54 protein-coding genes and 2 tRNA genes (2 of these 56 cut by a window edge) are annotated in these 56,058 nt (G+C 67.2%); 27 read left to right on the plus strand and 29 right to left on the minus strand.

Going from position 1 to position 56,058, the window contains the following annotated elements:
- Positions 1-3,204, plus strand: the 3' portion of a protein-coding gene (locus FDA38_RS08725; protein ID WP_137253515.1) for a beta strand repeat-containing protein. The gene continues 2,184 nt to the left of window position 1, outside the view; 3,204 of the gene's 5,388 nt are visible here — the last part of the coding sequence; its start codon lies beyond the left edge, outside the window; its stop codon occupies positions 3,202-3,204.
- A 3-nt stretch (positions 3,205-3,207) separates the two neighbouring features.
- Here the strand turns inward: FDA38_RS08725 and FDA38_RS08730 are convergent, their stop codons facing one another.
- The 3 genes from FDA38_RS08730 to FDA38_RS08740 form a co-directional block, all read right to left on the minus strand.
- A complete protein-coding gene (locus tag FDA38_RS08730) occupies positions 3,208-3,852 on the minus strand; it encodes a hypothetical protein (RefSeq protein ID WP_137253516.1) in 645 nt (214 codons plus the stop codon).
- 53 nt (positions 3,853-3,905) lie between these two features.
- A complete protein-coding gene (locus tag FDA38_RS08735) occupies positions 3,906-5,006 on the minus strand; it encodes an alpha/beta fold hydrolase (protein WP_137253517.1) in 1,101 nt (366 codons plus the stop codon).
- Between the two features lie 119 nt (positions 5,007-5,125).
- A complete protein-coding gene (locus FDA38_RS08740) occupies positions 5,126-6,673 on the minus strand; it encodes an FAD-dependent monooxygenase (RefSeq protein WP_137253518.1) in 1,548 nt (515 codons plus the stop codon).
- Positions 6,674-6,805: 132 nt separating this feature from the next.
- Between FDA38_RS08740 and FDA38_RS08745 the strand changes: the two genes are divergently transcribed.
- Positions 6,806-7,648: an alpha/beta fold hydrolase gene (locus FDA38_RS08745; RefSeq protein ID WP_137253519.1), complete on the plus strand. Its 843-nt coding sequence runs from the start codon at positions 6,806-6,808 to the stop codon at positions 7,646-7,648.
- 110 nt (positions 7,649-7,758) lie between these two features.
- Positions 7,759-8,346: a TetR/AcrR family transcriptional regulator gene (locus tag FDA38_RS08750; protein WP_137253520.1), complete on the plus strand. Its 588-nt coding sequence runs from the start codon at positions 7,759-7,761 to the stop codon at positions 8,344-8,346.
- 72 nt (positions 8,347-8,418) lie between these two features.
- Here the strand turns inward: FDA38_RS08750 and FDA38_RS08755 are convergent, their stop codons facing one another.
- From FDA38_RS08755 to FDA38_RS08765, 3 genes are all read right to left on the minus strand, one after another.
- On the minus strand, positions 8,419-9,000 hold the full coding sequence (locus FDA38_RS08755) for a TetR/AcrR family transcriptional regulator (RefSeq protein ID WP_137253521.1): 582 nt from the start codon (positions 8,998-9,000) through the stop codon (positions 8,419-8,421).
- Positions 9,001-9,094: 94 nt separating this feature from the next.
- The gene (locus FDA38_RS08760) at positions 9,095-10,327 is read right to left on the minus strand and encodes an MFS transporter (protein ID WP_202877594.1); all 1,233 of its coding nucleotides are present in this window, start codon (positions 10,325-10,327) and stop codon (positions 9,095-9,097) included.
- Positions 10,328-10,457: 130 nt separating this feature from the next.
- On the minus strand, positions 10,458-11,357 hold the full coding sequence (locus tag FDA38_RS08765; RefSeq protein WP_137253522.1) for a LysR family transcriptional regulator: 900 nt from the start codon (positions 11,355-11,357) through the stop codon (positions 10,458-10,460).
- A 129-nt stretch (positions 11,358-11,486) separates the two neighbouring features.
- Here FDA38_RS08765 and FDA38_RS08770 point away from each other — a divergent pair, with 129 nt between their 5' ends.
- Entirely contained in the window at positions 11,487-13,199 is a 1,713-nt protein-coding gene (locus FDA38_RS08770; RefSeq protein ID WP_137253523.1) for a CocE/NonD family hydrolase, read from the plus strand.
- Here FDA38_RS08770 and FDA38_RS08775 read toward each other — a convergent pair.
- The 4 genes from FDA38_RS08775 to tenA form a co-directional block, all read right to left on the minus strand.
- Entirely contained in the window at positions 13,167-14,075 is a 909-nt protein-coding gene (locus FDA38_RS08775; RefSeq protein ID WP_137253524.1) for a tyrosine-type recombinase/integrase, read from the minus strand. The genes FDA38_RS08770 and FDA38_RS08775 overlap by 33 nt on opposite strands.
- A 244-nt stretch (positions 14,076-14,319) precedes the next feature.
- Positions 14,320-14,392 (minus strand) — tRNA-Lys (locus tag FDA38_RS08780).
- A gap of 59 nt (positions 14,393-14,451) precedes the next feature.
- Positions 14,452-15,999 (minus strand): phytoene desaturase family protein, encoded by a 1,548-nt coding sequence (locus tag FDA38_RS08785; protein WP_137253525.1) that lies wholly within the window; start codon positions 15,997-15,999, stop codon positions 14,452-14,454.
- The gene (gene tenA, locus FDA38_RS08790) at positions 15,996-16,658 is read right to left on the minus strand and encodes a thiaminase II (RefSeq protein WP_137253526.1); all 663 of its coding nucleotides are present in this window, start codon (positions 16,656-16,658) and stop codon (positions 15,996-15,998) included. The genes FDA38_RS08785 and tenA overlap by 4 nt, the downstream gene beginning before the upstream one ends.
- A gap of 91 nt (positions 16,659-16,749) precedes the next feature.
- On the opposite strand from tenA, the gene FDA38_RS08795 reads away from it, so the two are divergent.
- Both FDA38_RS08795 and FDA38_RS08800 read left to right on the plus strand, forming a co-directional pair.
- Positions 16,750-18,459 (plus strand): aminotransferase class V-fold PLP-dependent enzyme, encoded by a 1,710-nt coding sequence (locus FDA38_RS08795; protein ID WP_137253527.1) that lies wholly within the window; start codon positions 16,750-16,752, stop codon positions 18,457-18,459.
- Positions 18,452-19,132 carry a DUF429 domain-containing protein gene (locus tag FDA38_RS08800; protein ID WP_137253528.1) on the plus strand — a complete coding sequence of 227 codons (681 nt, stop codon included), beginning with the start codon at positions 18,452-18,454 and terminating at the stop codon, positions 19,130-19,132. Before FDA38_RS08795 ends, FDA38_RS08800 begins: the two co-directional genes overlap by 8 nt.
- A gap of 4 nt (positions 19,133-19,136) precedes the next feature.
- On the opposite strand, the gene FDA38_RS08805 is transcribed toward FDA38_RS08800, so the two are convergent.
- Positions 19,137-19,976 (minus strand): LysR family transcriptional regulator, encoded by an 840-nt coding sequence (locus FDA38_RS08805; protein ID WP_137253529.1) that lies wholly within the window; start codon positions 19,974-19,976, stop codon positions 19,137-19,139.
- Between the two features lie 93 nt (positions 19,977-20,069).
- On the opposite strand from FDA38_RS08805, the gene FDA38_RS08810 reads away from it, so the two are divergent.
- Positions 20,070-20,807 carry an SDR family oxidoreductase gene (locus tag FDA38_RS08810; protein ID WP_233714597.1) on the plus strand — a complete coding sequence of 246 codons (738 nt, stop codon included), beginning with the start codon at positions 20,070-20,072 and terminating at the stop codon, positions 20,805-20,807.
- A gap of 11 nt (positions 20,808-20,818) precedes the next feature.
- Here the strand turns inward: FDA38_RS08810 and FDA38_RS08815 are convergent, their stop codons facing one another.
- Both FDA38_RS08815 and FDA38_RS08820 read right to left on the minus strand, forming a co-directional pair.
- Complete coding sequence (locus tag FDA38_RS08815; RefSeq protein ID WP_233714598.1) at positions 20,819-21,937, minus strand: ankyrin repeat domain-containing protein; 1,119 nt, start codon at positions 21,935-21,937, stop codon at positions 20,819-20,821.
- Between the two features lie 128 nt (positions 21,938-22,065).
- On the minus strand, positions 22,066-23,022 hold the full coding sequence (locus FDA38_RS08820) for an SMP-30/gluconolactonase/LRE family protein (protein ID WP_137253530.1): 957 nt from the start codon (positions 23,020-23,022) through the stop codon (positions 22,066-22,068).
- Between the two features lie 146 nt (positions 23,023-23,168).
- On the opposite strand from FDA38_RS08820, the gene FDA38_RS08825 reads away from it, so the two are divergent.
- Both FDA38_RS08825 and FDA38_RS08830 read left to right on the plus strand, forming a co-directional pair.
- Positions 23,169-24,338: a sensor histidine kinase gene (locus tag FDA38_RS08825; RefSeq protein ID WP_137253531.1), complete on the plus strand. Its 1,170-nt coding sequence runs from the start codon at positions 23,169-23,171 to the stop codon at positions 24,336-24,338.
- The gene (locus tag FDA38_RS08830) at positions 24,335-24,958 is read left to right on the plus strand and encodes a response regulator (protein ID WP_137253532.1); all 624 of its coding nucleotides are present in this window, start codon (positions 24,335-24,337) and stop codon (positions 24,956-24,958) included. The genes FDA38_RS08825 and FDA38_RS08830 overlap by 4 nt, the downstream gene beginning before the upstream one ends.
- Here FDA38_RS08830 and FDA38_RS08835 read toward each other — a convergent pair.
- A complete protein-coding gene (locus FDA38_RS08835; protein WP_170989635.1) occupies positions 24,955-25,644 on the minus strand; it encodes a helix-turn-helix domain-containing protein in 690 nt (229 codons plus the stop codon). The two genes, FDA38_RS08830 and FDA38_RS08835, sit on opposite strands and share 4 nt — an antisense overlap.
- 93 nt (positions 25,645-25,737) lie before the next feature.
- Here FDA38_RS08835 and FDA38_RS08840 point away from each other — a divergent pair, with 93 nt between their 5' ends.
- Both FDA38_RS08840 and FDA38_RS08845 read left to right on the plus strand, forming a co-directional pair.
- The gene (locus tag FDA38_RS08840; protein WP_137253534.1) at positions 25,738-26,097 is read left to right on the plus strand and encodes an antibiotic biosynthesis monooxygenase family protein; all 360 of its coding nucleotides are present in this window, start codon (positions 25,738-25,740) and stop codon (positions 26,095-26,097) included.
- An 18-nt stretch (positions 26,098-26,115) separates the two neighbouring features.
- Positions 26,116-27,105, plus strand: coding sequence for a cation diffusion facilitator family transporter (locus FDA38_RS08845; protein ID WP_202877595.1), 990 nt, complete (start codon positions 26,116-26,118; stop codon positions 27,103-27,105).
- On the opposite strand, the gene FDA38_RS08850 is transcribed toward FDA38_RS08845, so the two are convergent.
- Positions 27,102-27,452: a thioesterase family protein gene (locus tag FDA38_RS08850; RefSeq protein WP_137253535.1), complete on the minus strand. Its 351-nt coding sequence runs from the start codon at positions 27,450-27,452 to the stop codon at positions 27,102-27,104. The genes FDA38_RS08845 and FDA38_RS08850 overlap by 4 nt on opposite strands.
- A 47-nt stretch (positions 27,453-27,499) precedes the next feature.
- Here FDA38_RS08850 and FDA38_RS08855 point away from each other — a divergent pair, with 47 nt between their 5' ends.
- From FDA38_RS08855 to FDA38_RS08865, 3 genes are read left to right on the plus strand one after another with little or no spacing between them, the layout of a single operon-like run.
- Positions 27,500-28,111: a MarC family protein gene (locus tag FDA38_RS08855; RefSeq protein WP_137253536.1), complete on the plus strand. Its 612-nt coding sequence runs from the start codon at positions 27,500-27,502 to the stop codon at positions 28,109-28,111.
- Positions 28,112-28,148: 37 nt separating this feature from the next.
- Entirely contained in the window at positions 28,149-29,963 is a 1,815-nt protein-coding gene (locus FDA38_RS08860) for an MGH1-like glycoside hydrolase domain-containing protein (RefSeq protein WP_137253537.1), read from the plus strand.
- Positions 29,960-30,859, plus strand: a complete 900-nt coding sequence (locus FDA38_RS08865) for a dihydrodipicolinate synthase family protein (RefSeq protein WP_137253538.1) — start codon at positions 29,960-29,962, stop codon at positions 30,857-30,859. The genes FDA38_RS08860 and FDA38_RS08865 overlap by 4 nt, the downstream gene beginning before the upstream one ends.
- Here FDA38_RS08865 and FDA38_RS08870 read toward each other — a convergent pair.
- The 5 genes from FDA38_RS08870 to FDA38_RS08890 all read right to left on the minus strand — a co-directional run bounded on the left by FDA38_RS08870 (position 30,822) and on the right by FDA38_RS08890 (position 34,155).
- Entirely contained in the window at positions 30,822-31,595 is a 774-nt protein-coding gene (locus FDA38_RS08870) for a hypothetical protein (protein ID WP_137253539.1), read from the minus strand. The two genes, FDA38_RS08865 and FDA38_RS08870, sit on opposite strands and share 38 nt — an antisense overlap.
- Positions 31,596-31,609: 14 nt before the next feature.
- Positions 31,610-32,098 (minus strand): SigE family RNA polymerase sigma factor, encoded by a 489-nt coding sequence (locus FDA38_RS08875; protein ID WP_137253540.1) that lies wholly within the window; start codon positions 32,096-32,098, stop codon positions 31,610-31,612.
- Between the two features lie 362 nt (positions 32,099-32,460).
- Positions 32,461-32,533 (minus strand) — tRNA-His (locus FDA38_RS08880).
- A 68-nt stretch (positions 32,534-32,601) separates the two neighbouring features.
- Positions 32,602-33,222, minus strand: a complete 621-nt coding sequence (gene orn / locus FDA38_RS08885; protein WP_137253541.1) for an oligoribonuclease — start codon at positions 33,220-33,222, stop codon at positions 32,602-32,604.
- 51 nt (positions 33,223-33,273) lie between these two features.
- On the minus strand, positions 33,274-34,155 hold the full coding sequence (locus FDA38_RS08890; protein ID WP_137253542.1) for a class I SAM-dependent methyltransferase: 882 nt from the start codon (positions 34,153-34,155) through the stop codon (positions 33,274-33,276).
- A gap of 76 nt (positions 34,156-34,231) precedes the next feature.
- On the opposite strand from FDA38_RS08890, the gene FDA38_RS08895 reads away from it, so the two are divergent.
- Positions 34,232-34,714 (plus strand): GNAT family N-acetyltransferase, encoded by a 483-nt coding sequence (locus FDA38_RS08895; protein WP_137253543.1) that lies wholly within the window; start codon positions 34,232-34,234, stop codon positions 34,712-34,714.
- A gap of 22 nt (positions 34,715-34,736) precedes the next feature.
- Here the strand turns inward: FDA38_RS08895 and FDA38_RS08900 are convergent, their stop codons facing one another.
- From FDA38_RS08900 to FDA38_RS08910, 3 genes are all read right to left on the minus strand, one after another.
- Complete coding sequence (locus FDA38_RS08900) at positions 34,737-34,940, minus strand: cold-shock protein (protein WP_134096839.1); 204 nt, start codon at positions 34,938-34,940, stop codon at positions 34,737-34,739.
- Positions 34,941-35,035: 95 nt separating this feature from the next.
- Complete coding sequence (locus FDA38_RS08905) at positions 35,036-35,815, minus strand: P-loop NTPase family protein (RefSeq protein ID WP_137254195.1); 780 nt, start codon at positions 35,813-35,815, stop codon at positions 35,036-35,038.
- 27 nt (positions 35,816-35,842) lie between these two features.
- Complete coding sequence (locus FDA38_RS08910) at positions 35,843-36,394, minus strand: dihydrofolate reductase family protein (RefSeq protein WP_137253544.1); 552 nt, start codon at positions 36,392-36,394, stop codon at positions 35,843-35,845.
- Positions 36,395-36,557: 163 nt separating this feature from the next.
- Here FDA38_RS08910 and FDA38_RS08915 point away from each other — a divergent pair, with 163 nt between their 5' ends.
- Positions 36,558-37,529 carry a 2-dehydropantoate 2-reductase gene (locus tag FDA38_RS08915; protein ID WP_137253545.1) on the plus strand — a complete coding sequence of 324 codons (972 nt, stop codon included), beginning with the start codon at positions 36,558-36,560 and terminating at the stop codon, positions 37,527-37,529.
- A 46-nt stretch (positions 37,530-37,575) separates the two neighbouring features.
- On the opposite strand, the gene FDA38_RS08920 is transcribed toward FDA38_RS08915, so the two are convergent.
- From FDA38_RS08920 to FDA38_RS08935, 4 genes are read right to left on the minus strand one after another with little or no spacing between them, the layout of a single operon-like run.
- Positions 37,576-39,417: a glycoside hydrolase family 35 protein gene (locus tag FDA38_RS08920; protein WP_137253546.1), complete on the minus strand. Its 1,842-nt coding sequence runs from the start codon at positions 39,415-39,417 to the stop codon at positions 37,576-37,578.
- Complete coding sequence (locus tag FDA38_RS08925; RefSeq protein WP_137253547.1) at positions 39,414-40,763, minus strand: ABC transporter substrate-binding protein; 1,350 nt, start codon at positions 40,761-40,763, stop codon at positions 39,414-39,416. Before FDA38_RS08925 ends, FDA38_RS08920 begins: the two co-directional genes overlap by 4 nt.
- Before the next feature lie 11 nt (positions 40,764-40,774).
- Complete coding sequence (locus tag FDA38_RS08930) at positions 40,775-41,638, minus strand: carbohydrate ABC transporter permease (RefSeq protein WP_202877597.1); 864 nt, start codon at positions 41,636-41,638, stop codon at positions 40,775-40,777.
- The gene (locus tag FDA38_RS08935) at positions 41,635-42,564 is read right to left on the minus strand and encodes a carbohydrate ABC transporter permease (RefSeq protein ID WP_137253548.1); all 930 of its coding nucleotides are present in this window, start codon (positions 42,562-42,564) and stop codon (positions 41,635-41,637) included. The genes FDA38_RS08930 and FDA38_RS08935 overlap by 4 nt, the downstream gene beginning before the upstream one ends.
- Before the next feature lie 183 nt (positions 42,565-42,747).
- On the opposite strand from FDA38_RS08935, the gene FDA38_RS08940 reads away from it, so the two are divergent.
- Complete coding sequence (locus FDA38_RS08940) at positions 42,748-43,740, plus strand: LacI family DNA-binding transcriptional regulator (protein ID WP_233714599.1); 993 nt, start codon at positions 42,748-42,750, stop codon at positions 43,738-43,740.
- On the opposite strand, the gene sucD is transcribed toward FDA38_RS08940, so the two are convergent.
- Both sucD and sucC read right to left on the minus strand, forming a co-directional pair.
- Entirely contained in the window at positions 43,726-44,607 is an 882-nt protein-coding gene (gene sucD, locus FDA38_RS08945) for a succinate--CoA ligase subunit alpha (RefSeq protein WP_137253550.1), read from the minus strand. The two genes, FDA38_RS08940 and sucD, sit on opposite strands and share 15 nt — an antisense overlap.
- A gap of 2 nt (positions 44,608-44,609) precedes the next feature.
- On the minus strand, positions 44,610-45,767 hold the full coding sequence (gene sucC / locus FDA38_RS08950) for an ADP-forming succinate--CoA ligase subunit beta (RefSeq protein WP_137253551.1): 1,158 nt from the start codon (positions 45,765-45,767) through the stop codon (positions 44,610-44,612).
- Between the two features lie 143 nt (positions 45,768-45,910).
- Here sucC and FDA38_RS08955 point away from each other — a divergent pair, with 143 nt between their 5' ends.
- From FDA38_RS08955 to FDA38_RS09000, 10 genes are all read left to right on the plus strand, one after another.
- Positions 45,911-47,248: an OFA family MFS transporter gene (locus FDA38_RS08955; protein WP_233714600.1), complete on the plus strand. Its 1,338-nt coding sequence runs from the start codon at positions 45,911-45,913 to the stop codon at positions 47,246-47,248.
- Between the two features lie 101 nt (positions 47,249-47,349).
- Positions 47,350-47,781 carry a hypothetical protein gene (locus tag FDA38_RS08960; RefSeq protein ID WP_137253552.1) on the plus strand — a complete coding sequence of 144 codons (432 nt, stop codon included), beginning with the start codon at positions 47,350-47,352 and terminating at the stop codon, positions 47,779-47,781.
- A gap of 153 nt (positions 47,782-47,934) precedes the next feature.
- Positions 47,935-49,644: a thiamine pyrophosphate-binding protein gene (locus tag FDA38_RS08965; protein WP_137253553.1), complete on the plus strand. Its 1,710-nt coding sequence runs from the start codon at positions 47,935-47,937 to the stop codon at positions 49,642-49,644.
- Between the two features lie 12 nt (positions 49,645-49,656).
- On the plus strand, positions 49,657-50,883 hold the full coding sequence (gene frc / locus FDA38_RS08970; protein ID WP_137253554.1) for a formyl-CoA transferase: 1,227 nt from the start codon (positions 49,657-49,659) through the stop codon (positions 50,881-50,883).
- A 15-nt stretch (positions 50,884-50,898) separates the two neighbouring features.
- On the plus strand, positions 50,899-53,046 hold the full coding sequence (locus FDA38_RS08975; RefSeq protein ID WP_137253555.1) for an acetate--CoA ligase family protein: 2,148 nt from the start codon (positions 50,899-50,901) through the stop codon (positions 53,044-53,046).
- A 169-nt stretch (positions 53,047-53,215) separates the two neighbouring features.
- Entirely contained in the window at positions 53,216-54,622 is a 1,407-nt protein-coding gene (locus FDA38_RS08980; protein ID WP_233714601.1) for an Nramp family divalent metal transporter, read from the plus strand.
- A 1-nt stretch (position 54,623) separates the two neighbouring features.
- Positions 54,624-55,157, plus strand: a complete 534-nt coding sequence (locus FDA38_RS08985; RefSeq protein WP_137253557.1) for a hypothetical protein — start codon at positions 54,624-54,626, stop codon at positions 55,155-55,157.
- A 124-nt stretch (positions 55,158-55,281) separates the two neighbouring features.
- The gene (locus FDA38_RS08990; RefSeq protein WP_137253558.1) at positions 55,282-55,608 is read left to right on the plus strand and encodes a PadR family transcriptional regulator; all 327 of its coding nucleotides are present in this window, start codon (positions 55,282-55,284) and stop codon (positions 55,606-55,608) included.
- Positions 55,605-55,961, plus strand: a complete 357-nt coding sequence (locus tag FDA38_RS08995) for a DUF1048 domain-containing protein (RefSeq protein ID WP_137253559.1) — start codon at positions 55,605-55,607, stop codon at positions 55,959-55,961. Before FDA38_RS08990 ends, FDA38_RS08995 begins: the two co-directional genes overlap by 4 nt.
- Position 55,962: 1 nt before the next feature.
- Positions 55,963-56,058 carry the 5' end (the start) of a DUF1048 domain-containing protein gene (locus FDA38_RS09000; RefSeq protein ID WP_137253560.1) on the plus strand. The gene runs 222 nt beyond the window's last position, so the window shows 96 of its 318 coding nt (coding positions 1-96); it begins with the start codon at positions 55,963-55,965; the stop codon falls past the right edge of the window.

The following is a 56,058-nucleotide window of genomic DNA, read 5'->3' on the forward strand; positions in this document are numbered from 1 at the left end:
CTCAGCGAACCTCGCCGTTCGGGAGGCACCAACGTATGGGGATCCGTCAGCATCAGCCGGTGCACCACCGGGGCGATCACAGACAATCGCTTCTCCCGGGTCTCGTTGAGCCTGTATCAATGCCCTGCCCAGGTCGCAGGCAACTCCTTCACCGAGACCGAGAACCCGCTGAGCGTCACCAGCCACGACGACCTCAGCCAGATCGCGATGTCAGGTGCCCGACGCAACACCTTCACCGGCACCGGCAACCGGCGGGCCGTCCGCATCGGCGGGACGATCCCCGCCGGAGGAGTGTTCCAGTTTGACCGTGGCCCGGTCGTGATTCCGAACGTCTATGTCAGCGGCCAGCTAGTCGTTCCGCCGGGCGCGGTGATCAAGGACGGTCATGTCACCGTCGGCAGGGGTGGTCTGGTCCGTGCCGCCGGTACAGCAGACGAGCCGGTCGCCATCACCACTCTCGACGACGACACCGTTGGCGGCGACACCAACGGCGACGGTACGGCGACCACTCCCAAAACCAGCGGGAGCACCTTCCTCACGACGAACGCCGGATCTATCCGACTCGACCACGTCGACATGCGGTGGATCGCGAACCCGATCCAGTCCGGATGCTGCGATGACTCCGCGGAGATCACGATCCGGGACTCCAGCTTCGTCCTGACCGAACCCCAGCGCTCCGGGGAGTACACCTCGTGGGGATCGATGGCGACCGGACGGTGCAGCTCCGGCGCGATCTCCGGAAACCACTTCACGCACATCTCGCTCAGCGTCTATCAGTGCGATGCGACCGTTGTGCGCAACACTTTCACGGATACGGCCAGCCCGCTCTCGATCTCTGACCATCCAGACCTGAGCAAGGTCGCAACGGCCGGTGCTGATCGCAACGTCTTCACCGGCACGGGTCCGAAGCAGGCGTTCCGTATCGGCGGCTCGGTCCTCAGCGGCACCACCGTGGAGCTGACGGCCGGCCCGGTTCTGATTCCCAACCTCTACGTGTCGGGTCAGCTGATCGTCCCGTCCGGGACCGTTATCAAGGGTGGGCGGATCATCTCGCAGCTCGGCGGAATGGTCAGCCTGACCGGCACATCGACGTCCCCGGTCGTCATGACAACGCTCGAAGACGACACCGCCGGCGGTGACACCAACGGCGACGGATCAGCCACCGCACCGGCCGCCAGCTCAGGACAGGATCCCAACCTCGCGACCGCGCAAGGCTCGCTACGTCTCGATCATGTCGTGACGCGCTGGCTCGCCAATCCGGTCGGCAACTACTCCTGCTGCTCCAGCTCACCCGAAATCACGATTCGCGACTCCACCTTCACACTGGATGAGCCGATCCGCTCTGGTGAGTACACCTGGTGGGGCTCGGTCTATGCGAGCCGCTGCGACACCGGCACGATCTCCCGCAACCACTTCACTCACATCTCGTTGCGCGTCTACCAATGCCAAGTTGCCATCGACAACAACTCCTTCACCGACACGGAGGATCCGCTGTCCGTGACGGATCACAGCGACCTGACACAGGTCGACATGACCGGCGCCGGACGAAACACATTCACTGGTACCGGCAGCCAGCAGGCCGTCTCCCTCGGCGGATCCGTCAACGCAGGGACGTCGTACACGGTCGATCCCGGACCAGTCCTCATCGCCACCATCTACACCGAGGGCGACTTGCTGCTGCCGGCCGGGACGATCTTGAAGAGCAGTCAACTCATCGCATGGCTGGGCGGCACGGTCCGCCTCGCTGGCACCGCAACGTCGCCGGTCGTCATGACGACGATCGAGGACGACACCGCCGGCGGTGACACGAACGGCGATGGCCAAGCCACGACGCCAACTGCCACGTCTGGGCAGAACCCGTCCATCTCCACCTACCGCGGCACTCTCCGCCTCGACCACGTCGTGTCTCGCTGGCTTGCCAGTCCGGTCGGAACGCGTGCGTGCTGCGACAGCACCCCGGAGATCACCATCCGCGACTCCAGCTTCACCCTGGACCAGCCGATCCGGTCCGGCGAGTACACCTGGTGGGGGTCGATCTACGCGAGCCGATGCGACGCCGGTGCCATCACAGGCAACCACTTCACGCACGTATCGCTCAGCGTCTACCAATGCCCGGTGCCCATCACCGACAACGTCTTCACCGACACCGATAGCCCGTTGACCGTCACCGAGCACTACGACCTCTCCCAGGTCAGCTTCGCCGGAGCCCACCGAAACAGCTTCACTGGTGACGGCGCTCAACGTGCCGTACAGATCCAGCGCAGCATGATCCCGGACGGCGCCGAGTTCGTTCTCGACGGACCTGGAACCCACGCGGTCTTCCTCGTCGCCTCGATCTCGGCGAGCCATTCCCTTGCCAGAAGCAATGGATCTGTCCGGATCCCCGCCGGGTCGGTACTCAAGGGCTTCGCAAGTTCGCCCATGTTCGACCTCGGGCCCAACAGTAACTTCGACGCCCTCGGTACGGCGGCGAAGCCGATCGTGTTCACCGCGATCGACGACGACACCGTGGGCGGTGACAGCTACCACAACGGTCCGTCGCCGATATCGAGGTTCGCCGGCGTGTTTGACACCGACCAGGAGTCGAACTTCTGGACAGCGATCGGCGGCGCTGCCGGCGTCGACCTGCATCAGGTCGGACCGGGTACGGCGACCGTCGACCATACCGTCGTCCGCCACGCGGAAACCGCGTTCGCCGGTTGCCTTGTCTGCTCGGTCACGGTCCACCACACCGACTTCGTCGATGTGGTCACTGGCTTCGAGCAGAGCTTCTACTGGCTTCCGGTCGCGCCGTGTGGCCCGTTCATGGGACGGCAGATCCTGACCGGCGGTATCGGGTACTGGAGTCCGGCGGATGCCACCGGCAACTTCTGGGGAGGGGCAGGCGGTCCTTCGACAGATGTCAACTGGGTCGAGATCGGCGCCGCGTTCTTGGCGCAGAAGGCTCAGTACGACCAATTGAAAGCCGGACTCCCACTCGAGGATCTGAACGTGGTCGAGGAGGCGTTCGGCAACATGGCGTCGGGCTGGGGCGACCAGATCGAGAATCTCGATACCACGACGTACGCCGGCGTCACGGTTAGCGTCCAGTCGTGCACGATCCCCGTCATCAACGTGACCTTTCCGATCATCATCTACCCGGTCAATGCCGCCGACCCAGCACCCGCGATGCTTCACCCGGAGGAGATCCTGGAGACACTCTGAGCTTTATCGCTGGCTGTCGAGCAGTTGCGAGAGGCCGTAGGTGCCGTTCTGTGCGAGTTGATCGATGACGTCCAGGCATCGGCGGCGGCTATCAGGGTCATCCGTTTGTTGATACAGGCGGAAGATGAGCCGGCTGAGGTCGTAGCCGACGCGGGCTGCTCCGGCGCTCCGTGTCGCGATGGCCTTGGCCGCATACTCGCAAGCCTGGAGAGTCGAGGCCGGGAGTAGCAGGGACCGCTCGGCGAGTGCGTGAAGCACATTTCCGAAGCAGTCTGCGAACGCCGCCGAGTTCGAGATCGCCGCGAGCAGGTCTTCCGCCGCCGCCGAGTCGGCTTTGGCCAGCGAGGACGCTGCAGCGCCTGCCGCGGACCGAACCCGGCTCACGGAGTCGTCGAGAAGGATGCGTAGCAGGTCGAGATGCTCGGGAACGAGTTCGATCAACAGTCGAGCAGCGCCTTCTCGGGCTGCAGGCGGCAGATGAGAGATGTCGGTCGGCAGATCTGCGGTCAGGCGGTCGTTGATGACCACCGATGCCCAGATCTCGCCCGCGATCCTCGCCGCTTCGACGGGACCGACAGAGCCTGTGCGAGGTACGGCGCGAATCTGTCCTTGGCGAACCTCAGCCGATCGCATCTCGGCAAACAGCATCGGTCCGCAGAGGCGGCTGCCGTTGGTCGCAGCGGCAGCCGCCTCAGCGCGGGTTATCGCAGGAACTGCAGGAGGACGCTGGTGAGTTCCGCGGGGTGTTCTTGGTAGAGCCAGTGGCCGGAGTTCGGGATGACCAGCCCGGTCACGTTGGTGGCGTACTGGCGGACCCAGGTGGCCTCACGAGTGCCGAGGTTGCCCGAGGCACCGATAGCGAGGACCGGCATGCTGAGCTTGGTCTGCTGGGAGATGGCGTTGTCCTTGACGTCTTGCGGCAGAGTGGCGAACCACTCGATGCTTGCCCGCAGGTGTCCGGGTAGGGCGAGGAAGTGGGCGTAGATCGCCAGGTCGCATGGAGTGAGGGCGCCCTTGACGACTTCGCTCGTCGGCATGAAGTCCGTCACCCACTGCTGCTCCCGGCCGGTCATCAAGTCCTCGGCCAGTCCGTTCTTCTCGGCGAACAGGCCGAACCACCACAGCCCGGGACCGTTCGGAGTCAGCGAGGGGAAGGTGTAGATGACCGGGTCCGGGATCGGAGCCTCGCTGAGTACGAGTTTCACCACGTCGTCGCGATGGGCAGCGGCGTACGGATAGGCGACCGTGGTGCCGATGTCGTGGCCGACGACCCTGAGGTTGTGGCTGAGACCGAGCTTGACCATGAGCGCGTAGATGTCGGCAGCCATGGCTTTCTTCGTGTAGGCGGCGGAAGAGGCGGGAGCATCGCTCAACCCGGCGCCGGGCAGATCGGGTGCGACGACTGTGTAGTGCTGCGCGAGCGCGGGCAGGACGTGGTCCCACGTGAACCAGGTCTGCGGGTAGCCGTGCAACAGGAGCAGGGTCGGCCCATGGCCGCCGCGCACGTAGTTGATGCCGATGCCGTTGACCTTGACCTTGCGCTCGACGAAGCCGGGCGGGGGTGACGGGTTCAGCGAGCAGGCGCGTTGGTCCGCGAGGGCAGCGCCCGGGGCGGCGGATCCGTCGTACGTCGGCGCCGTACCGGATGCGGATCGGGCCCGATCGGATCCGGTCCGCGCGGACGCCGCTGGTTCGGCTGCGATGAGCAGCCCGGCGATCGCGGCGACTGCCGCGATGACGATGGCGAGTGCACGCACGCTTCTCAGGTGCGCGAGACGAGACGACCGTGTAGCTGTACTCATTTCCAAACCTCTCGCGAGCGAATAGTGCTTTCACTCGTTGAAACCCTCTGCTCGCGAAGGCCGATGCCAGACTTCGTGGGCCTGGATGAGATGCCTTCCATCTCCCTTGGAGATCCACCTCAACCGGCCCGACGCGGGAGGACTCGCGAGAGGTAGTCCAAGGCGCGAACCTGGTCCGGGTCGGTGACGCGCAGGCCGATGTATCCGTCAGGTCGCACGATCAGGAGAGTGTCGCCGTCGATGCCGTAATCGCGGTGGGCGTGGCCCGCGTGATCTACCACCGAAGTCGCGTCCAGGCCTGCATCGGCAGCATCGGCCGGCAGAACCGCGAACCACCGCAGCGCCCGAGGAAAGCGTTCGGCGAGAACCTCGGCGATCTTGCGGCTCTGCGGCCCGAAGGCGAGCACGGTCAGGTGCTGACCGCGGAAGAGGTCGAAGAATCGGACAGCGCTGCCGTCAGCCCCGTGGCCCAGCGAGTCAGGTGCGCGGTCTCCCGGGTTCACGATTGCATCAGATCGCGAAGGGCCGTCGTTGAGCGCGCTGGCCGGGTAGTTCAGATTCAGTTGCGCGGTGTCCGTACTTCGCTCCTCGCTGGGCACGCCGCCCTTGAGGCGTTCGGAGACGAGCTTCGAGGAGAGACTCAGAATGCCGGCTGCGACGGGGAGCCGTTCCTCCTCGTAGGTATCCAGGAGTGCTTGCGGTGCGCCACCCAGCACATGAGCGATCTTCCAGCCGAGGTTGTACGCGTCCTGGATGCCGGTGTTCATTCCCAGCCCGCCTGCCAGCGAGTGGACGTGGGCCGAATCGCCGGCGAGGAAGACCCGGCCGACCCTGTAGCGGTCGACCATCCGTACGTTGAAACGCCACACCGACTGGGACACAACGCGCCGGACGCGGATGTCGTTCCGTCCGCTCCGCTGGTCGATCAGACTCTGGATCTCCTCCTGCGAGAACTCCTCCGCGGCATCGGCGGACACACCGATCTGGATCTGGAAGGTGTTCGTCGACGCCAGCGGGCATAACGCCAGGAGCTTCCCGTCGGCGCTCGGCCACCAGTGCCAGAAGTCGCGATCCAAGCCGCTCAGCTCGATATCACCGGTCAGCATCCTGACGGTCTCGTCCGTCTGCCCGAGAAAGCCGACGCCGATGAGCTTTCGCACGTCGCTCGACGCCCCGTCGCTGCCCACGACAAAGGGCACGGAGACGTTCTCGCGTCCGCCCGCGTTGTGGACAGTGGCATGCACGAGTTCGCCGTCCTGTTCCAGTCCCACAAGCCGTGACTCGTACTCCACGGCCACGCCCAATTCCTCGAGCCGCTCGCGCAGCACCTCCTCCACGCGCCACTGCGGGATCAACATGGTGCGGGTATAGGGCGTGGAGCTGCTCGGTTCGTGGGCATCGGGGTTCACCTCGCTCGTCCCCAGGACTGTTGTGCCCGCGTACCTGCGTATCGGTGTACGGGAGCGTCCGGACGCCATGATCCGTCCGACCACACCGAGGTCATCGAGTACTTCGAGGCTGCGGGGCTGTAGTCCTTTCGCGCGAGAAGCTGACGACGATCCGTCGGCAGCGTCGACGACACGTACCGCGATCCCCCTGCGCGCCAGCTCACAGGCGGCGACCAGCCCCACTGGACCGGCTCCCACGATCAGTACCTCGATCTTCATCACATCTCTGCCCCTTCGCCGTCCGGCTCGTGCAATCCCGCCCGGATAGGATAACGTTCGTTATATAGCGATCGTTATTCTACGACGCCGAGCCTGCCGTCGACACGACGGCGCGAGTTGGAGAGTGAAGAGATGACAGCGAGCTACAAGGACGCGCCGACCATCACGGTCGACGTCAACGGAGTCCCCTTCGCGTATCGGCAGGTGGGCACCGGAGGCGGCGTACCAGTCGTATTCCTGCACCACCTCACGGCCGTGCTGGACGACTGGGACCCCGCCGTGATCGACGGCGTCGCCTCCGAGCGGCACGTGATCGCCTTCGACAACCGCGGCGTCGGCCGCTCCGGAGGTGCGACCCCCGACAACGTCGAGGCCATGGCCGAGGACGCCGTGGCGTTCCTCGAGGCCCTCGGACTGCGAACGGTCGACCTGGTGGGCTTCTCCCTGGGCGGCATGGTCGCCCAGGTCGTGGCCCAGAAGCGTCCGGACCTCGTTCGCCGCCTCGTCCTGGCCGGGACCGCTCCCGCTGGTGGAACGGGCGGGGCGAACGCCGGTCCGCTGCTCCAGAGCGCTGTCCAGCAGGCAGCGGAACAGGGGAAGCACCCCAAGCACATCCTGTTCTTCTCGCCCACCCCGACCAGTCAGGCAGCCGCCGACGCCTTCCTGGCCCGGCTCGACGAGCGCATCCTGCAGGACCGGGACACGCCGGCGACCAACGAGTCGATCGGCGCCCAGGTCACCGCGCTCGCCAAGTGGGAGCAGGGCACCTCACCCGCCGGACTGGCAACCGTTGCGCAGCCGGTCCTGGTCGTCAACGGCGACGAGGACATCATGCTGCCGACAATCAACTCGTTCGAACTGGCACAACTCCTCCCTGACGCCCAGCTGAGCATCTATCCCGATTCCGGGCATGGCGGCATCTTCCAGCACCACGCCCTTTTCGTGCAGCAGACCTTGGAGTTCCTGCGCCACTGAACATCCGGAGAAACAACAACGCCCGGTCGGCGTCAACCGGGTCCTGGCGGAGCGCTCGTTACATAACGAGCGCTACGCTATTGCCCGGCGCATCCGGGAGGACGTGAACGATGAGATACACGAAGGAGCACAGGGCTCAGGCCAAGGCCGCAATCGTGCAGGAGGCGGGCCGTACGCTCAAGGAGAGCGGCTTCCACGGCGTCGGGGTCGACGGCCTGGCCGCGTCGGCCCAGGTCACCTCAGGGGCCCTCTACTCCAACTTCGCCAACAAGGAAGCCGTCCTCGAAGAGGTCGTTGCCACCCAGCTGGGCATCGAGTTCGCCGGCCTCGCCGACCAGGAGCCGGCCGTACGACGGCGCATGCTCGGCGAGGTTCTCCGCGTCTACCTCAGCGACCTGCACCGCGAGAACCCCGCGGACGGTTGCGTGATGCCGTCGCTCAGCGCGGACGTGGCACGGGCGGGCGACTCGGTCCGTGAGACCTACCGCCGCCGGATGGTCGAGGTGATCGCCACCATCGCCCCGGCCATGCCCGGCGAGGAGGAGGAACAGGCGCAACATGCCTGGACCCTGATCGCCTCGATCGTGGGCGCCATCACGATCGCGCGAGCCCTCCCCGCAGGCGACCAGGCCAACGCGATACTCGACGCCGTCCTCACAAGAGCCCTGGACTCGATCCCGGACGAACGGCGAGACTGATCGGTCGCGTCGGTCAGCATGTTGTGACGGACACAAGCGTCCTTGCGCTCCGGTTACAGCCAGCCCGCGTACTCAGCATCGCCGTGGTGTGCCCGCGAGTTCCAGGACGGCAGCGGCGGCGTGACGGGCGACGGCTGCCACGGTGGGGTCGCGGTCCGCATTCGCAGCCACGCTTGCGGCGTCATACAGCAGGTGCAACTGGCGTCCGACTGCCTCGGGATCCGGTACGTGCGCCTCGGCGGCCAGGTCCGTCAGCAGCGCGCGAACCCAGGCGCGGTAGTCGGCGTGGGCACGCTCGACGAGACTTCCGGGTGCCGCCTCCGAGCTGGCAGCAAGGAACGGACAGCCGTTGAAGTCCGGTGACGCGAAGACCTCGCCCTGGATCTCGAAGACCCCGAGCAGCCGGTCCCGGGGTGTGCCGAAAGAGGCCAGCCCGTGGGTGATGGCCTCTTCGATGGATCTCCGGCGTGCCGCGAGGTACGCGAGAACCAGCGCTTCCTTGCTGCCGAAGACTGCGTAGAGGGACTTCTTCGAGGCTCCGGCGCGCTTGCTGATCCGGTCGACGCCGACTGTCTGCACACCCTCGCGATAGAAGAGTTCGTCCGCAGCGGCCAGGATCCGGTTCCGCAGGTTCGCAGTTCTCGGGCCGTGCATTCAACTCGCCATTTTCAGCGCGGCCACGAGGTGGCGGCCGACGATCGTCATTCCGTACTCCATTCGCTTGAAATTCGGCAGCCGCCAACCAGGGCTATCGGGTGACGGCGGTCGATCGTCGGGCGATGATGATGGAGATGAAGGCGCCGACGGACAGTACGGTGGCGAATCCGATCATCGATGGTCGGAGGGCGACGTGCTGGATGACCAGGCTGAACGCGATCGAGGGCAGGCCCATGCCGACGTAGGCGATGATGAAGAACATGGCGAGTACGCCGGCGCGTGAGGCCGGTACGGCGGCGATCGCGGCCTCGGTCACGCCGCTCTTGATGAGCAGCCCCGCGCCGGCGCCGGCCAGAGCGGCGGACGTGAGCGCCAGCCACAGGGTCGGCTGGTAGAGCGAGACGGCGGTGAGCGCCAGGCCGATCGGGAACAGCAGGCCGCCGATCAGGAGGACGGTCGAGTGGGCGAGCTTTCCGAGCGCGAGCTGCGCGACGGCTGATGCGGCGAAGGCGGCGAACGGCGCCAGGCCGGCAACGAAGTACGACGTGATGCCGAGCTCGCCGCGCACGATGATGGCGCCGAGCGAGGAGAACAGCCCCATCACGGCGAACGCGAAGAACCCGACGGCTGCGGCCGCCCCGAAGGCTGCACGCTGTCCTGGGCGCAGAGCGAAGCGCACCGGCCGGTCCTGGTCCGCGGCCGCGGTGTCGATGGTCTCGGGGCTGGCCAGCACGAGTACGAGCAGCGCGGCCATGAGCGCTCCGAAGATGATGTACGGCGTACGCAAGGGCGACGGCGCCCATTCGGCCAGGATTCCCGCTGCCAGCGGGCCGAGTGCGAGACCACCCAGATTGACGGCGGTCGCGACCAGTGCGGGAACGGGTGATCCGTCCCGCCCGGGCCGGGCCTGGTGGTACAGATCGCTGAGATAGGCCGTCGCGGTCGAAGCCATGAGGCCGATCGCCACCCCGGTCAACACCCGGCCGACGATCAGGCCGGGCAGGTCGGGCCAGAAGGCCAGTACCGCGTCGGCGAGGATCGCGACCAGGAGCCCAGGGACGATCACCCGGCGGCGACCAAGCCGGTCGGACAGGTGGCCCAGCAGCCGGAAACTGGCGCCGGTGCCGATAACCAGCACGGCGAAGGCGATCGTCACCGTCGTCGGACCGAAGTGATCCCTGACCTGGTAGATCGGCCACAGCGGAGTGGGAACGGTGCCGAAGGCCATCAACGTCAGGAACGCGGCGCCCACGAACCAGAAACCGGCCAGATGCCTGCTGGTGCTAGCGACCGCGACGCGGGACGAACGTGTAGCTGTACTCATTTCCAACCTCTCGCGAGCGAATGGTGCTTCCACTCGTGAGAACCTCCTGCCCACGAAGGCCGATACCGGACTTCGTGGGCCTGGATGAGATGCCTTCCATCTCTCCTGGAGATCCCGAGGCCGGACCCCCTCAGCCGGCGCCGTGCAGGGCCAACATGCCCGCTGCGAACGCGGCGGCCGCAGGGCTCGTCTCGGCGCGCGGCGGCAGGATCAGATAGAGGTGGCGATCCAGCTGCGCGCCTTCCACTCGAACGTGACGCAGCGGACTGTCGGGAGCGGTCAGAACCTTGTACTGCAGGCCCACCGGGGTGAACCCGATACCGGCGCCGGCGGCAATCATCTCCAGCAGCACCTCCCAGTCGCCGACCTCCGCGACGATCCGCCGGGTAAGTCCGGCTCCGGCGAACAGGGCATCGCAGAGCAGCCGCGCGGTCCAGCCCGGCGGTACGTCGACGAAGCGCTCGCCGGCGAGGTCGGCGACCGTCACGCTGTCTCGGCCTGCAAGCTCATGATCGGTGCGGCAAGTCAACGCCAGCGGCTCACTGGCCAGCGAAGTCAGGCGCAACCGGCCGCGTTGCTCCAGCGCCGGTCCGATCGCGCAGTCGAGCTCGCCGTTCTCCACCATGTCCAGCATGTCCAGCGCGGCGGTGCCACGCATCCGCACGTCGACGCCAGGGTGGTCGCGCAAGAACGCGCCCAGATAGCCCGCGAACGGAACGAGATACTGCGCGGAGAGGGCGATCCCGAGACGGAGCCGGCCAACCAGCACGTCCCGGGTCTCCTGCACCGCGCGACGAGCGGTCTCCGCGGCGCGCAACGCCTCGCGCGCCGGCGCCACCAGGGCCTCCCCTGTGGCGGTGAGCCGCACCGGCCGCGTACCGCGGAGGTAGAGCTCCGTGCCCAGCTCACGCTCCAACGACTGCAGCGAGTTCGACAGTCCCGACTGCACGATCAACTCCCGACGGGCCGCGCCAGTCACACTGCGCTCCTCCGCAAGCGCGATGAAATGGCGCAGCTGCCGCAACTCCATACCCCGACCTCCATCTCCTGAGCGGATCGAGAGTATCTGCCGCCGCTGTCACCGTCCCCCTGTTGGCGCCACGCCAGCCGCGGTTCATTGGAAGGGACATCCATCCAGATACCTACCTAGGAGAACTTGATGCGCGTCGATTGGGATGTGCCGATCACCATGGACGACGGCCTGGTCCTGCGGGCCGACATCTTCCGGCCCGACACGGACGGCAGTTATCCGGTGATCATGACCCACGGGCCGTATGCCAAAGGGCTGTCGTTCCAGGAGGCGTTCCGGTTCGCGTGGTCGAACCTGGAGGCCGAGCATCCCGACGCGCTCGCCGGCTCGTCCAACCGGTACCAGAACTGGGAGACCGTCGATCCCGAGAAGTGGGTCCCCGACGGGTACGTCGTCATCCGTGTCGACGCCCGCGGATCCGGACGCTCCCCCGGGTACGTCGACATCTTCTCGCCGCGCGAGGCCCGTGACTATTACACCTGCATCGAGTGGGCCGGCGTACAGCAGTGGAGCAACGGCAAGGTCGGCCTGCTGGGGATCTCGTACTACGCCGTCAACCAATGGCAGGTCGCCGCGCTTCAACCACCGCACCTCGCAGCGATCTGTCCGTGGGAAGGTGCGACCGACTACTACCGCGAGTTCACCCACCACGGCGGTATCCCCAGCGACTTCCTCAGCCAGTGGTTCCCACCGCAGGTGGAGGCGATGCAGCACGGTGTCGGCGACCGTGGCGCACGCAATCCGGTCACCGGAGTATCAGTGGCCGGCCCGGAAACGCTCGACCCGGACGTACTCGAAAAGAGCCGGGCAGACGTGGTCGCCGACATGCTCGCCCATCCGCTTCTGGACAACTACTACCGCGACCGATCGGCCGACCTCACCCGGATCACCGTGCCCACCCTGTCCGCCACGAACTGGGGACACCACCTGCACACCCGCGGCGGGTTCGAGGGCTACAACGCGATTCCGGCCGACCAGAAGTGGCTCGAGGTCCACGGGCAGCAGCATTGGGTCGAGTTCTACACCGACTACGGTCTGCGGCTGCAGAAAAGGTTCTTCGGCCACTTCCTCAAGGACGAGGCCACCGGCTGGCACGATCAGCCACCGGTGTTCCTCAACGTACGCCGGGTGGACGGTACCTTCGCAGAGCGGGCCGAGAACGAGTGGCCGCTGGCCCGGACCGCGTGGACAACGTTCCACCTCGACCTGGATCGCCAGCACTTGGACACCACACCGCCGCGGAGGACGACCAGCATCGACTTCGACGCTCTCGGCGACGGGATCACCTTGTGGACAGACCCGTTCAGCGCGGAGACCGAGATCACCGGACCTGCCTCCGCCCACCTGACCGTTGCCTCCAGCACCGAAGACGCCGACCTGTTCCTCGTACTCCGGGTGCAGGACCCAAGCGGTCGAGACGTCACCTTCCCCGGCGCGATGGACCCCAACGGCGCCATCGCATTCGGCTGGCTACGCGCCTCGCTGCGCGTAACCGACCCGGCCCTCAGTACGCCGTACCGCCCGTGGCAGACCTACGCCGAATCACAGCCGCTCACACCTGGCGAACCGGTCGGCATCGACATGGAGATCTGGCCCACCTCGGTCATCATCCCAGCCGGGTACCGGCTCGGCGTCACCCTGACCGGCCGCGACTTCACCTTCCCCGGCAAAGGCCCCTGGCCAGAAGCCTACGGCGTCCAAATGCGCGGCAACGGCATCTTCGTCCACACCGACAACCGCGCCCGCCCAGACACCGTCTTCGCCGGCACCACCACCCTCCGGACCGGCGGCCAACACCCGTCCTCCCTACTACTCCCGATCATCCCCCCAACCGCCAACTAAACCGTCCAAGCCACTAACGCCTCGGCGACGGCACCGGCTTGCGCGCGAGCACATGCTGTGGTCCGAACCGGTGCGGCTCACTTTGCGGATGAGGCCTTCGCCGGTGAGGCGGGCGATGGTGTGGGTGACTTCGACGGTGCCGGCTTCGAAGTCGACTTGGTGCCAGAGGACGGCGAGGGATTCGCCGATGCGGACGCCGGTGCCGAGCATGAAGGTGGTGAGGTCGGGGATGTCGGCTTCGACGGCTCGTTGGTCGGCGGCGAGGCTTTGGCGGAGGAGGGTGACTTCTTCGCGGGTGAGGGCGCGGGGTGGGTTCTTGGTGGGGGCTTCGATGGCGTCGACTTCGCGAACCGGGTTGACGGTTAGTGCGCCGTATCGGACGGCGAGTTTCATGGCGCCGGAGATGATCGCGCGGCAGGTCTTGGCTATGGAGGGGCCGCCGGTGGACTTGATCTTCGCGAGGACGGTGTCCAGGCGCGGGGTCGTTGCTTCGCCGATACGGAGTTCGCCGATGGCGGGGCGGACGTGGTTCTTCAGGGCGCGGCGATAGGTGTCGAGGGAGGTGGGGGATCGTTTGCCGTCGGCGATCAGACCCTCGAATCTCTTCTCCCAGAGGTCGAGGAGGTGGTTGATCTTGTGCAGCGCGGTGAGCTCGCCGGACTGGCTGGTGTTGGCGCGGTCCTGCAGCTTCTTCAGGAGAGCGCGCTCGGCGGCGGTCTTGGTCTTGCCGTAGGCGGAGACCGGGCGGATGTGACCGTCGTGGTCGCGGAACCTTGCCTGGGACTTGTGCTTGACGGGTTTGCCCTTGCTGTCGGTCTCGGCGATCCAGGTGGAGGTCTTCCCCCAGGATCCGATCTGTAGTGGTGGCCTCGCCATGTCATGCCTCCAGCCGGGGAGGTGGTTGGCGGCTCAACGCGGGGCGCTCGGCCGGAACGCAGTTTCCGGCAGCGATGCGATGCGATGTGAGGTGACGCACAGTCACGATCAGATGAAGGTCGATCGGAGCGGGCGTGGCGAGAGGTGGCCGGTCAGATCTGCGAGGGCAAACCGCAAAGTGGTGCGTAAGTGGTGTGTCGGAGACACAGCAAAGCCCAGGACACCGTGGTGACCTGGGCTGTTGTGCGCCGCCAGGGACTCGAACCCCGAACCCGCTGATTAAGAGTCAGCTGCTCTGCCAATTGAGCTAGCGGCGCATTTCTTGCTTTCGAACGAAGAGGATCGTAGCAGGGCTGTGGGGGAGAAGCGAAATCGGTTAGCGGGTGAGGATGGTCATGGCGGCGTTGTGGCCGCCGAGGCCGGAGACGGCGCCGCCGCGGCGGGCGCCGGAGCCGCAGATCAGGAGGTTGGCGACGTCGGTTTCGGTGCCCCAGCGGCCGGCTTCGGCGGGGTCGGTGACCCAGGGCCATTGCAGGTCGCCGTGGAAGATGTGGCCGCCGGGCATGCCGACGGATGCCTCGATGTCGTACGGCGTCTTGGCCTCGATGCAGAGGTTGCCGTCGGCGTCGCGGGCGATGCAGTCTTCGAGCGGTTCGGCGAGGTACGACTCGAGGCCGGCCAGCACCCGCCGGGTGGCCTCGGTGCGGGCAGCATCGTTGTCAGAGGCAAACAATCGAGCGGGGAAGTGGACACCGAAGACCGTCAGCGTCTGGTGGCCGGAGGCAACCAGTTCGGGCGACAGGATGGTTGGGTCGGTGAGCGAGTGGCAGTACACCTCGGACGGCGGCACGGCCGGCAGCTCACCACCCAGAGCGGACTGGTACGCCGACTCGAGCTGGCTGTAGTCCTCGTCGATGTGGAACGTACCGGCGAACGCCCGCGTCGGGTCGTCACCGGACTTGAGTGCAGGCAGACGACGCAGCAGGAGGTTGATCTTCAGCTGCGACCCCTCCGGCTTCTCCACGCCGCTCTGGCCACGCAGCGCAGCCAGCGTCGACGGCGCGACGTTCGACAGCACCCAGGAGCAGTCCACCGACCGCTCACCGTCGCCGCCGAGCCAGGTGACCGAGCCGCGTACGCCGTCCACCTCGACATCGGTCACTGACGAGTTGGTGACGAGTACGGCGCCCGCACGCCGAGCCGCAGCTGCCAGCGCGTCGGTGACCGCGCCCATGCCGCCGACCGGCACTCGCCACTCACCGGTGCCGTTGCCGATGAGGTGGTAGAGGAAGCACCGGTTCTGGATCAGTGACTTGTCGTCCAGTCCGGCGAACGTACCGATGACGGCGTCCGTCGCGACCACTCCGCGGACCGTGTCGTCGGTGAAGCGCCGTTCGATGGTCTCGCCGAGCGGGCGCTCCACCAGCTCGTCCCAGAGCGCACTGTCGACACGAGCGCGCACCTCGGCGGCGGTCTGGAGCGGCTCGAGCAGAGTGGGTGCGACAGCCTCGGCCAGCGAGCTGACCGATCCGTAGAAGTCGGTCCAGGCCTCGTACTCCGCGTCGCCGCCCGTCAGCGCCCGGAACGACTCGCGCGTGACAGCGCCTTCGGGCCGCTCCACCATTAGGCCGACGTCGCGGCCGGAACGGCGGACTGGCGTGTACGACGCGACCGCGCGCGAACGGAGGTCGAGAGCCAGGCCCAGGTCGGCGACGACCTTGTCGGGCAGCAGGCTGACCAGGTACGAGTACCGGGAGAGGCGGGCGTCCACTCCAGGGAAGACGCGCTCGCTGACGGCTGCGCCTCCGGTATGCGCCTGCTGCTCCAGGATCAGCGTGGACAGCCCGGACTGGGCCAGGTACGTAGCGGCGACGAGGCCGTTGTGCCCACCGCCGACTATGACGACGTCGTAGAAGTCCTTCATCCCACCGGCCAATCGAGCTCGTGATAAGCGGCGTCCCAGAACATCCATTCGTAGCGGCACGTCATCGCGAAGTGCTGGTGACAACGTTCCCGCTCCGCGGCTCCCACGTCCAGTCCGTCCGTGACGGCGAGCACCTGCTCGACGACCGCGTCGAACTCCTCCGAGCCGTACGTCTCGATCCACTTCCGGTACAGCGGGTCCGGTGAGGACCGCTTGAGCAGCTCCCGCCCCACGTCGCGGTAGATCCAGTAGCAGGGCAGTACGGCGGCCACGGCCTCGGCGTACGTGCCGGTGGCACACACAGCCGTCAGATAGGACATGTACGCCGTTGTGGTCGGACCCGACCCGGCCGCGTCGACATCCGCGGCGGTGATCCCCAGTGACTCCAGCAGGGATGTGTGCAGCTCCCGCTCGACCGCGATGGCGTTGGCGGCGTGCAGCGCGAACATGCTGACAGCGTCGTCGTCCGGAGCGCGTCCCGCGACCAGGCTGAGCGCCCGCGAATACGCGCGGAGGTAGTGGCTGTCCTGGATGATGAAGTACCGGAACGCGTCGTGGTCGAGGGTCCCGTCGGTCAGGCCCGTGATGAACGGGTGCCGGACGATCTCCTCGTACACGGAGGCGGCACCGCGGTCCCACAGCTCGCCGGAAAACGTCATCCCAACTCCTCGCCGTCGACTGCGACCGACCTTATCCACAGACGCGACGACGGTACGCGACGAACATCACTCCAGCGCCTTACTCTGAGGCATGAGTAGCCAGGGGGAGATGCCACAGGACACGCCGCTGCTGCGGCGGATCCGGGCGTCGGTGATCGGTGACGACCAGGTGATGCCGGGGCCGTACGGTCCACGGCGGGTGACGTACGCCGACTACACCGCGTCCGGGCGCGCGCTGACCTTCCTCGAGGACTTCATCCGCGATGAGGTGCTGCCGCGGTACGCGAACACGCACACCGAGTCGAGCGGCACCGGCCTGCAGACCACCCGGCTGCGCGAGGACGCCCGCCGGATCATCCACAACAGCGTCGGCGGCGACGACGAGACCGCGCTGATCTTCTGCGGATCCGGTGCGACCGGGGCGATCGACAAGCTGATCGGGATCATGGGCCTGCGGATCCCGGCCGAGCTCGACGACACGTACCACCTGACCGATCAGATCCCGCCGGACCAGCGGCCGGTCGTCTTCATCGGGCCGTACGAGCACCATTCGAACGAGCTGCCCTGGCGCGAGTCGATCGCCGACGTGGTCGTGATCAGCCAGGACACGGACGGTCACATCGACATCGACCAGCTGGAGTCGAGGCTGCAGGAGTACGTCGATCGGCCGGTGAAGATCGGATCATTCTCCGCGGCCAGCAACGTCACCGGCATCGTCAGCAACACGCAGCGGGTCTCCGCGCTCCTCCACCGGTACGGCGCTTTGTCGTTCTGGGACTGCGCCGCCGCCGCGCCGTACGTCGAGATCGACATGTACGGCGGACGCGATCAGGATCCGTTGTCGTACAAGGACGCGATCTTCCTCAGCCCGCACAAGCTGATCGGCGGCCCGGGCACCCCTGGCGTGCTGGTCGCTCGACGGGAGCTGCTCCGCAACCGGGTGCCCGATGTCCCGGGCGGTGGGACCGTGGCGTACGTGAACCCGCTCGAGCATCGGTATCTCGACGACCCGGTACATCGTGAGGAGGGCGGGACGCCGGCGATCATCGGGTCGATCCGGGCCGGGCTGGCGTTCCAGCTGAAGCAGGCCGTTGGGATCGAGGTGATCCGCGCGCACGAGGACGCGTACCTGCGGCGCGCGGTCGAGGCGTGGAAGGCGGAGCCGGATCTGCAGATCCTCGGCAACCTGGACTCCGAGCGGCTGTCGATCGTCTCGTTCGTGGTCAAGGCACCGTCGGGGCGGTACCTGCACCACAACTTCGTGGTCGCGCTGCTGAACGACCTGTTCGGCATCCAGTCGCGCGGCGGGTGTTCGTGCGCCGGACCATACGGTCACACGCTGCTCGGGATCGATATCGATCGCTCGCACTTGTTCGAGGAGGAGATCCTGCACGGTTGTGAGGGGATCAAGCCCGGTTGGGTCCGGGTCAACTTCAACTACTTCATCTCCGAGGCCGTGTTCGCGTACGTCGTCGAGGCGGTCAAGCTCGTCGCGCGCGACGGCTGGCGACTGCTCGGCGACTATCGCTTCGACCCGTCCAACGGTCTCTGGCGGCATCATCGCGGTCCGGTGGAGCCGCCGATGCGGTTGTCGCAGGTCGGGTACGACGCCGACGGCAAGCTCAGGTATCCGCGCCACGACCACACCGCGCCCGAGTCTGCCCTAGACGACTATCTCGGCGAGGCTCGGGAGCTGCTGTCCACGTGTCAGCAGGTCAGCGACCCGGATGGCCAGGTGAATACCGACTTCGATCACCTCCGCTGGTTCGACCTCCCGTCGCGCTGCCTGATCCGTGACTAGCCGGGTGCTGGGGGTCGACGCCTGCAAGAAGGGCTGGATCGGCATCGCCGGGGATCTACGGGCGTACTTCGCGGTGACGATCGGCGAACTTGTTGAGCGGGCTGAGGCCGACGGGTCGCTGGCGGTGGTGGGGATAGACATCCCGATCGGCCTGCCGGTGAGCGCGGCGCGCGAGGCGGACGTGCTCGCGCGGCGGGTGGTGGGGAGGCGGGCGTCGTCGGTGTTCGCGACGCCGGTGCGGGCCTCGTTGGAGGCGGCTACGCACGCGGAAGCGTCGGCGTTGAACGTTGCGGCGACGGGGAAGGGCGTGAGTCAGCAGGCGTTCGCGTTGGCCAAGCGGATCCTTGAGGTCGATGCGTGGGCGCCGGATGCGCAGTGTGCGGTGATCGAGGTGCATCCGGAGGTGTGCTTCGCGACAATGGCGGGTCGGCCGTTGTCGCATGCGAAGTCCACTTGGGCGGGTGGGGAGGAGCGGCGGCAGTTGCTCGCCGGTGTCGGGATGGGTGTGGTCGGGGATATCGGGTTGGCGGGTGAGGTGGCGGGGGTTGACGACGTACTCGATGCGGCCGCGGCTGCCTGGTCGGCCGGGCGATACGCGGAGGGGCGAGCCCGTGCGTACCCGAATCCGCCGGAGACCTTCGCCGATGGTTCGTCAGCTGCGATCTGGGCCTAGTCGGTCAGAGGCGCGTCGCGGTGTGGACGAGGTCGGCCACGGCTTTGGATCTGCTGTGTGGTGGCCAAGCGATGACGGTCGTGACGGCCGGCGCGTCTGGCACCGGCACGATGGCGTGGTCGTCGCCTAGCTGGTCTCGGAGCGACTCGGGCATGACGACGCGGGCCAGTCCGAGCGCGATCAGTTGGAACAGTTGGGTTTGATCGCGGACCTGTGGACCGGGGCCGTCCGGATAGGTGCCATCCCATCTAGGCCAGCGCGGCAGGGGCAGATCTGTCTGGGAGTTGATCTCGTCCAACGACAGCTGCGCCCGGTTGGCGAGGGGATGACCCGCGGGCAGGACCGCCACCTGCTGTTCGGTGTGCAGCTCCTCGGTGTCGAATCCGGCTGTCGTGTCGTAGGGCCGGTGGAGCAGAGCAACGTCGGCACGCCCGGTGCGCAGCAGACCTTCCGGCTCGCCAGGCCCGCACAGCATCATCTCGACAGCCACGGCGCCTGGTTCAGCGGCGTAGGCGTCCAGAAGCTTCGACAACAGTTCCGTGGACGCTCCAGCCTTGGCGGCCAGCACCACCCGCGGCTGGTCGGCCGCGGCGCGACGGGTGCGCCGCTCGGCGGCTTCGACCGCGTCCAGCGCGGTCCGGGCCTCCCGCAACAGCACCGACCCGGCCTCGGTCAAGGTGATTGCGCGCGTGGTGCGGTGCAGCAGGACAACTCCGAGTCGCCGTTCCAGTTGCTGGATCGCCCGGGACAGCGGTGGTTGTGCCATCGCGAGCCGTTCCGCCGCCCGCCCGAAGTGCAGCTCCTCGGCGACGGCGACGAAGTACCGCAACTCCCGGGTCTCCACCAGCTCAGCGTATCCGGCGCTGACCGCGACCAATACCCGTGCGGTATCGCCGCGCACCCGACCGGTCTTGGACGGCCCGACCGAGTCCGCAACATGATCGACGGCATGAGTGAACGGACTATCGCGCTGGTGACCGGCGCGAACAAAGGAATCGGATATGAGGTCGCTGCAGGCCTCGGCGCCCTTGGCTGGCGGGTCGGTGTGGGCGCGAGGGATCACCAACGCCGCGAGACTGCGGTGGAGAAGCTGCGCGCGGACGGGATCGATGCATTCGGCGTGCCGCTCGACGTAACCGACGACGCAAGTGTGGCCGCTGCGGCCGGGTTGATCGCAGGCCATGCCGGCGGGCTCGACGTCCTGGTCAACAATGCCGCGATCACCGGCGGTGTGCCACAGACAGCCACCACGGTCGAGCCCGCGACCGTGCGAGGTGTCGTGGAAACCAACGTGATCGGCGTCATCCGGGTCACTAACGCGATGCTGCCGATGCTGCGCGGCTCGGCGGCACCGCGCATTGTGAACATGTCCAGCAGCGTCGGCTCGCTCGCCCTGCAAACCACACCCGACGTCGATATGGGTCCGGTCCCCGCCGCCTACTTGGCCTCGAAGACCTTCCTCAACGCCCTCACTATTCAATATGCCAAGGAACTGGGAGACACCAACATCCTGATCAACTCCGGCTGCCCCGGCTTCACCGCCACCGACCTCAACGGCTTCCGCGGCGTCCGCACACCACAACAGGGCGCGGCCATCGCGATTCACCTCGCGACACTGCCCGACGACGGACCGACCGGCGGATTCTTCGACGACGCCGGAACCGTCCCCTGGTAACCCACACCGACCTAATGGGCTCCCGCTCTTCGCAGGGTGTTGGCGATCTCGTCGTAGCCGCGGGACTCGGCGTGCTGGAGTGGGGTGACGCCGTCCGCGTCTGCGAGGTTGGGGTCGGCGCCGGCGTCGACGAGGATCTGGACGATCTGCTGCCAGGGCTCGGTGCCTTTGCCGAGGATGATCGCCTCCAGGAGGGCGGTCCAGCCGAGGTTGTTGACATGGTTGAGGTTGATCTTGGTTTTGACGACGCGGCGGACGTAGTCGACGTGGCCACGTTCGCTGGCGGGGATGACGGAGATGCCGCCGAAGCGGTTCCGAAGGGTCAGGTCCGGGTTGGCCGGCAGGAGGGTCTCCAGCATCGCGACGCTTCCGGTCACGCCGGTGACGAGCCAGGCGGAGTCGTGCTGGTCGTCCTGCGCGTCGGGGTCGGCGCCGAGCTCGACGAGCAGCCGGGCCACGTCGACTCGGTCGTTGAGCGAGGCGAGCAGGAGTGCTGTACGGCGGTGCTTGTCGCGCGACTCGATCGGCGCGCCCGCGGCCAACGCGGCCGCGACCTTGTCGGCGTCACCTGCGGTCGCAGCGCTGAGGAGCGCTTCACCAGCTGCGGCAGCGCTGGAAGTCGCGTCGGAGGGTGGTTTCGTGTTGAGGGCGGCGCTTACTGCGGTTTGGCCGCGGTCCTTCGCGGCCTGCAGCGGCGTCGCGCCGTCGTTGACAGCCGGTTTGGTGGGGTCGGCGCCGGCAGCGATCAGGAGGCGGACGGTGTCGACGTACTCCGGGGTGCCTTTGCCGAGGATGACTGCCTCGTGCAAGGCAGTCCAGCCGAGGTTGTTGACGTGGCCTATCGCTACGCCGGCCTGGATGAGCCGGCCGACGACGGCGGCGTGACCGCGTTCGGCGGCGCGGATCAGGGCGGTGCCGTGGTAGCTGTCGAGGCTGCGGACGTCGGCGCCGTTGGCGAGGGTGAGGTTGAGGAGCTCCAGATAGCCCTCGCTGGCGGCGATCAGGAACGCGCTCTGGACGGTGTCGTCGAGCGCGTTGACGTTCGCGCCGGCCTTGATCAGGCGCCGGGCCTCGGCGACGTCGTTCTTCCAGGCGGCGGCGATCAGCTGGCTGTCAAGCGTTGACGGCACGGAGGCGCTCCTCGGGGGCGAAGGCGTGGATGACGCAGATGAAGAAGGCGTTGGGTTGCTGGTCTCAGTGGAACACGCGGTGGTCACCGCCATCAGCACGACGGCGACCACGGCGATCGGGCGGCGGCTCATCGGCGCGGCGGGGTCAGCGTGATGACCTGGTACGGCGGCACCGCGGTCGTCTCGTCGAACTTGCTGTCGACCACCAACAGCCGTCCCTGAGCGAGCTTCGCGGTCGTCAGCACCCTGTCCGCATCGGTCGGGGTCGCGGACCCGAGCCGCGCGACCTTGCCGTCAGCGGAAAGCCGCAGCGTGCTCAGGACGCGCGAGAAGTTGCGGACCACCCAGAGGCTGTTGCCCTGTTGCACAAGCCCGTCCGCGTTGACCAGGTCCGCGCCGGCCGTGTCGACAGCGGTCGCCCGACTGGTCCGAAGGTCGAAGCGCCACAACTTGCCAACGTTGCCCTGGGCCACAACCAGTGCCCTGCGGTCCGGTGAGAGCACGATCCCGCCCAGGTTGAAGCCCGTCGCCACCGGGATCGTCGCCGAGGCGTCCGCCCAGGTCTGGATCGTCCACCGGCCGTGCCGTTCGGCGACGCGGAAGATCTGCGGGGCATTCGAGTTCGTTACGTACGCCGCGCCGTCCGGCCCGATCACGAGATCGTTCAGGAACGCATTCGGTACGCCGGTCCGCAGCGCGGCGAGCAGCCTCCCGTCGCGGTCGTACACCCACAGATCCGGCGCGCCCGGGTGGTCGATCCCGTTCGGACCGCCTGCGACGTACACCCGGCCGTGGGCATCGACGGTCACGCCGCGCGCGGTCCAGCGACCGTCGGTGCCGTCGCCCTTCAGCCACTCGGTCGCGGTCGTGGACCGCAGTTGGCCGCGGTGGATCTCGCCGCCGGTCGTCTCGGACACGTAGTACCTCTGCGTGCGGGCGTCGTACCCGATCCCCTCGAACTTCGACCCGCCGGCGTCACCGGGCAGCTCGTACGTGACCGGTCGGGCGGCGGAGGCGGTGGACGCGCCGAGGCCGAGCAGCGTGGCGGAGAGCGCGAGGGTGGCGGACAGCGTGCGGACGGACATGCGGACCTCTCAAAACGGTCGTGGATTTCGGTCTGCTCCCAGCCTCCGTCCGCGGGGGAGGTCGGGACGACGGGTGTTCGGCCATCATCAGATAGCCGAACGGATGATTCGGATCGCGGTCTGCCGGGCCTAGCATCAGCTGAACCATGACCAGTACTAAGGCGCTCCTCAGCCAGGCAAACCGACTGGCGACTGCACTGCACGCGGCGCTGGTCGTCCTGGTGCTGGCGTCCGCGATCCGGTACCTGACCGGTCACGGCTTCGGTGACCGGGCTCCGTGGGTCCTCGCGGGCGCCGCGCTGCTGCTGGCGACGTACGCGGCGTACAGAGTGCTGCCCGACAAGCTGTGGCTCGCGTTGCTCGTTCTGGAGTGGTGCGCGCTGGTCCTGCTGGCGCCGTCGTTCGCGTGGTGTGCTGTGCCGCTGTCGTTTGTTGCGCTGCGCGTTCTACCGTTCCGGCCGGCCTGTGTGGTCGTTGCGGGCATGGTGGTCGTCACCGTGGTGCAGTGGAGCCGGATGGCCGATCGGCTCGACCCGACAATCGTGCTGGGACCGGTCTGCATCGCCGTACTTGCCGTAGGCGCCTATCGGGCGCTGGAGCGAGACGCGCTGGCCAGACAGGCGCTGCTGGACGAACTGCACGCAGCAGAGGGTGATCTGGCCGATGCGCAGCACCAGGCCGGCGCTCTGGCGGAGCGGGCACGGTTGTCGCGCGAGATCCACGATAGCGTCGCGCAGGGTCTCTCTAGCATCAATCTGCTGCTGCAGGCCGCCGAGCGTGAGTGGGACGACCGCCCGGAGTCAGCACGCGGGCATGCGGCCCAGGCCGCAGCCACCGCGCGAGACGGCCTGGACGAGGTACGCCGGGTCGTCCGCGACCTCGCCCCGGCCGAACTGGCAGCCGGGCTGCCGAACGCACTGCGGAAGAGCTGCGAGCGCCTGTCCGCCCACAGCGAGACCACGGTCCGCGTGGTGGTGCACGGTGAGCCGGTCGCTCTGGGCTCGGAGGTGGAGACCGCGTTCTTGCGCACGGCCCGCGGCGCATTGGCCAATGTGCTCGAGCACTCGGCCGCGACGGAAGCCGTTGTAACGTTGACGTATCAGCCAGATGCCGTCGTTCTGGACGTTGTGGATAACGGAAGAGGCCTTCCGCGAATTTCAGCCAAGATGGACTCCGATCGCGGCCACGGACTGGCCGGGATCCGCGAACGGCTGAAACAACTGGGAGGAACGCTCGTGCTGGAAAGCGAACCGGGAGAAGGCACGGCTCTGGCCGCATCCATACCCCTGAAGACCCCACCGCCGGGGCGCCCGTGATCCGGGTTGCCCTGGTCGATGATCACCCCGTCGTGCGCGCCGGGGTGCGAGCGATCCTCGAGGGGCAGGAGGACCTGACGGTGGTCGGCGAGGCGTCCGACGCGCACAGTGCCGAGCAACTCGTCGCCGCGCTCCACCCGGACGTCGTGTTGATGGATCTCAACCTCGGCGCCGGGCCAGGCGGCGCCGAGACGACAGCGCGCCTGCGGGCTCTGCCGGAGCCGCCGTACGTGCTGGTGTTGACGACGTACGACACCGAGGCCGACATCCTGAGTGCGATCGACGCAGGTGCCTCCGGGTATCTGCTGAAGGATGCTCCGCCGGATGATCTGTTCCGGGCTATCCGTGGCACAGCTCGTGGTGAGACTGTGCTCGCGCCCACGGTCGCGGCTCGGCTGGTGCGGCGCTCCGGGCCGACGCTGACGGATCGCGAAGTGGAGATCCTTGGGTTGCTCGCGACGGGTATGACCAACCGGACGCTGGCTCGCAAGTTGTATGTGAGCGAGGCGACGATCAAGTCTCACCTCGCGCACATCTACACCAAGTTGGAGGTCGATACCCGAGCCGCCGCAGTGTCTCGCGCGATCGAGCAGCGGATCATCCGGCCGGCTAAGTCCTAGGTTCTGCGCTGTTGTTCTTCCAGGGTCGAGTGGATGAGCGATCGCGCGGCCCAGGCTGAGGCCTCGGTCCGGTCGTCGGGGTCGAGGCCGCGGAGGTCCTGCAGGACGATCAGGGCTTCCCAGCCGACGACCATCGCGATGCCGGACACAAGTCGCTCGAAGAGGTCGTCGTCCAGTTCGGTGCGGAGTGGGTCGAGGGCACGTTCGATCCAGGCGATCCGGCGGTAGCCGCGCCGAGGGTGCGGTGCGTCGTCCGGGGGTGTGTCGACGGTCAGCCGGATCAGCGAGCGTCCCAGCGGCAGGGAGGAGGTTGCGGCGTCGCCCAGCGCACGGATCATCGCGTCGACCCGCGCGGAAGCATCGCCGGAAGCGGCCCGAGACGGGGCGCCGGAGGCGGCTGCCGAGGCGGCTGCCGAGGAGGTCTTGGATGCAGTCCGCGACGCGGCCTCTATCGCCGCGTCCACGTCGGTTTGTGTGAGGAGGCCGAGGGTTGCGTCTAGCAACAGTTGGTCCAGGGTCGGGAAGTACTGGTAGATCGTGCGGCGCGACACGTCCGCGGCTTCGGCGATCTCGTTGACGCCTGGAGTCTGCCCCTGGGCGAGCAGTTCCGCGGTGGCGCTCACGATCGCGGCCCGAGTGCGCCGCCGCTGGCGGGCCCGGCCTGCCTCCGGTGCGGTGTCAGTCACCAGTTCCTCGATTCCTCTTGACGGGCCGCTTCCAGCGTGAGTATACCTGAGTGCAGTCATTGCACATCAGTGCAATTAACGGGAGGAACGGACATGACTCAGATTTCGGCCGAGCAGCGGATCGCGCCCACGGGGGACCACCAGGTGGACGGGCCGGTCACGTTGATGAATCGGTTCTCGGTGCGTCCCGAGCGGGACGAGGCGTTCCAGGCGCTGTGGACCGAGACCAGCAAGTACTTCATGGCGCAGCCTGGCTTCGTCTCGCTGCGTCTGCACCGAGCGATCTCGACCGACGCCGAGTACCGGTGGGTCAACGTCGCCAACTGGCAGTCGGAGGCGGACTTCCGCGCAGCCCACGGCACCGACGAGTTCCGTCGCGTCGTGACGCGGCCTGAGTGGGCCGAGTTTCCGAGCGCGCCACTCCTGTTCGAGGTCGTCACAGCAGCCGGTTAGACCGATTAGTGTCGGGGTGTGAGTAGCTCGGACGATGATGCGGGCGGCGGCGAGAGCCTCCTGACAGTGCTGGTCGCGCTGTGTGCGAACCTGCTGATCGCGGTCGCGAAGACGGTGGTCGCCGTGATCACCGGGTCCGCGTCGATGGCGGCCGAGTCGGCCCACTCCTGGGCCGACACCGGCAACGAGATCTTCCTGCTGGTCGGCGAGCGGCGGGCACAGAAGCCGGCCGATCGGACGCATCCGCTCGGGTACGGACGGGTCGGCTACATCTGGTCGATGTTCGCGGCGTTCGGCCTGTTCACGGTCGGCGCCGCGGTCTCGGTCTGGCACGGCATCCAATCGTTGCAACACGGCGAGGCGGACGGTACGTCGTACGGCTGGGCGTACGCCGTACTGGGGGTCTCTTTCGTGCTCGAGGGGATCTCGTTCACGCAGGCGATGCGGCAGACGAAGGCCGGTGCGATCGAGCGGATGCTGCGCCCGTGGCGGTACGTGCAGCTCACGTCGAACCCGGTACTGCGGGCAGTGTTCGTCGAGGATCTGTCCGCGCTGATCGGCATCCTGATCGCCGCGGCCGCGATCCTGATGCACCAACTCACTGGCAACGCGGCGTGGGACGCGGTCGGGTCGATCGTGGTCGGCATCCTGCTCGGCGTGGTGGCGCTGTTCCTGATCAGCCGGAACATGGACTTCCTGACCGGCGAAGCGGTGACCCCGCTGGCGCGGAACCGCGTGCTCCGAGCATTGCTCGAACACAAGGACATCGAGCGAATCACGTTCCTGCACATGGAGTGGGTCGGTGCCGACCGGATCTTCCTGGTCGCCGCGGTCGACGTCACCGGTAACGAGTCCGAGTCCGAGGTCGCGACCCGGCTGTACGCGATCGAGGACGCACTCAACGCCCGCAAGGAGATCCAGCAGGCGATCCTCACGCTCTCACGCCCCGGCGACGCCACCAGTCTCCAACCGAGCGAGCTGCCCGACTGGTACGTCGACCCCGCCTAGGGCACGCTGGCGAGGAAGCGCGAGCGGTCCACCACGACGCGCTCCAGCTCACCGTCCGCGATCACCTGGCCGGCGGAGTTGGTCGCGCGGACTCGGAAGAGCAGCTGGCGACCGTCCACAGCAGGGTCGTCCGCGACGATGTCGACGGTATCGCCGACGCGGGTCGGCAGGCGGTGACGGATGCGGACCGCCGTACCGACCGAGGTCTGACCGGGGCCGAGCACGCGCAGGGCGAGCTGGGCGGTCGCGTACTCGAGCCAGGTGAGCAGGCGCGGCGTCGCGAGGACCTCGACGTCCCCGCTGCCGACGGCGAGCGCGGTGTCGGCGGGTGTCACTTCATGGTGCACGGCAAGCTGCCCTTTCCTGGCCGATCGGGAGGTGTACGCTCCCGCCCGTGGAGCCCGTACACGTTGCAGTTTCTGCGTTGGCTGCATTGTTGCCGATCACGAATCCGATCGGCGCGCTGGCCACCTTCGCGGGGATGACAGATGGCGTGGATCGCGCCGCAATGAGGCGTCAAGCGGTCATGACCGGGGTCTATGTGCTCGGGATCCTGGCCGTGTTCGCGCTGCTCGGCACGCTTGTCCTGGAAGGGCTCGGCATCGGTCTGCCCGCGCTCCAGATCGCCGGCGGCCTGGTGGTCGCGCACTCCGGTTTCGGGATGATCGCGTCCCGCCAGACGCTGACCGACGACGAGAAGACGCACGGAGTGGCGAAGCCGGACGTGTCGTTCTCGCCGATGGCGCTGCCGCTGATCGCCGGTCCGGGCGCGATCGGCGTAGTGATCGCGCTGACCGCGCGACACCCCGGGATCCTGAACCGGGTGAGTGTGATCATCGCAGCGGCTGTTCTGGCCGGTCTCGTGGCGGTCCTGCTGCGATTCGGTACGCCGTTGGTCGACAAGCTCGGCCCGACGGGACTGGGCGCGCTCAGCCGGATCATCGGCTTCCTGACCCTGGCGATCGGCGTCGAGCTCGTGACACACGGCGTACTCGCCGTGAAGTAATTCGCATTAGCATCGATTTCGATGCGAGGCTGGTGTCATGACGATCGAGTACGACCGGCTTCAGGACGATGTGGCGCGTGGCTGGAACACCTGGGACACCCGCAGTGTGCTCACCCAGGTGCTGCTCCCGGACGCGCTCGGCCTCTCCTTCGGACTGAAGGAGTACTACCGCGGGACGTCGTTGCGTACGGCGCAGATCGGCCGCCGGACCGAGGGCGCCGAGAGCGTGACGCTCGGCCCGCACGCGTACGGCGGGAGCTATACCGAGACCACGCTGACCTGGGCCGGCATCACGATCCGTGTCCAGACCGCGCACGCCGGCGACGACCTGGTGGCGCTGGTGACGCCAACGGCCAACCAGCCCAAGAGCGCGCTGCTCACGGTCGGCGTCAGCTACCTGTGGAACCGCCCCGGCACCGTCGTCCGCGAGGCGGACCGGATCCGTGCAACCGCCGAGCGCACGGTCGAGGTCTTCGCGACCACGCCGCATGTTGACGATCCGTACTGCGACATCGACGGCCCATACCTCGCGCTCGACCTCGCACAAGCGGTCGGCATCAGCACGGGTCGCCCCCGAACCCTGGCCGAGATCGCCGAGCTGATCGCAACCAAGGCCACCCCAGCCACGGAACACCAGGAGATCGTCCGCGACTCGATCTCCTGGAACACCATCTACGAGCCGTCGAAGTCGCGCGTGATCACCGGCGTCAGCCGGCTGTGGAACGTCGGCAAGCGCGGCGGCTACGCACTGTTCTGCTGGGACGCGTTCTTCAACGCCCTGCTCGCAGCGCCGAACAGCAAGGCCGTTGCCTACCTCAACGTCGTCGAGATGCTCCGCGCCGTCACTCCGGAAGGCTTCGTCCCGAACGTCGAACAGGGCACCGGCCGGAAGACGTACGACGGCTCGCAGCCGCCGGTCGGGTCGATGACGGTTCTCGAGCTGTACCGCCGCTTCGGCGACCGCTGGTTCCTGGAGGAATGCTTCGAGACGCTGCTGTCCTGGAACCGCTGGTGGTGGCGCGTCCGCCGCGACGGCGACCTGCTGTGCGCGGGCTCGACGTACTTCGACCCGGAGTACCCGTCGCCGCAGGACATCCCGCGGATCCACCAGCACTTCGGCGCGACCTGCGAGAGCGGGTGGGACGGGCATCCGGTCTTCGACGACGTACCGTTCGACCAGAACAAGAGCCTGCTCGCCGCGCATGACGTCGGCCTCAACAGCTTGTACGCCGTCGACTGCGAGTCGCTCGCCGAGATCGCGGACATCCTCGGCGAACCGGATGCCGTGACGGAACTGCGCGCGCGCCACGACACCGTGGTCGCAGCCATGGAGACGTTCTGGGACGAGACCGCCGGCATCTATCGCAGCCGGCGAACGGACACGGGCCAGCTCACGGAGCGGTTGTCGACGATGAGCTTCTACCCGCTGCTGGTCGGTGTCGGAGCTGAGCGACAAGGCCGGATGCTGGCGGAACACCTGCTCGCCGACGACGGATTCGGCGGCGAATGGATCCTGCCGACCTCGCCGCGGAACGAGAAGATCGAGCTCAAGGACACGTCGTACTGGGAGCTGCGTGCCTGGCCGCCGGTGAACTTCCTCGTTTACCTGGGGTTGCGCAGGGCGGGGGAGAAGGACGCGGCGGCTTGGCTCGCCGAGGGCAGCGAGCGGCTCGTGCTGAAGGAGTGGCGGGAGCACCGCCACATCCACGAGAACTACTCGAGCGTGCACGGCGCGGCCTGTGACAAGCCGAACAGCGAGCCGTTCCAGACCTGGGGCGCGCTGCTCAGCCTGATCGTGCTGATGGAGCGAGGCGAGGTCACGCTGTTCGACGACGAGAGGTGGCAGGGATGAGTCTGCTGAGTGGCGTGGTCGTGCCGCTGGTGACGCCGATGTCCGCGCCGGGCGTACCGTCGGCGGAGGCGGCGGAGAAGTTGCTCACGGCAATGGCCTCGGTCGGTGTACGCCGGTTGATGCTGCTCGGGAGCAACGGGGAAGGGCCGCTGATCCCGGCCGAGGTGTCCGCTGACTTCACCGCCGGCGTGGTGAAGCGCTGGCGGGACCTGGTTCCCGACGGGACGATCCTGGTCAACGTCACAGCGCCCGGCACGGCGGAAGCGGAGCGGCGTACCGATGATGCTGCCGCAGCGGGCGCGGACGCGATCGTCTCGAGCCCGCCGACGTTCTTCAAGCACCGAGCCGATGAGGTGGTCGCCCATTTCGAGGCGCTGAGCCGGCACGGTCTGCCGGTGATCGCCTACAACACACCCCGCTCGACGCTGCTCACCCAGGAGACCGCAAGCGCGGCGCAGCCCTACCTGGCCGGGATCAAGGACTCGTCAGGCGACCCGGAGATGCTGCAGTACCTGCAGTCGCTCGGGATCGAGGTCAGCCAGGGCGACGAGCAGGGCCTGGCTGACGCCGTACGCGCTGGTGCGCAGGGCATCACACCAGGGATCGCCAATCTCGCGCCGGGGCTCGCGCTGCAGATGGTTGCCCCCGGCGCCGATCTCGATCACCTGCAGGAGCTGTCCACCGCGCTGACCAAGATCCACACGGTGCGTCCCGGCGTACCGACGGTGAAGGCGCTGCTGAACACACGCGGTCTGTGCCCACCCCATTGCGCGCCGCCGCTCGCCCCCTGTACAGCCGATGAGGTCCGCCACCTGACGGACCTCATCGCCCCACTGGAAGAGCACCTGATCCCGCGGGCTACTTCGTCTTCAGCGACGGCTTGCTCGATGGCTTGATGGTGTGGACCGCCGGCAGCTTCCAGGACTTGCTCTTGGCCAGGTCGGAGAGCTCGGCCGCCGACAGAATCGGGTGTGACCTGGTGTGGGGCTGCCCCTTCTCGGCCGGGCCGTTGTAGCTGGTCAGGTTGATGTTGCGGCCGTCGGCGCGGTACAGCGTCACGTAGCGGCTCACGACGCCGTACTGCTTCTGGCGGCCATCGGAGTACTCCGGCGACACCGGTGAGGCGTAGAGCACCGAGCCGTCGGCCAGCGTGGTGCAGCCCGAACGGACGGGTACGCACGGGTTCCCCTCGCCGCCCCCGGACACCATCACGTCGACGCGGGCAGCCCCCTTACCGTCGTCGACGACGTACGCGGCACCAGCGAAGTCCCCGCCGCCCCACGTCTCCGGCTTGCTGAGCGTGAGCCCACGCGCCAAGAGCAGAGACCGCAGCGTGGCCAGCGTCTCCTTCGGCGTCACCGTCGCGGGCGGAGTCTTCGTAGACGCCTTCACAGACGGCTTGGTCAACGGAGCGGCCACTCCAGCATCAGCGGGGGAGCTCAACAGCTGGATCCCCCCACCAATCAGCGCAGCAGTGGCCAACACGGCACCAGCACCACTCGCCGTGAGCAACGCCGTACGCCGCCTCCGCTGCCGCAGCCCTTGCGCGACGGACCGCTCCAGCAGGTCAGCAGTAACCGGCTCGATGTTCTCGGTGGCGCGGTTCATCAGGTCAGTGAGTTGGGTGTTCATGTGTTCTCCTCGGTTCAGAGCGCGATCAGTTGGGCTGCACCATCGCCAAGAACCGCCCGCAGACGGTCCAGGGCGCGGGCGGTGCGAGTACTGATCGCACTGGCGTTCTTGCCAAGATCAAGCGCCACCTGCTCGACGCTGCGATCTTCGAAGAACCGCAGCACCAACACAGCCCGATCCAACGGCGCCAACTGCCCCAAAGCGCTCTGCAAAGCGACCCGCAACTCCACATCCCCCACCCGCTCAGCCACCTCAGGCACATCCGAAGTAGGCCGCTCAGACCAACTCTTACGCCGCCGCTGAGAGATGAAAGTCCGCACGAGCGTGGTCCGCGCATAGGCACCAGGACTGTCGATCCGGTGCCAGGTCTTCAGCAAACTGGCAAGCGTGTCCTGCACCAGATCCTCAGCATGATGCCGATCCCCGGTCAGCAGCCAAGCGGTCCGATACAACTGCGGTATCCGAGCCCGCGCGAACTCCTCAAACTCCTCAGTCGATCTCATCCACACCCTCTCGTCGATGCCCTACCCCAAGAGACGCACCGACCAGCAGCAGAGATCACACCCCAACTCAGAAGACTTTGGACAACACCCACACGGCAAACGCCAGGAACCCCACCCCGAACGTCACGACAACCACCACGCCGTATCCGAACCAAGTACTTCCAGAAACCTTCACCCCGGCATCCTCCCAGACCCCAACAGGTGAGCTGAAGGCAAACCCGACCCAAGCCGCCGAGCGAAGCGAAGGCGCAAGGGGGTGCGGGTGGCGAAGCCCCCGCCTGCGGCAAGCGAAGCGCAGCCGCACAAAATGACGAAGCCGACCCCGGCCTGCCGCAACAGCGACAGGCAAGGGCCGGCCATCGGGTGAGTGACGGGACTCGAACCCGCGACCACCTGGACCACAACCAGGTGCTCTACCAGCTGAGCTACACCCACCATTGCCGTCCGAACCGCGACGGCTGAGCAATCATAGCGACGAACTGTCCGGACCAGAAATCGAGGTGTCAGGACCCGGTTTGGCTGTCCTGGACGGGTGCCGCGATGAGGTTGGCGGCGGCCCGGGCGGTGCTGGAGTCGGGCCCGGGCTGCGGCACGAACACCGTCTCCCGGTAGTACCGGAGCTCGTCGATGCTCTCGGTGATGTCGGCGAGCGCCCGATGGTTGCCGGTCTTGGCCGGGGTCGCGTAGTACACGCGCGGGTACCACCGGCGTACCAGCTCTTTGATCGAACTGACGTCGACGTTGCGGTAGTGCAGGTGCGACTCGACCCGGGGCATGTCGCGGACGAGGAAGGTCCGGTCGGTGCCGACCGAGTTGCCGGCCAGGGCGGCCTTGCGCGGCTCTTTCACGTACGCCGTGATGAAGTCGAGCACCTGCTGCTCGGCGTCGGCGAGCGGGATGCCGTTGGCGAGCTCCTCGAGCAGCCCGGACGCGGTGTGCATGTCGCGGACGAAGTCGCCCATCTGCTCGAGCGCGGCCGGTGGTGGAGCGATCACCAGGTCGATCCCGTCACCGAGCACGTTCAGTTCATAATCGGTGACGAGCACGGCGACCTCGATCAGGGCGTCTTCCGCCAGGTCGAGGCCGGTCATCTCGCAGTCGATCCACACCAGCCGGTCGTTCATGGGAGCCCACCTTACGGCGAGCCTCCGACACTGCCGCGACGGCGTGCCCTGTCAGTGCGGCGCGTGTCCCAGGTGGATGCTGCGGACGGACAGTACGGCGAGGTCGCGGCGGCGTCCGAGGTAATACTGACCGTCAGGGTCCAGTAACTGCTTCCAGACCGCCAGATCCTCCGGCTCGAGCCACTCCTCGTCGGGGACAACATGACCGTGCCCGTGGCCGTGCCCCTCACCACTCATCCGCGCGATCCGGGTCCGGAACTGCTGGACGAGCTTCTCGGTCCCCTCCGGCGACAGCGGCGCGGGCGTCTCGGTGAGCACGCTCCGCGTGGTCGCGTCGGTCAGTCCGGCCCGGGTCAGCGCCTCGGTCCACCCGTACGGCATCGGCACCGACCCCGGGAGTGAGTCGCGCATCACCTTGAACCACCGGTCCTGCGCCAGATCGAGCCTCAGCTCCAGCCCGGGCTCGCCGACGCCGAGATCCCACGGCAGGTGCCGCGCCGGCAGTCCACCCTCAGTCAGCGCCAGCCGCCCGCCCGGCGCCAGCAACGAAGCCAGCGCGTCCACAGCGGCCTGCTGGTCGGCAGCGTGGTGCACCGACGCCGACGCCCAGATCAGGTCGGCCGGCGCGTCGATTGCCCGACGCAACGGCTCGACGCCGTCGTCCATCGACGCCAGCTCGCAGCGAACCAGTCCGGCGGTGTGCTCCCGCGCCTGCTCCAGTACGTCGGGATCCGCGTCGACCGCCACCACCGTCGCATTGGGCAGAGCCTCCGCCAGTGCCTTGGCCATCCCGCCGCCACCGCAGCCGATGTCGGCGACGACCTTGCCCCCGTCCCGAACCAGACTGCGGGCCACCGCCGCGTTCCAGTCGCCTTCGCCCTCGGCCGACGCACGGAGCCGCCCGGCTTCTTCAGCCCAATCGATCTCGATCATGCCGACAGTCTGGTCCCCGCAACGGGCTCGGTCCGCCTCATGTTGCCGGACCGGCAAATGGCGCTACGGTGTCGCGATGATCACGACCGACCGCCTGACGATGCTCCCGCTGAAGGTCGAGTACGCCGGGGCGATGGCGAAGGTCCTGGCCGACCCCAGCCTCTATACGTTCACCGGCGGCGAGCCGCCGACCGTCGGGGGACTGGAGGCGCGCTACGCCCGGCAGATCGAAGGTCCGGGGCGTGAGGACGAGCAATGGCTCAACTGGGTCATCCAGCACGACGACGACCTGATCGGCTACGTGCAAGCGACGATCACGAGCGGTACGGCGGAGATCGCGTGGGTCATCGGCACCGCGTGGCAGGGCCGGGGGTACGCGAAGGAGGCAGCGCAGGGACTCGTCACCTGGCTGCGGACACAGGATGTCGACCGGATCATCGCGCACGTGCATCCGGAGCACACTGCATCGGCCGCTGTAGCAGCGGCTGTAGGTCTCAGCCGCGCCGAAGTACTGGAGGACGGCGAGTACCTGTGGAGTACTGAACGGCAGGCCCGGTGACCCGGGCCTGCCGTCAAGTAGTTCAGATCGGGCGAACGTTCTCCGCCTGCAGGCCCTTCGGGCCCTGGGCGATCTCGAACTCGACCTTCTGGTTCTCGTCCAGCGAGCGGAAGCCCTGCGTCTGGATCGCCGAGTAGTGGACGAACACGTCAGCGCCGCCGTCCTCCTGGGAGATGAAGCCGAAGCCCTTCTCGCCGTTGAACCACTTCACTGTTCCCAAAGCCATGATTTTCTCCTGATACGACAAAACGCCCGGCGGATCACAAATCCGCGGGCGCTTCGAAACGAACGTGGAACTGCAAAACATCAACCGGATAGACCCTAGCACGCTGAGTGAGTCCGCAGCCATCCCTGATCTCGGCGCGCGTCGTACGCGTCCGGCGTACCGGACCAGACCTCGGCACAACCGGACGTCCCGCACTCGCAGGCGAACGGGTACGGCGGGAGCTCGGCCAGCCCGATGTCGGCCTGCCACAACCGCCCCTGCCGGCACGCCGCCAGGTTCTCGTACCGCCGTTGCCGTGACAGCTCCTCACCAGCCGACAGCCGTGGCTGCGAACCCAGCGCCGCCTCGACTGCAGCCGAGATAGCCGACCAGTCCGGCGTGGCCGGCACCTCGATGACGGCGCGTCCGTGCTCCGCGGCCTCCCGGCGTACCCGATCTGCCAGTACGGCGTCCCGCGCCAGCAGGCTCTCCAACCGGGCTCGACCAGCCGGATCGTCCGCCCGGGCGAGCCGCTCCTCCCGTGCTCGCCGGGTCTGCTCCGCGTCCGGCACCAACCAGACCGCTGCCGGGACGTCGTCAGCCATCGACGGGAAGAGCTGCGGACCCTCGACCAGCGCAGGTACGTCGCCCAGCGCGCGCTCGCGCACATCCTCGACGACCAGCTCCAGCCGCAACCGCGCGATCCGGATGAACGCGTCAGCGGCGTACTCCGGACCCTCGGCGAGGTCCTCCGCGAACGGCCGGGTCGGCGGCATCCGGTCGAGATGCGCGTAGGTCCACAGATCGATCGGGTGCAGCGGCAGGTCACCCCGCCGCGCTAGCGCCCGAGCAATCGTTGACTTACCTGCGCCTGGGGCGCCACCGATCCAGACCATCACCCGGCCATCCTGCCAAGCGCAGGGTCAACGCACGTACGTCGCCAGCGATGCGGCCCCGGCCGGCTGGATCGACTCGAGCCGCAGGTGGACGGGCTTGTCTGACGGGCCGAACATCTGCTCGCCGGAGCCGACGATCGACGGCAGCGTCATCAGCCGGTACTCGTCGACCAGGTCGTCCGCCTGCAGCGCGCGGATGACGCTCAGGCTGCCGGTGACCGCGATGGTCCGCGGTTCGGACCGCACGTACTCGCTGAGCGAGCCGTTCATCAGCGTGGAGTTGGGGAAGGCCGACAGGTCGGTCAGCGTGTGGGACGCGACCACCTTGGCCATCTTGTTCATCTTGGTGGAGAAGTCGTCGGTGCGGTTCGGCCAGAGCTTGCTGAACAGCTGCCAGGTGTCCTTGCCGAGCAGCAGCACACCGGTGTCCATCAGCTCACCCAGCCGGAACTTGTCCCCGCCGTGCGTCTCCGGACCGTGCCGGAACGCCCAGCCGCCGGCCGGCGTGCCGCCCGAGCCGTCGGGGTCGGTGACGATGCCGTCGAGGCTGACGAATCCGGTGACGATGACGTGGCCCATGGTCCCTGCTCCTTCTGTCGAGTGATTCACACCCGTACCTACTGCCGGGCCGCCGCCGATTCATCGCCGCCTACCGAACTTTTTGCCGGGGAGTGTGATCTTGACCGCATTCCGAGCTCGGCCTACTGTATGCCGTATACAAACCCGGAAGGCAGGGACCCTTATGAGAGTTGCGGTTCTCGGCGCCGGCGCGATCGGTGCGTACGTCGGCGCGGCGCTGCACCGTGGCGGGACCGAGGTCCACCTGGTGGCCCGCGGCGCGCATCTGGAGGCGATCCGCTCGAACGGTGTACAGGTGCTCAGTCCACGCGGTGACTTCGAGGCGAGGACGCCGGCCACCGACGATCCGGCCGAGATCGGTCCGGTCGACTATGTCTTTCTCGGGCTCAAGGCGAACTCGTACGCGAGCGCCGGCCCGCTGCTCCAACCGCTGCTGCACGACCGCACGGTCGTCGTGGCCGCGCAGAACGGCATCCCGTGGTGGTACTTCCACGGTCTGAAAGGGCCGTACGAAGGTCGCCGGATCGAATCGGTGGACCCGGACGGCTCGGTCACGCGGGTGCTCGACCTCGACCGTGCGGTCGGCTGCGTCGTCTACTGCTCTACCGAGCTGGCCGGGCCTGGCGTCGTACAGCATCTGGAAGGTACGCGGTTCTCGATCGGTGAACCTGCCGGCGGGCTGTCGCAGCGGTGTGAAGAGTTCAGTACGGCGATGGTCGCGGGCGGGCTGAAGTGTCCGGTCGAGGCGGATATCCGTCATGACATCTGGATCAAGTTGCTGGGGAACGCGGCGTTCAACCCGATCAGCGCGCTGGCGCGGGCGACGATGGTGGAGATCGCGACGCATCAGGGGACGCGGCAGATGGTCCGGATGATGATGGAGGAGTCGCTCGAGATCGCAGGCTCGCTCGGGTGTCACCCGGAGATCTCGGTGGACAAGCGGTTGGACGGCGCTGAGCGGGTGGGCGAGCACAAGACGTCGATGCTCCAGGACCTCGAGAAGGACAAGCCGCTCGAGCTGGATGTCATCCTCGCGGCGGTGGTCGAGCTCGCCGACCTCACCGGCATCAAGGCGCCGACGCTGCGCGCCGTACACGCTGTCGCCGACCTGCTCGCCAGCAAGGTCGGCGTTTGAGCCAGGTGGGTCCGGCCTACAGCGACGCCGGACCCACCTGTTCCAGCTAGAGCTCGAGCGGGCCGAGGGACGGTCCGGCGACGAAGTGGACGACGGGATCAAGCATCACGTCTAGCTCGAGTACGACGAGTTCGTTGGTGCCGGGTCGGAGGAGAGGACCCGGCACGTACAACGTTTGCTGCGGGCCGCGGCGCCAGTATCTCCCCAGGTTGAAGCCGTTCACCCAGGCGAAACCCTTGCCCCAAGCAACCGTCGAGAGGAAATGGTCGGCTGGCTCGGCCACCTCGAAGAGCGCCCGCCACGCGGTCGGCCCAACGCCCGGCACGGGCGCAGCTGGAGTGGCGGTGGCGGCGTCGCCGCCCGTGGTCTGGCTTCCCCGGATGGGGGTTCCCGGCGGCCGCGTCGCGGTCGGGATGTCGTTCCACAGGCCGGGCACGGCGTCGAGGTTGTTCCACAGGCCGGGGACGGCGTCGAGGTTGATCGGGCAGGCGGACCAGTCGGTCAGGTCTGCGCCGTCGAGTTGGACCCCGCCGATCAAGCCTTTGGGCTCGCCGATTCGTTGGCCGTAGTTCACTCGGCCCTGGTCCTCGACCAGGATCTGCAGGTGGCCGCCGTGCGGCAGCATCAGCGCTCGGTCGTGCCGCTCCCGGTCGAGCACTCCAACGGGAGCGCCGTCCAAGAACACATAAGCGCGATCCCGCACCTCACCAACACTCAGCAACACCGCCCCCTCTGCCGCCACCTCAGTCCGGAACAACGCCAGCCGAGCATCCAGCTCATCCAGCGTCGGCATCCCGACCTGCTCACTCCACACGCCCCACGGTTCAGCCAGCAACCGCACCGGTGACCCCAGCGCCGCAGACGTTTCCGGCGCGGGCGCTCCGGACGCGGGGACCTCGTCAGGAACAGTCGCATACCGGGAGATCACCTCCCGAAACGCGTGGTACTTCAACGTCGGATGCCCAGCCTCGTCCAGCGGCGCGTCATAGTCGTACGACGTGACGGTCGGACGGTAGACGCCCTTGTCGTTCGCCCCGCTGGTCAGTCCGAAGTTCGTACCGCCGTGCAGCATGTAGATGTTCACCGATGCGCCGGCCGCGAGCAACGCGTCCAGTTCGGCCGCCGCCTCGGCCACGCTGGTGGTGTGGTGCGGTCCGCCCCAGTGATCAAACCACCCGTCCCAGAACTCCATGCACATCAACGGACCGCTCGGCTGATGCCTCCGCAGCGTCTCCAGCCGTTCGGCAACCCGCGACCCGAACGACCCGGTCCGCAGTACGCCGTCCAGCCCGCCCGCCGCGAGCATCGCGTCGACAGGCTGGTCCACAGTCACCAACGGCACGGTGATCCCGGCACCCCGGATGAGCTCGGCGACAGCCTTCAAGTACGTCTGGTCGTCGCCGAACGCGCCGTACTCGTTCTCGACCTGTACCAGCAGCACCGGCCCGCCGCTGGAGACCTGCAGCGGCGCGACAATCCGCAGTACCTCAGACAGGTACTCCGAAACCGCGGCCATGAACCGCGGTTCGTACCGGCGGACCCCCAGGCCCGGCTCCCGGAAGAGCCAGGCCGGAAGCCCGCCGTTGTCCCACTCCGCACAGATGTACGGTCCAGGGCGGACGATCGCGTACAGACCGGCGGCGGCCACCTCCCGCAGGAAGCGCTCGAGGTTGAGCATCCCGGAGGTGTCGAAGGTGCCCGGCTGCGGGCTGTGCGCATTCCACGGTAGGTACGTCTCGATGGTGTTGAGCCCCATCAGGCGGGCCTTCTCGATCCGGTCGGCCCAGCTGTCCGGGTGCACGCGGAAGTAATGCAGTGCCCCGGACAGGATCCGGAAAGGCCGGCCGTCGAGCAGGAAGTCGGACTCACCGACCGCGAACTGGGTCATCCGTTGACCTGGAACCCCTGCTGGTTGCCATAGGTGACCAGTGCGTCCTGCCAGGACTTCAGTCCGGCGTTCAGGTCGGACTTCGCCTGGTACGCCTTGCCTACGGTGTCGCCGTAGATGCTGTTCGCGTACAGCTCGTACGGCAGGTAGCTCCAGCCCTTCACCACGTTGCCGGCGGCAGCGGTCAGCACCTGGTTGATCTTCTGGCCACCGAAGTACGCGCTCGCCTTGTCCACGAACGCAGTGTCCTTCAGATCGGCCGTGGTCGCTGGGAAGCCACCGCTGGCCAGGAACGGCTTCACACCCTCGTCGTGGTTCAGCCACCGCACGAACGCCGCCGCGAGCGCCGGGTTCTTGCTCTGCTTCAGTACGGACTCGGTGCTACCGCCGTTCTCCGCAGTGGCCGGCTGGCCGTCGTACGTCGGCATCGGCGCGACCCGCCACTTGCCGGCGCCCGCCTTGACCGAGGACTCCATCACGCCGGGCATCCATGCCCCGGTCGGCAGCGTCGCGATCGTGCCGTCGCCGAGCGCCTTGAACCACTCGTCGGTCCAGCCCGGGATCTGCGACACCAGTCCGCCCTCGACGAGGTTGTTCCAGGTGCCGGTCCACTTCTTCGAGCCGTCGTCGGCCAGGTTGATGCTGATGTTCTTGCCGTCGGTCTTGAACGGCTGACCGCCCGCCTGCCAGATCATGCTGGTCGTGAAGCCCGCGTCACCGGAGTCGTTGGTGATGTAGGCCTTCGGGTTCGCGGCGTGCAGCTTCTTCGCGGCGGCGACGTACTCGTCCCAGGTCTTCGGTACGGCGATGCCGTACTTGTCGAAGACCTCCTTGTTGTAGAACAGCGCCATCGGCCCGGAGTCCTGCGGCAGCCCGTACAGACCGCTACCCGCGTGCACAGCCGACCAGGTGGACGCGGTGTACGCCGACTCGTACTGCGTGAAGCCGTACTGGTTCAGGTCGACCAGCGAACCGGGCAGTGCGAACTGGGGGAGCGCCTGGTACTCGATCTGAGCCACGTCCGGTGCGCCGGAGCCGGCCTTGATCGCGTTCTGCAGCTTGGTGTAGTGGTCGTTGCCGGTCCCGGCGTTGACGTAGTTCACCTTGACGTTCGGGTACTGCGCCATGAACGCCTTGACCTGGGCCTCCGCCGACGGCGTCCAGCTCCAGTACGTGATCTCGCCGCCGGCCTTCAGTGCGGCGTCGACCGCATCTGCCGATCCCGTGCTCGCACTGCCGCTGCTGTCGGTCTTGGACCCGCCGCCGCACGCGGCCACCACGGCCAGCGCCGTCAGAGCGGCTCCGACGACCACCAGCCGCCGGATGCCTCGCCGATGTACCTTCATCTTGTTGCCTTTCACTTGACCGAGCCCGCAGACAGGCCGGACTGCCAGAACCGCTGGAGTAGAAGGAAGGCGATCACCAGAGGCACGATGGTCAGCAACGACCCCGTGATCACCAGGTTGTAGATGGGGCGGGCACCCACGCCGGTCGCCTGGTTGCTCCACTGGGTGAGGCCGACGGTGAGCGGGTACAGGTTGGGTTTGCTGAGCATGATCAGCGGCAGGAAGTAGTTGTTCCACGTCGACACCACCGCGAACAGCAGCGTCGTAACGATGCCCGGGGCAAGCAATCGCAGCGCCACGGTGAAGAACGTCCGCACCTCGCCGGCACCGTCGATCCGGGCCGCCTCGAGCAGCTCATGAGGTACGGCGTCGGTCGCGTACACCCACATCAGGTACAGCCCGAACGGGCTCACCAGCGACGGGATGATGATCGCCCACACGGTGTTGGTCAGTCCCAGGTTCGAGAACATCAGGAACGTCGGTACGGCGAGCGCCGTACCGGGGACCGCGACCGCCCCGAGCAGTACGGCGAAGACTGCGCGCCGGCCTGCGAACTTGTACTTCGCGAGTCCGTACCCAGCTGCCGTCGCGAGCAGCGTCGCGCCGCCGGCGCCGACGACCACGTAAAGAACGGTGTTGCCGAGCCAGCGCAGGAAGATGCCGTCGTTGTAGGTCAGCGTGTCCTTGATATTGCTGAAGAACGCGAAGCTCTTGCCGAACCACAGACCCGGCGTCGACAACAGGTCGTCCTGGGTCTTGGTTGCACTCAGCAACAACCAGAGCAGCGGGACGAGCGTGTAGATCAGGTACAGCACCATCGCGCCGGTCAGCAGCTTGGACCGCTTGGGACGCAGGGGAGAAGACAGGACGCTCACAGGGACTCCCGGGATCCGCGCAGCTGGACGACGTACGCGATGACCGCGGTGATGACGCCCATCACGATCGCGATCGTGGCCGAGTAGTTGAACTGCTGGCCGGCGAAGGACAGGTTGTAGGCGTACATGTTGGGCGTGTAGTACGTCGTGATCACGTTCGGCGCGAGCGTGCGCAGGATGTTCGGCTCGTTGAACAGCTGGAAGCTGCCGATGATCGAGAAGATCGTCGCGATCACGATCGCCCCGCGCAGCGCCGGCAGTTTGACCGCCCGGACCGTCCGGAACGTACCGGCCCCGTCGATCGCGGCCGCCTCGTAGAGCTCGCCCGGCACGGTGCGCAACGCCGAGTAGAAGATCAGCATGTTGTAGCCGACGAACTCCCAGGTGACGATGTTGGCGATCGACGGCAGCATCCAGTTCGCGCTCAGCGGCTGGATCGCCGTCGTACCGAACAGGTCGTTGAGGTTCGCGGCCAGCCCGAAGTTGTCGCCGTAGATGTAGCCCCACATCAGCACTGCGACGACGCCCGGTACGGCGTACGGCAGGAAGATCACGATCCGGAAGAAGCCGGACGCGTGCAGCCGGGCGCTGTCGATCGCGAGCGCGGCGAGCAGGGCCAGGATCAGCATGATCGGCACCTGGACGACCAGGAACACCGCGACCCGGCCGAACGCCTCCCAGAACTTCGGGTCCTGCAGCGCCTCGGTGTAGTTGTCCAGCCCGACGAACACCCGGCCGCCGAAGAAGGCCTGGTTGCGGTACAGGCTCAGATAGATCGCGTACCCGATCGGCGCCAGGAAGGTCAGCGCGAACACCGCCAGGAACGGGCCGACGAAGATCCATCCCTTGCCGTCCTGCGACGCGCGCCGTCGTTTCCGGCCCGCCACCGCCGCCGGCTGCACTCGTTGGGCCACGGACTGTGCCATCTCCGTCGGCCTCCTCTCGCCCTCACGACGCCACCGATCGCGCTGCGACGCGCAAATGTTGACGTCAACATCGACGCGGCGACGGTAACGTGTTTACGTCAACATGTCTACACTGCGGACACGACCGAGGAGGCGGGGATGTCAGCGGAGGTATCACCGGGGAAACGACGGCGAGGTCCGTCGATGGCTGACGTCGCCCGGCTGGCGGGAGTCTCCGGGCAGACCGTTTCGCGCGTCGCGAACGATCGGCACAATGTCGACGCGGAGACCCGCGACAGGGTCCGGGCCGCGATGAACCAGCTCGGCTACCGGCCGAACAGCGCGGCCCGCGCGCTGCGGAACGGCGAGTACCGCAGCATCGGCGTGATCGTCTTCGAGCTGCACAGCTTCGGTACGACGCGCACGCTCGACGCGATCGCCACCGCGGCCACGATCCGCGGGTACTCGATCAACCTCGTCCCGGTGCTGGACGTCACCCAGAGCGCGGTGACGAACGCGTTCGGGCGGCTGGGGGAGCAGGCGGTCGACGGCGTGATCATCCTGATCGAGGCGCACACGCTCGACGCGGCCGGCGTACGGCTGCCGGAGGGGTTGTCGGTCGTGGTGGTCGACTCGAGCGCGCACTACGACTACCCGATCGTCGACACCGACCAGCGGCAGGGCGCGCGGCTCGCGACCGAGCATCTGCTCGACCTGGGACACAAGACGGTGTGGCATCTCGGTGGGCCGCCGACCTCGTTCGCGGCGGACCGGCGGCGGCGCTCGTGGGAGCAGACGCTGATCGATCACGGCCGCGAGGTGCCGCCGGTGTTCGACGGCGATTGGTCGGCGACCTCGGGGTACGAGGCCGGTCGTCGGCTCGCTGAGGACGATCAGGTGACGGCTGTCTTCGTGGCGAACGACCAGATGGCGCTCGGTCTGCTGCGTGCGCTGTACGAGCGGGGGCGCGCGGTCCCCGACGACGTCAGCGTGGTCGGCTTCGACGACATGGAAGAGGCGGCCCATTTCTGGCCGCCTCTCACCACTGTCCGCCAGACCTTCACCGAGGTAGGCCGTCAAAGCGTCGACGCACTGATCGCCGAGATTCATTCCGGCGTTCACCGCACCGCGCCGGTCGCCGTCCCGACCGAACTCATCATCCGCAAGAGCACCGCCCCGCCGTCACACCGCGACTAGCACCGAGCGCATCAGGTCCGCGGTTTCGGTTGGGGTCTTGCCGACGCGCACGCCCGCCGCCTCAAGGGCTGCTTGCTTTGCGGCCGCCGTACCCGACGAGCCGGACACGATCGCGCCCGCGTGGCCCATCGTCTTACCCTCCGGCGCGGTGAAGCCGGCCACGTAACCGACGACCGGCTTGGTCACGTCCTCCTTGATGAACGCGGCCGCCCGCTCCTCGGCGTCACCACCGATCTCACCGATCATCACGATCGCGTCGGTGTCCGGGTCGTCCTGGAACGCCTTCAGCGCATCGATGTGCGTGGTCCCGATGATCGGGTCACCGCCGATACCGATCGCCGACGAGAACCCGAAGTCCCGCAGCTCGTACATCATCTGGTAGGTCAACGTGCCCGACTTGCTGACCAGACCGATCCGTCCGGGTCCGGCGATATCCGCGGGAATGATGCCGGCGTTCGCGCGCCCGGGGCTGATGATCCCCGGGCAGTTCGGACCGATCACCCGTGTCCCGTTGGCTTGCGCGTGCGCGAAGAACGCCGCGGTGTCCTGCACCGGAACGCCTTCCGTGATCACGACGACGAGCGGTACGCCGGCATCGACCGCCTCGATCACGGCGCCTTTCGTGAAACGCGGCGGCACGAACACCACCGACACATCCGCATCGGTCGCCTTCACCGCGTCGGCGCACGATCCGTACACCGGGATCGATCGCTTTGCGAAGTCGACCGACAGGCCGCCCTTGCCGGGCGTCACGCCGCCGACGATGTTGGTGCCAGCAGCAAGCATCCGGCTGGTGTGCTTCTGTCCCTCCGAACCGGTCATTCCTTGCACGACGACCCGGCTCTTCTCGGTCAGGAAGATCGCCATCTCTACAGTCCCTTCTCCGCGGCGAGTTCGGCAGCACGCGCCGCCGCACCGTCCATCGTGTCCACCACGGTCACCAGCGGATGGTTGGCCTTGGCAAGGATCTTGCGGCCCTGGTCGACGTTGTTGCCGTCCAGTCGCACGACCAGCGGCTTGTCGGCCTGGTCGCCGAGCAGTTCGAGTGCCTGCACGATCCCGTTCGAGACCGCGTCGCAGGCGGTGATCCCGCCGAACACGTTCACGAACACGCTGCGGACCTGCTTGTCGGACAGGATGATCCCCAGTCCGTTCGCCATGACTTCGGCCGAGGCGCCGCCGCCGATATCGAGGAAGTTCGCCGGCTTCACGCCGTACTGCTCACCTGCATAAGCGACGACGTCGAGCGTCGACATGACCAGGCCGGCGCCGTTGCCGATGATGCCGACCGAGCCGTCGAGCTTGACGTAGTTCAAGCCCTTCTCGAGCGCAGCGGCCTCCAGGGGATCGGCGGAGGCATGGTCCTCGAAGCCGGCGTGATCTGCATGCCGGTACGCCGCGTTGTCGTCGAGCGTCACCTTGCCGTCAAGCGCCTCGAGCGAACCGTCGCCCAACTTCACCAGCGGGTTCACCTCAACCAGCGACGCGTCCTCGGCGACGAACAGGTCCCACAGCTTCCGTACGACGTCCTGTGCGCCGACCGGGAACCCTGCGGCCGCGACGATCTCCGCCGCCTTCGCGTCGTCGACGCCGGTCGCCGGATCGATCGATACCTTCGCGATCGCGTCCGGGTTGGTGTGCGCGACCTCCTCGATCTCCACGCCGCCCTCGGTGCTCGCGATGCACAGGTACTCGCGGTTGGCGCGATCGACCAGGAAAGAGAAGTAGTACTCGTCGGCGATGTCCGCGGCCGGGGCGAGCAGTACGCGGTGCACGGTGTGCCCCTTGATGTCCATCCCGAGGATCTCGCCCGCCTTCGCCACCGCCTCATCGGGTGTCGCGGCAAGCTTCACGCCGCCGGCCTTACCGCGGCCGCCGGTCTTCACCTGGGCCTTCACCACCACCCGGCCGCCGAGCTCCGCGGCCGCGTCCGCCGCGTCGGCCGGATCCTCGATCACCCGGCCGAGCGTCACCGGGACGCCGTGCCGGGCGAAGAGTTCCTTGGCTTGGTACTCCATCAGGTCCACGTCCGCCTCCTTCGAGTGTGCAGACGACTGTATGCGGTATGCAATCTGCTCACAAGAGCCCGTTGCAACACTCCAGGTCTGGACAGCTCCGGCGCGGAGGAGTACCACAGACTTCATACGGTATGCAGTAGTCAGGAGTTGATATGAATCACGTGATACCCACGCCCCGGGATGTGCGTGACGTCTACGGCCGGCGGTACCGGATCGGTGAGGATGCCCGGGAGCTGACCGGGCACTCGCGGCGCTGGCAACTCTGGGCGGCCTGGGCCTGCATGGTTGCGATCAGTCCGCTGCAGTACTCGTTCGGCACCGCCGCCCTGGGTTTCGACCGAGGCTGGGGTACGACGCAAACCCTGTGGCTGCTGGCGATCTTCGTCGCCTGCCAGGCGCTGGTCGCGATCCCGGCCGCGTGGATCCAGCGGGTACGCCGTGCCACACCGACGCAGCTCGTCGTCCTCGGCGGTGTGCTGGCCGCCATCGGTCTCGCAACGCTCGCCCACGCGCACAGCTATGTTGCGGCGGTCTTCGGCTACGCGCTCCTCGGCGGCATCGGTGCAGGTCTGGTGTACTCCGCTTGCATCACGACATCAGCACGCTGGTTCCCGGACCGACGTACCGCGACGATCGGCTTCGTGACCGGTGGCTTCGCCGTCGGCGCCGTACCGAGTATCGCCCTGCTGACCGTCTGGGACGAGCGGATTGTCTTCGACCTGGTCGCCGCGGTTGCCGTGCTGATCGTGCTCGTCGCCGGCGGACTGCTGAAGGATCCGCCGCGGTACTGGTGGCCTGCGGACCTCGACGCGCAGGCATGGGCTGTCGACCGCAAGCTGAATCGCAGCATCCCGAACAACGCGCCTGCGGCCCGGCACTACCGTCCCGCGGAGGCGATGAAGACCGGCGCGCTACCGCTGATGTGGTTGCTGCTAGCAATCAGTACGGCGCTGTCGCTGCTCGGCATCGGCTTCGTCGCGAGCTACGGCGCCGGCTTCAGCCTGAGCGTCGCGGCCACCGCCGCCGGAATGCTTGCTGCCGTCAACGGCCTCGGGCGATCGTCGGCCGGTCATTTGTCCGATCGATTCGGCCGCCGGCGGGTGCTGGCCGCCGTACTCATGCTCGAGGGCTTCGCGCATGTCGGTCTCGTGATCGCCGGCAACGGCTGGGCGTTCGTGGTCTGCGCGATGTTCGCCGGCCTCGGAGGTGGCGCCTTCTACGCGATCATGGCCAACCTCGTCCTCGAGTTCTTCGGCGAGAACAGCCTGCTCCAGAACCAGGCCATCCTGTACTCCGCAAAGGCCGTCGGCGGCCTGGTCGGTATCGGTGCCGCCGCGTCGTTGATCGCGGTGGTCGGCTACCGCCCGCTCTTCCTGGGTGCCGGCCTGCTCGGCATCGTCACCGCGCTGAGCGTGCGACTCCTCAAACAACCCGGCCGCCCAGCCCTGTCTGTCCGCCGCCAACTCGGTACGCCGGTGTCAGGCGAGTGAACGGCTACGCGAAGGTCCAGCGTCCGGATCCCTGTGTCATGGAGATCGTCTCCCGTCTGGCCCGAGAACCCTGGACCGATCGTCCTGCCTGTGTCCACCCAGTGCTGAGTTCGGTGGCTCGCGCCGTCCACGATCACAGCAGCTCGGCCGGCCGTCGGGACCTGCTGCCGCTCGCGCCCCAGTTCCTCGACACCGCGCGCCCCGGCTTCGAGCCGTCTGCCCGGCTGGTCGCGCTGTGCGTGTCGACGGCGCTGACCAGCGGTGAGATCACGGGGGATGAACGGCGCCGACTGGCAGCCGCGCATCAGACCGCGATGCACCTGCTCGGCGCGGAGGAGCATCCGACCGGCGCGGCCCGCTGGTGGTTGCGTGCCCTGGGCCACCGGAGCGAGGCGTTCTACCGCACCTTTGTCGCGACCGAGCATGCCGCGGAAGCCGTCGCGGTCGCTGCCAGGACGGCGAACGATGTACGACTCAAGAGCCTGCTCAAGCTGTGCCTCGCGGCTCAGCTCAAACCCGCCTGCTCGAGCTGATTCCTCAACGCCATAAGGGCTTTCCCCAAAGCCAGGCTCCTCGACGCGAACTCTGGACAACCACCATCGCGTGGGATAAGACTACGACTACACCATACGGTATGCAATCTACAGACCACGCCGCACGACGGCCTTCCGAGGAGATGACTGCAGATGGCGCAGACAGTGTCGGAGACCCAGCCCGCCGCCCAAGTGAAGGAGCCGGAGACGATCTCCGGTGGTCACCTCGTCGCTAAGGCCTTGAAGGCCGAGGGGATCGACGTGATCTTCACGCTCTGCGGCGGTCACATCATCGACATCTACGACGGCTGCGTGGACGAGGGCATCGCCGTGGTCGACGTCCGGCACGAGCAGGTCGCCGCGCACGCCGCCGACGGCTACGCGCGAGTGACAGGCAAGCCCGGCTGCGCGGTCGTCACCGCCGGCCCGGGTACGACGGACGCCGTCACCGGTGTCGCGAACGCGTTCCGAGCCGAGAGCCCGATGTTGCTGATCGGCGGCCAGGGCGCGCTCAACCAGCACAAGATGGGGTCCCTGCAGGACCTGCCGCACGTCGACATGATGACGCCGATCACCAAGTTCGCCGCGACCGTGCCGCACACCGCGCGCGTCGCTGACATGGTGTCGATGGCGTTCCGCGAGTCCCTGAACGGCGCACCGGGACCGTCCTTCCTGGAGATCCCGCGCGACATCCTGGACAACTCGGTCCCGGTCGAGTCCGCGACGGTTCCCGAGGCCGGCCACTATCGCGCATCCACCAAGAGCATCGGCGACCCGGCGAGCATCGAGGCGCTGGCCGACCTGCTGGTGCGGGCCGAGAAGCCCGTCGTACTGCTCGGCACGCAGGTGTGGACGGCCCGCGGCAGCGATGCGGCGACCGAGTTCGTGCGGACCCTCGACGTACCGGCGTTCATGAACGGCGCCGCCCGCGGCACGCTGCCGCCCGGCGACCCGCACCACTTCCACCTGTCCCGGCGGTACGGGTTCAACAACGCCGACCTGATCCTGATCGTCGGTACACCGTTCGACTTCCGGATGGGGTACGGACGACGCCTGCCGAAGAGCGCGACCGTCGTACAGATCGACATGGACTACCGCACCGTCGGCAAGAACCGCGATATCGATCTCGGCCTGGTCGGCGACCCGGGCGCGATCCTTGCCGCGGTCACCCAGGCGGCGTCGGGCCGGCTGCACAAGACGGATCGCAAGGGCTGGTTCGCGGAGCTGCGTGCCGAGGAGGATGCGGCGTACCAGAAGCGACTCCCGCGGCAGCTGTCCGACGCGAACCCGATCCACCCGCTGCGGCTCGCGCACGAGATCAACGAGTTCCTCACCGAGGACTCGATCTACATCGGCGACGGCGGCGACATCGTCACGTTCTCCGGTGGCGTCGTCCAGCCCAAGTCACCCGGCCACTGGATGGACCCGGGACCGCTCGGCACGCTCGGCGTCGGCATCCCGTTCGTGCTTGCGGCGAAGTACGCGCGACCGGACAAGGAAGTCGTCGCGCTGTTCGGTGACGGCGCTTTCTCCTTGACCGGTTGGGATTTCGAGACGCTGGTGCGCTTCAACCTTCCGTTCGTCGGTGTCGTCGGCAACAACTCCTCGATGAACCAGATCCGCTACGGCCAGGAAGCGAAGTACGGCCACGACCGCGGCCGGATCGGCAACACCCTCGGCGACGTCAAGTACGACGAGTTCGCCCGGATGCTCGGCGGGTACGGCGAAGAGGTCCGCGACCCGAAGGACATCGGGCCGGCTATGCAGCGCGCCCGCGAATCGGGGCTGCCCTCGCTCATCAACGTCTGGGTCGACCCGGACGCGTATGCCCCCGGAACCATGAACCAGACCATGTACAAGTAAGGGGACCCCAGCATGACCAAGGCCCTCGATGGTGTCCGTGTCCTCGACATGACCCATGTCCAGTCCGGACCGTCCTGCACCCAGATCCTTGCCTGGCTCGGCGCCGACGTGATCAAGCTCGAGGCACCGACCGGCGATATCACCCGTCAGCAGCTGCGCGACCTCCCGGACGTCGACAGCCTCTACTTCACGATGCTCAACTGCAACAAGCGCAGCATCACGCTGAACATGAAGTCCGACCGGGGCAAGGAGATCTTCATCGACCTGGTGAAGAACGCCGACGTCCTGGTGGAGAACTTCGCTCCCGGCGCGATCGACCGGATGGGCTTCACCTGGGAGCGCCTCCAGGAGCTCAACCCCGGCCTGGTGTTCGCGTCGATCAAGGGCTTCGGCCCGGGCCGGTACGAGAACTTCAAGGCGTACGAGGTCGTCGCCCAGGCGATGGGCGGCGCGATGAGTACGACGGGGTTCGAGGACGGACCGCCTACCGCGACCGGCGCGCAGATCGGCGACTCCGGCACCGGGATCCATCTCGTCGCCGGCATCCTCGCGGCCCTGTTCCAACGGACGCACACCGGCAAGGGCCAGCGGGTGACCGTGGCCATGCAGGAAGCCGTGCTGAACCTGACGCGGGTGAAGCTCCGTGACCAGCAGCGGCTGACGCACGGCCCGCTGCGCGAGTACCCGAACGACAACTTCGACAGCGAGGTACCGCGATCCGGGAACGCATCCGGTGGCGGGCAGCCCGGCTGGGCGCTTCGCTGTGCGCCGGGTGGGCCGAACGACTACATCTACGTGATCGTCCAGCCGCCGGGGTGGGCGCCGATCGCAAACCTGATCGGCAAGCCGGAGCTGGCCGAGGACCCGGACTGGGCGACGCCGGCGGCGCGGCTGGACAAGCTGGACAAGATGTTCGCGCTGATCGAGCAGTGGACCGAGCAGCACACGAAGTTCGAAGTGATGGACAAGCTCAACGCGCTGAACGTGCCGTGCGGGCCGATCATGTCGACCGCCGAGCTGATCGCCGACGAGACGCTGGCCGACCTCGGCGCGGTGGTCGAGGTGGAGCACCCGCAGCGCGGCGCGTTCAAGACCGTCGGCTGCCCGATCAAGCTGTCCGACTCGCCGGTCGAGGTGCAGACCTCGCCGGGTCTCGGTGAGCACAACTCCGCCATCTACGGCTCGCTCGGTATCGACACCGGGGAGCTCGAGGAACTCAAAGCCGCCGGTGTGATCTGAAATGGAGTGCATGGCATGACCTATGACAAGGCAGCAGTCCGGACCATCCTCGACCAGGCTCTGGCGGACGGCCGCACCTCGCTGAGCGCGCCCGAGGCCAAGCAGGTCGCCGACGCGTACGGCATCCCGACCCCGGGCGAGGGACTGGCCACGACTGCCGAGGGCGCCGCCGGTCTCGCCGCCGAGATCGGGTTCCCCGTCGTACTGAAGATCGTCTCGCCGGACATCCTGCACAAGACCGAGGCCGGCGGCGTGGTGGTCGGCGTGGACAGCTTGGACGCGGCTCGCGATGCGTTCGACAAGATCCTCGCCAATGCGCGGGCCTACAAGGCCGACGCGGCGATCACCGGCGTACAGGTCCAGAAGATGCTGGTGACCGGCGGCGATGTGCAGGAGGTCATCGTCGGGGCGGTCACCGATCCGACGTTCGGCAAGGTGGTCGCGTTCGGGCTCGGTGGCGTACTCGTCGAGGTGCTCAAGGACGTCACCTTCCGGCTTGCGCCGCTGACCGCCGACGAGGCGCGGGCGATGGTCGACGGTATCGATGCGCACGAGATGCTCGAAGGCGTCCGGGGCGCGCGGCCGGTCGACAAGGACGCGGTGGGTGATCTGATCAAGCGGTTGTCGGATCTCGTGACTGACTTCCCGCAGTTCGCCGAGGTCGACCTGAACCCGGTGCTCGCCGGGCCGGACGGCGCCACCGCGGTGGACTTCCGGATCATCGTGGACGCCGAGGCCGGGAAGCCGGTCGAGCGGTTCAGCCAGGAGGAGATCCTGACCGCGATGACGCGGATCATGCGGCCGCGCGCGGTAGCCGTGATCGGGGCGTCCAACGAGGACGGCAAGATCGGCAACTCGGTGATGAAGAACCTGGTCAACGGCGGGTACGCCGGAGACATCTACCCGATCAACCCGCGCGGCGGGGAGGTGCTCGGGCGGAAGGCCTTCCCGAGCATCTTGGACGTGCCGGGCGACGTCGATGTCGCGGTGTTCGCCGTACCGGCCAAGTTCGTTGCCGGAGCGCTCGAGCAGTGCGGGCAGAAGGGTGTGGCGGGCGCGATCCTGATCCCGTCCGGGTTCGCCGAGACCGGCGAGCAGGAGCTCCAGGACGAGGTCGTCGCGATCGCCCGTGAACACAATGTCCGCATCCTGGGACCGAACATCTACGGCTACTACTACCTGCCGGAGAGCCTGTGCGCGACGTTCTGTACGCCGTACGACGTGCGCGGGTCCGTTGCCCTGTCGTCGCAGTCGGGCGGGATCGGGATGGCGATCCTCGGGTTCAGCCGGTCCAGCCGGATGGGGGTCTCCGCGATCGTTGGGGTAGGCAACAAGGCCGACATCGACGAGGATGACCTCCTGACCTTCTTCGAGAGCGATGACAACACCAACCTGATCGCCATGCATCTTGAGGATTTGAAGGACGGCCGGGCGTTCGCCGAGACGGCGGCCCGGGTGTCCAAGAAGAAGCCGGTCGTCGTGCTGAAGGCCGGCCGGACGTCCATGGGCGCGCGGGCGGCCAGCTCGCACACCGGCGCCCTGGCCGGCGACGACAAGGTGTACGACGACATCCTGCGCCAGAGCGGCGTCGTACGCGCCCCGGGGCTGAACGAGATGCTCCAGTACGCCCGCGGGATCCCGCTGCTGCCGACACCGAAGGGCGAGAACGTCGTGATCATCACCGGCGCGGGCGGTTCCGGCGTACTGCTGTCGGACGCTTGTGTCGACAACGGGCTCACGTTGATGGACATCCCGGCCGATCTGGATGCGGCGTTCCGGAAGTTCATCCCGCCGTTCGGTGCCGCCGGCAACCCGGTCGACATCACCGGTGGCGAGCCGCCGTCGACGTACCGGAACACGGTCGCGCTCGGGCTGTCCGACGAGCGCATCCACGCGCTGATCCTGGGCTACTGGCACACGATCGTGACGCCGCCGATGGTGTTCGCCCGCCTTGTTGCCGAGGTGGTCGAGGAGTTCCGGGCCAAGGGCATCGACAAGCCGGTGGTTGCCTCGCTGTCCGGTGACGTCGAGGTCGAGGAGGCGTCGCAGTACCTGTTCGACCACGGTGTGGTCGCGTACCCGTACACCACCGAGACGCCGGTCCAGGTTCTCGGTGCGAAGTATCGCTGGGCCCGGAACGCCGGGCCGCTCGGCCAGAGTTGATCTCTTGATTGGAGGAAGCAGTCTGCGGGGGAGTTGGTAGTCAGCTAGTTGGCGTCGAACTTAGGAGTCCGCCTTGGACGTCACGAGCAAGACCTCAGAAGTGCCCGAAGAGCCGGCCGCCGCGGTCCCTGCGACCGAGAAGGTCTGGAAAGCGGGCAGGCTCGAACCGATGCCGATCCGGAAACTTCCGGACGCACCGCCCTCCATCCACATCCTCGGTCCGACCGTCTTCCTGGTCGCGCTGGGAGTGGGGATGGGGGAGTCGTACATGTGGCCCCGGCTCGTCCTGGTGTTCGGGCCGGATATCCGCTGGTTGTTCATGGTCGGTGTCACGCTGCAGGCGTTCGTGCTGCTGGAGATGGCGCGGTACGCGATGGCGACCGGGGAGAGCATCTTCTTCGGTGCGGCACGGATCTTCAAACCGATGATGTGGTTCTTCTATGTCGCGGCGATCCTGATCTATATGTGGCCGGGCCATCTGTCGGCCGGCGCGGCCGCGTTCGAAGAGATCACTGGCATACCTTGGCAGGTCACCGCGTGCGTGGCTCTGGTGTTCGTCGGTGTGCTGTTCAGTCTGTTGTCGGTGATCTACAACTTCCTCGAGAAACTCCTGGGTCTGCTGATCGGCTTACTGGTGGTCGGTACGTCGGTCATCGCGGCGATCGTCGGCAACTGGGACGACCTCTCGCAGACGCTGCAGGGGATGTTCGCGTTCGGGTACTTCCCGGACAAGGCGATGACGTCGGCCTGGTTCCCGATCGTGGTCGGCTCGATCGCGTTCGCGGGGCCGTCCGGGATGCAGCAGATGTGGTACACGCTTCAGCTGCGGGACAGCGGTGCGGGTATGGGTGCGCACATTCCCAAGATCCGTGGTCTGCGGTCCGCGGGCGAGGCGGAGTCGATGCCGTCGCGCGGGTTCATGTTCGACACCGAGGACCCGGCCGAGATGGCGAAGTGGAAGGGCTGGCGCAAGTGGGTGACGTTCGACGCGCTGCTGCTCTTCTGGGGTATCACGATGCTGGTGACGATCTCGTTCACCGTGCTGGCGATGTCGGCGGCGCGGGAGAATCCGAACGTCGCTTCGCTGATCGAAGGCGGTGACCGGGAGGCGGCGCTGAAGGCGATGTCGGACGCGTTCGCGGCGGCCGGGTCGCCGGTGCTCGGGACGTTGTTCTTCGCCTTCATCGCGCTGATCGGGTTGAACGCGACGCTCGGGTTGTTCGACTCGTTCTCACGCGGGCAGGCGGACATGACGTACTACTTCGTACCGGGCGCCAAACGGTTCTCGATGTCGCGGTTGTACGCCGGGTTCCTGTGGGGCGTGATCCTGTTCGGCATCCTGATCCTGCTCTTCGGGCCGGCCGACGGACCGGCGGGGATCCTGGACATCCTGGCGTTCTTGTCCACGTTCGCGATGGGTGCCTATTGCATCGTGTTGCTGCTGACCAACAACATGCTGCTGCCGAAGAAGATCCGGCCCGGGCCGGTGCGGAATGTGATCATCGGGTTCGGGGCAGTCTTCTATCTGGGGATGCTGTTCTACTGCCTGGTCCGCTTCGGTGTGGTCGTGGACTGACATGGCCTCGTACAAGCAGTTGGCCGAGTACTCGGTGCCTGCTGCGTCGGTTGGCGCGGCGGCGGGTTTGATTGCTGCAGGGTTGGCCGGGTTCGCCGGCCAGCCCTTCGGCTGGGCGGTGATGACGGGGCTCGGGCTCGGCGTACCGCTGGTTCTGTTCGGTGCGGGGTACGCCGTACTCGCGGCGCTGGGGAAGGTCCCGGCTGGGGTGTTCGCGCCGGCGGCGGTGTATTGGGCTGTTGCCTTTCCGCTGTCGTTGTTGGTGCATGCGGTGGTGACTTCCTGGGTGATCACCGGTACGCCGGGGTTGCCGCCGGAGGTGGGCAAGTTCCTCGCGTTCCGGGCGCTGGTGAGCATGGGGTTCGCGATCGGGTTCCTCTGGATGCACGAGCAGATCGGACGGCTGTGGTGGCCCCGCATCCTGGACCACAACCAGTACGCACGTCGGACCGTCGAGGCCTACTCCCACCTGGCCGCGGCGCTGGAAGCCCGTAAGGCCGCCACCGGGCGAGGCCGGAAGAAACGGGTCGCCTGAGGTTGTCGACGGATTGCGGCGGGAGGACAGCGGCTGTCCTCCCGCCGCGCTTTCTTGGGCTGGTACTCGGTGATACCGTATAGTGGTACTTGGTGATACGGAGTACCGGGAGGGCCGGCTTGCGATGGATGACCTGACGGAGATGTTGAAGGGCACGTTGGAGGGTTGTGTGCTCGAGATCATCGGCCGCGAGGAGACCTATGGGTACGTCATCACGCGTCAGCTGAACGAGCTCGGCTTCTCCGATGTCATCGAGGGGACGGTCTACACGATCCTGCTGCGGCTGGAGCGGAACGGGCTGGTCCAGGTGGCGAAGCGGCCGTCGGGGATGGGGCCGCCGCGGAAGTTCTATTCGCTCAACGACGCAGGTCGCGCGGAGCTCGGGAAGTTCTGGGCGAAATGGGAGTACCTGTCATCCCGAATCGACAAACTCAAGGAGGGTGGGAGATGAGTTTCTGGAACACTATTACCGGCAACGATCTCACCAGGGAATACAAGGCGTTCGAAGTCCGGGCCGCAGCGTTGCCGGCTGACTATCGCGCCGCCTGGGAGCAGATCAAGGCTTACCTGTCGCCGTACTCGGGCTTCACAGGTCGCAACCTGATGCCGATTCTCGACAGCGCCCTTGGCCTGCTCGAAGAAACAGCGGCTGACGGGCAGAGCATCGACGACGTACTGGGTGACGACATCGCCGGCTTCTGTGCCGCGCTGGCCGGGGGAGAGGGCGCTCGCACCTATCGCGACCGGTGGCGCGAGCAGCTGAATCGCAACGTCGCAAGGAAACTCGGCCGGTTAGGAGACTGACGTGGGCATCCAAGACATCATCGAAGGCAAGAAGCAATGGCGAGCGCACCTGGCCCGGGTCAAGGCGCTTCCGCCGGATTATCAGATCGTCTACAAG

The sequence above is a fragment of the Kribbella jiaozuonensis genome (assembly GCF_005233875.1).
GTDB lineage: Bacteria > Actinomycetota > Actinomycetes > Propionibacteriales > Kribbellaceae > Kribbella > Kribbella jiaozuonensis.

Coding starts and splice junctions, on each gene's coding strand:
- FDA38_RS08730 (WP_137253516.1), bottom strand. CDS start 3,852: ATGCTGTTTGCCGAGATGCGATCGGCTGAGGTTCGCCAAGGACAGATT.
- FDA38_RS08735 (WP_137253517.1), bottom strand. CDS start 5,006: ATGAGTACAGCTACACGGTCGTCTCGTCTCGCGCACCTGAGAAGCGTG.
- FDA38_RS08740 (WP_137253518.1), bottom strand. CDS start 6,673: ATGAAGATCGAGGTACTGATCGTGGGAGCCGGTCCAGTGGGGCTGGTC.
- FDA38_RS08745 (WP_137253519.1), top strand. CDS start 6,806: ATGACAGCGAGCTACAAGGACGCGCCGACCATCACGGTCGACGTCAAC.
- FDA38_RS08750 (WP_137253520.1), top strand. CDS start 7,759: ATGAGATACACGAAGGAGCACAGGGCTCAGGCCAAGGCCGCAATCGTG.
- FDA38_RS08755 (WP_137253521.1), bottom strand. CDS start 9,000: ATGCACGGCCCGAGAACTGCGAACCTGCGGAACCGGATCCTGGCCGCT.
- FDA38_RS08760 (WP_202877594.1), bottom strand. CDS start 10,327: ATGAGTACAGCTACACGTTCGTCCCGCGTCGCGGTCGCTAGCACCAGC.
- FDA38_RS08765 (WP_137253522.1), bottom strand. CDS start 11,357: ATGGAGTTGCGGCAGCTGCGCCATTTCATCGCGCTTGCGGAGGAGCGC.
- FDA38_RS08770 (WP_137253523.1), top strand. CDS start 11,487: ATGCGCGTCGATTGGGATGTGCCGATCACCATGGACGACGGCCTGGTC.
- FDA38_RS08775 (WP_137253524.1), bottom strand. CDS start 14,075: ATGGCGAGGCCACCACTACAGATCGGATCCTGGGGGAAGACCTCCACC.
- FDA38_RS08785 (WP_137253525.1), bottom strand. CDS start 15,999: ATGAAGGACTTCTACGACGTCGTCATAGTCGGCGGTGGGCACAACGGC.
- tenA (WP_137253526.1), bottom strand. CDS start 16,658: ATGACGTTTTCCGGCGAGCTGTGGGACCGCGGTGCCGCCTCCGTGTAC.
- FDA38_RS08795 (WP_137253527.1), top strand. CDS start 16,750: ATGAGTAGCCAGGGGGAGATGCCACAGGACACGCCGCTGCTGCGGCGG.
- FDA38_RS08810 (WP_233714597.1), top strand. CDS start 20,070: ATGATCGACGGCATGAGTGAACGGACTATCGCGCTGGTGACCGGCGCG.
- FDA38_RS08820 (WP_137253530.1), bottom strand. CDS start 23,022: ATGTCCGTCCGCACGCTGTCCGCCACCCTCGCGCTCTCCGCCACGCTG.
- FDA38_RS08825 (WP_137253531.1), top strand. CDS start 23,169: ATGACCAGTACTAAGGCGCTCCTCAGCCAGGCAAACCGACTGGCGACT.
- FDA38_RS08840 (WP_137253534.1), top strand. CDS start 25,738: ATGACTCAGATTTCGGCCGAGCAGCGGATCGCGCCCACGGGGGACCAC.
- FDA38_RS08860 (WP_137253537.1), top strand. CDS start 28,149: ATGACGATCGAGTACGACCGGCTTCAGGACGATGTGGCGCGTGGCTGG.
- FDA38_RS08865 (WP_137253538.1), top strand. CDS start 29,960: ATGAGTCTGCTGAGTGGCGTGGTCGTGCCGCTGGTGACGCCGATGTCC.
- FDA38_RS08870 (WP_137253539.1), bottom strand. CDS start 31,595: ATGAACACCCAACTCACTGACCTGATGAACCGCGCCACCGAGAACATC.
- FDA38_RS08875 (WP_137253540.1), bottom strand. CDS start 32,098: ATGAGATCGACTGAGGAGTTTGAGGAGTTCGCGCGGGCTCGGATACCG.
- orn (WP_137253541.1), bottom strand. CDS start 33,222: ATGAACGACCGGCTGGTGTGGATCGACTGCGAGATGACCGGCCTCGAC.
- FDA38_RS08890 (WP_137253542.1), bottom strand. CDS start 34,155: ATGATCGAGATCGATTGGGCTGAAGAAGCCGGGCGGCTCCGTGCGTCG.
- FDA38_RS08895 (WP_137253543.1), top strand. CDS start 34,232: ATGATCACGACCGACCGCCTGACGATGCTCCCGCTGAAGGTCGAGTAC.
- FDA38_RS08900 (WP_134096839.1), bottom strand. CDS start 34,940: ATGGCTTTGGGAACAGTGAAGTGGTTCAACGGCGAGAAGGGCTTCGGC.
- FDA38_RS08905 (WP_137254195.1), bottom strand. CDS start 35,815: ATGGTCTGGATCGGTGGCGCCCCAGGCGCAGGTAAGTCAACGATTGCT.
- FDA38_RS08910 (WP_137253544.1), bottom strand. CDS start 36,394: ATGGGCCACGTCATCGTCACCGGATTCGTCAGCCTCGACGGCATCGTC.
- FDA38_RS08915 (WP_137253545.1), top strand. CDS start 36,558: ATGAGAGTTGCGGTTCTCGGCGCCGGCGCGATCGGTGCGTACGTCGGC.
- FDA38_RS08920 (WP_137253546.1), bottom strand. CDS start 39,417: ATGACCCAGTTCGCGGTCGGTGAGTCCGACTTCCTGCTCGACGGCCGG.
- FDA38_RS08925 (WP_137253547.1), bottom strand. CDS start 40,763: ATGAAGGTACATCGGCGAGGCATCCGGCGGCTGGTGGTCGTCGGAGCC.
- FDA38_RS08935 (WP_137253548.1), bottom strand. CDS start 42,564: ATGGCACAGTCCGTGGCCCAACGAGTGCAGCCGGCGGCGGTGGCGGGC.
- FDA38_RS08940 (WP_233714599.1), top strand. CDS start 42,748: ATGGCTGACGTCGCCCGGCTGGCGGGAGTCTCCGGGCAGACCGTTTCG.
- sucD (WP_137253550.1), bottom strand. CDS start 44,607: ATGGCGATCTTCCTGACCGAGAAGAGCCGGGTCGTCGTGCAAGGAATG.
- FDA38_RS08955 (WP_233714600.1), top strand. CDS start 45,911: ATGAATCACGTGATACCCACGCCCCGGGATGTGCGTGACGTCTACGGC.
- FDA38_RS08965 (WP_137253553.1), top strand. CDS start 47,935: ATGGCGCAGACAGTGTCGGAGACCCAGCCCGCCGCCCAAGTGAAGGAG.
- frc (WP_137253554.1), top strand. CDS start 49,657: ATGACCAAGGCCCTCGATGGTGTCCGTGTCCTCGACATGACCCATGTC.
- FDA38_RS08975 (WP_137253555.1), top strand. CDS start 50,899: ATGACCTATGACAAGGCAGCAGTCCGGACCATCCTCGACCAGGCTCTG.
- FDA38_RS08980 (WP_233714601.1), top strand. CDS start 53,216: ATGCCGATCCGGAAACTTCCGGACGCACCGCCCTCCATCCACATCCTC.
- FDA38_RS08985 (WP_137253557.1), top strand. CDS start 54,624: ATGGCCTCGTACAAGCAGTTGGCCGAGTACTCGGTGCCTGCTGCGTCG.
- FDA38_RS08990 (WP_137253558.1), top strand. CDS start 55,282: ATGGATGACCTGACGGAGATGTTGAAGGGCACGTTGGAGGGTTGTGTG.
- FDA38_RS08995 (WP_137253559.1), top strand. CDS start 55,605: ATGAGTTTCTGGAACACTATTACCGGCAACGATCTCACCAGGGAATAC.